Genomic DNA, 57,671 nt, shown 5'->3' with positions numbered 1-57,671 from the left:
GGAGCATATCGCAGAGTTCTTCCCGCATATAGACTTCATCTTCCACAACAGCAATTCTTTTCATGACAGCACCTCCTTCCAAATTATTCTTCTCTCTGCGGCTGCATCAGTGTCAGCAAATACCGATCACTGGAGCGCTTGACCACTCTCATATAAATATATTCTATCACGCAAAGTAGTAAAATCATAGCAGCAGATACAAGCAGCATTTCAGACACTGTCCCACGGGTTCGGGACGAGAGTATCCCTGTAAATAACGCCCTGACTCCAAACAGACTGCTGACAGCCGCAACCAATACAGGAAGTCCCATAAACCAGGTAATTTGCTTTCCAGCAGACTGGCAAAGGGTTTCGTAAGTAGCTCCCAGGCGGATCAGGGTCTGGTATCTGCGCCCGGTTTTCTGCTGACTCATCAGGAACTGAACACCCACGATGGTGTTGGCAACTACCAGGAAAACAATCGCAAGATAGAGGGTAATATAACTGGATGCTATGGTGTAGAAAAGCTGACGACCTATATTCTGAAGATAGCTTTCATATTCAATGCCAGTTTCGTCCAGCTTCTCGTTCAAATCCAAATATGCAGTCATAAGGCTATTTCCATCCAGAGCCTGCTCACTGAGCACCGCATTGACATAGGTATCATACATTCCCTGGCTATAATATAGGAATGCTTCATCCGGAAGAATCAATGCAAAGGACAAGGTTATAGAACGGTCCGTGACCAAATTCACAGACTGAACCTCTCCTGTAAGATGAATCGGACTACCATCCAGTTCCACCTTGGGCTGTCCGGCCAATACTTGGTTCAGCATTGCGGTACGACTTACTGTAGTAAACTCTGTATCAATATAGACAGCGGCCTCCTTTTCGCCTAATTGGAGAGCCGGTTTGCCGGACAATTCCAACAAACGATTATAGTCCGATAAACAAATCAAATATGGGTATGTGGCATAACCAAGATTGTTCAGAAGGACATCCCGGTCTTCCGACTGGGGCAGGCTCCGAAGAGAGTCCATAACAGCGTCCATGCTGTAGGCATTATCATAATCTTCTGTGGTGCGAATACGCCCAACCCTCATTTCAAAAAGCTCTGAAAATTGATTTTCCAAACCGTTTTCTTTCAGGGCTGCCTTTATATTCGGAAGAACCTGCGATGAATCTTCTGCAGTATGATCTTCAAAAGTATAGTCGATTACATGGCCAGAAGACAGGCTATTCGTTCCTGCAATTCCTACGCCCGCACCAAAACAACACAGCGCCGCCAGAATCAGCAGGGAGCTGATGGCCATGGAGGTTGACTGATGAATAACATTCTCCTGAATCTGCCGGAAGGTAAATACATGAAGCTGCTTATTTCCTTTTCCTTTCTTAACAATCAAAGCAATCAGCGCACGCATCCCATAGAAAAGCAGCATCGTACCAACTATGCCCAACAGCAAAGTCAGTCCCATCATACTTACCTTTGTCCATGCAATTCCCTGAATCGCCATGTAGTAAGCCACTGCCAACATCACACTTCCGCATATAGCAGCCAGTCCATAGATAACAGATGGCATTTGCTTTTTGGGGCGGTTCGTTGGCTGGGATAGCAAAGTACCGATCTCCTGGCGGCTGATTCGTCCACTCAAAATCAGAAGTGCCGTCAGCTTAATTGCCAGAAATCCTGCCAGCGTCCATTCAATTGCAGACCAGGATAAAGAAAACTGATGACCGATGATCCCCATGCCTACCAGCTTGGCGGTGACAAGACTGACAATTTCTGAAAGCACCACAGCCACAGGTAAGCCTATGAGCATGGCAAGAATACTGGTCAGGAAATCTTCCGCCAGAAGCATACCAAACAGTTTACTTCTACGCATCCCCAACATTAGATAAACACCAAACTCATGCCGTCTGCGCTCGAACTGATACTTGCAGGCAAAATAGATCAAAAAGAACAGAATACCGAGGGTCATCCCATAAAACGCAGGAATCAGAAGCAGGAGTTTGTCAACTGCGTCACTCTCCATTTTCTGCAAAAAGAGCATCACATCTTGAGTGGAGATGGAAAGAATCATGTAAAAGGCAACAATAGAAATCACCAGGGAGCTGAAAAACAGACCGTTTTCCTTTCGGCTGCGGTGGCTGTTCCGAAGAATGAGATTAGAGAACATTTGCGCTGCCCCCTCCCAGTTGCGCCATCACCTTCAGGATGCGCCCGTAGAACTCCTGCTGGCTTTCGTCTCCACGCCGAAGCTCATGAAAGATCACGCCGTCCTGGATGAACAGAATGCGCTTGCAAAAGCTGGCGGCATTGGAATCATGGGTTACCATCAGGATCGTAGCTTGTTCGTCACGATTCAGGCCGGACAGCTTCTCCATAAGACTTCTTGCGTTCTTAGAATCCAGCGCACCCGTCGGTTCATCGGCAAGGATCATTTGGGGATGTAAGATCAGAGCCCTTGCTGCCGCAACACGCTGACGCTGGCCGCCGGACATCTTGGACGGAAACTTATCCAGAACATCAGTGATTTCCAGATAGTCAGCCAACTGCTTCAGCCGCTGGCTGCTTTCTGCTTCGGATACCCCATGCAAGGAAGTCGGGAGCAGGATGTTTTCCCTGCCAGTCAGGTTGTCCAGCAATTCAAAGTTCTGGAATAGATAACCAACTTTTTTGCCACGGTACTCTGCAAGAGCCTTTCCCTTGAGGGATTGCAGAGTATCGCCTTCCACCTGAATGCTTCCACCTGTGGGTTGAATCACAGTCGCAATACAATTGAGCAGTGTGGATTTACCGGAACCGCTGCTTCCCATAATGCCGAGAAACTCTCCCGGCATCACCTGGAAGGTGATCCCATTCAGTGCCTTTGTTTGACTTGGCACATTGCCATAGATTTTTGTTAAATTTTCAATATTCAAAATGGGTTTCATGTGAATACCTCCTATCATTTGTAATAAAATGATAGCATGGGAACACAGCAAATACCACTTACAGTGGTTGTAAGGATTCAAGATATAAGTGGCGGCTCAAGGGGGACGAGCATATATTTTGTAAGAGCATCAGGCGACAATGATAAAATATACCGGATCGCCTCCTTGGCAAACCAGTTCGTTTTAATTGTATCCCAATCAGCAAGTCGGATAATCTCTGCTGTGCCGTTCTCAAAATCAACTGAAATTTCGCCCCATTCGCCGTCGCAGTCTGCTTGATATTCGTAGATTGCGGCGGCGATTTTCTTTTTGCGCTTGGTTTTGGTTTTCTGTTTCAGCCGGACAGCATGGAGCGCACCTTCGGCAACCAGCAGTTCTGTCAGTTTGTCCACCGCTTTCCGGTAGGCTCGCTCTGCACCGCTGGCTGTGCTGCCCTCAAACATAATCGCCAATTCTTCAAAAGTGGGGCGGTTCTTCCATGAGCCAACTCGCCCGCAGGTCATACAGATTGCTAACCGTTTTTCGAGCAAGGTCTGTTCCCGGTAATTCAGCTTCTCAAATGCCCGCTGTACCTTTTCTGCTTGTATGCCGTTCCAGAGGATGTCGGTATAGTTCCAGCTATCGTCAAGGGCTATATCCTCGCCTGTTTCCTCGCCGTCCTCGTCCGTTATATAGAACGGCTGCTGGTTGCGGATTCCACGGACAACTTTCAGATATTCTTCCGCAAGAGCAAGGTCGCAGTTATACTTCTTGGAAAACTGGTTGACCGCATCTTTGGTGTTATGGTACAGCCACGCCATTGATCGCACCATTTTGTAATTGGTCAGAGAGGATACCGACCATTTTTCTTCGCCCATGCGGAAACGGAGCATAGAATCCCAGATGAACGGATAGATGTATGTAGCATACTCCGCACCCTTGGCAGGATCATAGTCCATCAGCTTTTGGAGCATTTGCTCCCGGCAGGAGATCTTTATATCGATAAATCGGTCTGTGTCGTACAGATTGCCGCCGTCCACACTGAGAAAGCCTTTGATGCGCTTGTTGAGCTGCGTTTCGTAGTGGTGCAGAAAGAACGAAAAATATAGCAAATTCTTTTCCCGCAAAGCAGACAGGATATATTCATTCAGACTGTCCACCGCTGGCGGTTCCGGTTCCAGTTGGAAGATGCGCTCTGCCACATAGGGGATGATGCCGTCACCGTGTGGATTAACTTGGTGCTTCGGTATGTATCCGGTCATGTTCCACGAAAAATCATTTAGCATAGCGCACCTCCCTTCTAAGTAATCAGCGGGAATAATTAACCATAATTCCAAGTTTGTCTTGCAGCATTTATATTATCCAGAAGAACAGATGCAGGATTTGCCTCGTAATAGTACGTGCTCATATCCAAAATGCCTTCTTCCATTTCACCCCACTCTGCTGTGCGAGAAACAAAGATTCTATTATATACACACCAATCGCATGTGGTGGTGAAAGCAGCAATATCTGCAAAGTCTTTTGGAAATACAATTCTTCTTCCATTTGATGTTGGCTTAAGATAGTTCTCCATTATTTCTTTGAAATTCTTCAGATCATAATCCGTAGCGTTTTCCAAAGCTTTACAGACAATCAATTCTTCGTGCGTGAATTCTGTAAGTGTTTCTAAATGGTTTGCAAGAATTAGACCATAAATAACGCAAACCTTTGGGCATTCTGCATTTACGGTTTGTTTGAACAGATTGGCTACGATAATAGCCTTTTCCGGGCTGGAGTTTACATAGTTGTAAAGCTCGTTCAATCTTCTTTCGAGATTAAAGCCAGATGCAAGACCGTTCAGTAGATGGCCGAGTTTGAAGGTATTGTATTCAGATAGAAGATCATTTCCTATTCCGCCTACAATTCCCGCAACTGGGTTTACTACGCCCAACACACCAATAGAGCCAGAACGGATTATTTTGGTCATAGGATTGTCCATAACCCGGCTAAGCGCATTCCCAATATCAGTTAAATCATATTTCTGTGCCATTACATATTCCTCATTTCGTCCGTAATTTTGCTTCTTTCTTCAAAGCAGCCTGTCCCATCTCTTTTTCGTAATCACCTTTGGCATAGGCGACATTGCTCAGCGCTCGAAGCATTTTATCCTTTGCCAGCTTTTTCATAACCTCTGCAAGATCAGCGTCCAGAGTACCACGCTTCACATAGCGGTTTATGGTGTTCAGCCGTTTCTCATAAATCTGTTTCACCGGATGATCGTCCGCAAGCTCCCGTTGTTCTCTGCCTTTCAGGTTGCCGATCTGTCGGCAAGTGCGGTGCAGCTTGTCCCCCGGTGCATAGCCGCCGCAGTATTTGGTGTGCCTTGCGTTGGTGGTGAGGAACCACTTGCCGCAGATTTTGCATTTTTTCGGGGCATGACCAACACATAAGCCCTCAAAAAGATCAGACCGGAACATCCCTACAAAGGATACATAGTGCATCCGCTTGACCAGCTTCGCAACTTTTTCGCCGGGACGGATGACCGATATATACTGAACGGAATTATTCAAAGTAGACATCCAGGCATTGCCCTCCGTGATAGAGAACTCCGGCGGAAAATAGTCGCCGAACATTTTTGCAAAACCCTCTGCGGTGCGTTCTGCTTCATTGCCGTCTGATTTTTCTGCAAAATCAAGCATGGCCGTTTGGTATTCCCCAAGGGAGTATGCCAGATGCCCGAAAACTGCGGTATAGCGTTGGAGCATCATCGCATCGGTAAAGTTCTGGATTTCTTCAAATTGCAAAGAATTGGTTGCGGCTTTTATGGCAAACTCCACATATTTCAGCGCATTGTCCACAGTAAAGACTTTTTCAATCCGTTCTCTGTGCTTTGAGATATTCATATAGGAGAACGGCGGTGTTTGACTGAGAATATCAAGCATCGTCAGAGCAGCTTCCGTTGCAATAGGACAGAGTGCAGAAGCATCCTGTCCGGCGTTTAATATTCCAAGCAGCAGATTGATTTTCTCGCATTGCTCGTTCATCTTTGCGATGGTATCCGCAGGGACATTCAGCGCATCACAGGCAAGAGCGCCGACAGGAAGTGTTTTTCCCTCATATATGACCGTATCCTGCCAAAAATCCAATGTCATCAGTTCTTGGTTCATGCTTGCCCCTCCTGTCCTGTTTTTTCATTTTCTTAATTCTATCATGCTAATGTAAAGAAATCTACATCTATCCATAAGTTGTCCTGTTTTTTGAAACGGGGTTGTCCTCCGATTAGCCTGTTTTTTGAAAAATCCGGCATAACCATAGTAGAAGGAGCCAAACCCCTGCCAATCACGGCGGGTGTTTCGTGCTTTCTAAATACTATGAACGGAGGTTTTTCTATGACAATCTATGAAATCATCAAGGCGGCAATCAGCGTAAAGCAAGCCGCAAAACACTACGGGCTGAATGTCAACCGCAATGGTATGGCTTGCTGCCCGTTCCACAACGACAGGCATCCGAGCTTGAAGCTGAACGAGGATTATTTCTTCTGCTTCGGCTGCGGAGCCAAGGGGGATGTAATCGACCTTGTGGCAAGACTGTTCGATCTGAGCAGTTATGAAGCAGCGCAAAAGCTGGCTGCGGACTTCGGGCTTGACCCGAAACCGCCCACTGCCGCAGCTATGGTCAAGCCAAAGCGTCCCTATATCCGTCAGTTCCGGGAGAATGAAATGCTGTGTTTCCGGGTGCTGACGGATTATCTGCATCTGCTGGAAGATTGGAAAATACGATACGCACCCAAGACACCGGAAGATGCTCTGGATGACCGTTTTGTGGAAGCCTGCCAGATGCACTGCTATATCGAATATATGGCAGATGTGCTGACGGTGGGTGATCTGGAAGAACGGGTGGCATTGGTGGACAAGCTGATGCAGGACGACAAAATTGCTTTTCTGCAAGAGTATACCGCACGAAAGAAAAAGGAGGTGGCGCACCGTGGCGAAGAACCGGAAAACGCCTAATATGAATTTTCCTGTCTGGTTTGACGGGCAGAACATCAACGAAGCTCTGTTTTGTGAAGAATTTCTGCATGAGCGCAGAATCATCTTCGCAAACGGAGCTTTTTTCACGCCCGATGGTCGAGTGACGGATGACCTTCCTCTGCGTGGGGAGATTTACGACAAGCTGAAATTTTGTGCCGTGAACAACATCCCACGGAAGATCACCAACATTCTGGAAGTGCTGAAACTGGAAGCGCAGGTGTCTGACTTCCCTCCGGAGCAGGATCGCATCCATGTTGCCAACGGTACGCTGCTCTTGAACGGCACTTTCACCGAAGGCAGACCGGCTATCGTGCGAAGCCGTCTGCCTGTCGGCTATAATCCCGATGCTCCTGCACCGGTGATCTGGCTGAACTTTCTGGATGGGTTGCTTTACGCCGAGGACATTCCAACTTTGCAGGAGTTTATCGGCTATTGCCTGATTCCCTCCAACAAGGGGCAGCGCATGATGGTGATTAAAGGCAACGGTGGCGAGGGTAAATCTCAAATCGGTGCGGTGCTGTCCACCATCTTCGGCACGAATATGAAAGACGGCAGCATCGGGAAGATTTCTGAAAACCGTTTTGCCCGTGCCGATCTGGAACACATCCTGCTGTGCGTGGATGATGATATGCGGATGGAAGCTCTGCGTCAGACCAACTATGTAAAATCCATCGTGACTGCACAGGGCAAAATGGACTTGGAACGCAAGGGCAAGCAGAGTTATCAGGGCTGGATGTTTGCCCGGTTGCTGGCATTCAGCAATGGTGATCTGCAAGCCCTATATGATCGCAGCGATGGTTTTTACCGCAGACAGCTTGTGCTGACCACCAAAGAAAAGCCCATGGACAGAGCCGATGATCCTGACCTTGCAGAGAAGATGAAAGCTGAAGCCGAGGGTATCTTCCTGTGGGCATTTGAAGGCTTACAGCGGCTTGTTGCCAACAACTTTAAGTTTACGGAGAGTGACCGTATCCGGAAAAACCGGGAAGCGGTCAAGCGTGACAACAACAATATCTTTGATTTCATGGAGTCGGAGGGATACATCCGATTGAAAGCGGATGCTTCCATCAGCTCTAAGGATTTCTATGAAATCTACCGGATGTGGTGTGAGGAAAACTCCCTTGCACCGCTGAAAGCCCGTAGCTTCAGCGATGCCATGATTGCCAATGCCGGGAGATTCAATCTGGAGCATTGCAACAACATCACCAACTCTGCCGGACGGCGGGTGTGGGGCTTTATGGGCGTGGAAGCTGTGGCAAGACCTCATATAAATGGATTTTACGATGTTTCGCCGTGTACGTACGTACCGGAGGACTGGCGGGATTGATTTTGCCAGTCATGCTCTGTACGTATGTACGCAGCATTTACCCCTGTTTTCTTCCGTTATAGGAAACAGCAGCTTTCAAAGCTGACCTGTTTTCGGGCATTAAAAATCAATGGTAATGGAAACAGCAAAGTTTTTGACCGCAGGACGAAACTATTTCACGAAATCGTGCTTCTCTGAACCGTGTACCCTGTTCACGGAACAATGGGTGTTTTCACTGTTCCAGACCAAACCACACAAAACGGCAAAGTGGGATATGGTCATATATGGACAGGACATCACAAGCGAAATTCTGAACGGATTTCGGAGATTGCAGATTTTTCACTGTTCGGTGCATCCACTCCACCTTGGAGCGCAGAGGTTGCACCGACACATGAACTGAATTATGGAGGATTTTATCAATATGAATATACGCAACGAAATAAAGGCACAGATCATCCGTGCCGGGATGACCATGCAGGAAGTTGTTGACCTGCTCTCGGACGAGTACGGATGGAGCGACAGCGTTTCCAACCTGTCCGCAAAATTACAGCGGGAAAGTATACGATACAAGGAAGTATTGGAGCTTGCCGCTGTGCTTGGTTACGACATCGTATGGCAGAAAAGACGGGAGAAGTGATACCCCGGCAACAGCCCTCCGCATCTCCCGTCCCCATAGGCGCACCGCAGTGCTGCCCATGGACAGGCAGTGAAAGATACGGTTTTCGCTGCCATCGTCTGCAAGAAATGTTCCGCAGAACAGCTTCATGCAGACGGGCTGACCAAGGTAAAAGGCGCAGACATTTTGCCTTGGTCAGCAGAGGTCACCGCAGTGACCGCATTCCCCCTCGGGAGAGCCCTCGGAGAGCCCACGGCACTTTGTAGCCAGCATGGATGAAAGTGTAATAGTGGGTTATTACACTTTGAAAAAGTGCCGTTCCTCAGCCCTCCGCTGTCTGCAAATCTTAAAGAAAGGACAAAAATCTATGGCAAGAAATGATGGAATTGATCGTACCTTAGCCAGAAATCAGGACTTGGAAACTCCGGATGATGTGACAAAAGTACAGGAACACAATGAGCGTGAAAAAGACCGTTATTCCAATGTGGACATCGTGCCGGAACGTACTGCGCTGAATGTTCACTTCAAGTCTCCCACTGACGATTATGTAAAAATGTTTGAGCAGATGGAGCAGGACAAGATCATCTCCACCAGAGGGCTGAAACCGGATGCCGTCAAATATGGCGAGTTGGTTTTCGATGTGAACTCCACTTATTTCTACAACCACGGCGGCTATGAGTTTGCAAAACAGTTTTATGCCGATGCCTATAAAGCCGCCGTGGAGATCGTGGGCGGTGAGCAGTATATCCTCTCCGCTGTAATGCATGCCGACGAGCGCAACCGGGCAATGTCGGAAGCTCTGGGTGAGGATGTGTACCACTATCACCTTCATGTGGTTTATATCCCGGTGGTGGAGAAACAAATCCTGTGGTCGAAGCGATGCAAGGATGAATCCCTCCGGGGAACGGTAAAGGAAACGATCACACAGGTCAGCCGCAGTAAGAAGTGGGAATCCAAACCCGTTCTTGATGAAAACGGAAATCCTATGTTGAACGCAAAAGGGAAAAAGATTTTGAAGTCGTCCTACAGTGTGCTGCAGGATGACTTTTTCAATTTCATGCGAAACGCTGGTTATACCGATGTAGAGCGTGGAGAATGTGGCAGCACCGAAGAACATCTGACGGTGACACAGTTCAAGGTACAGGCCGAACAGCAGCGTTTGGAAGCTGTGACCGGACAGGTGGCACAGGCCGAGCAGAGCTTAGCGGATGCCAAAGCTGCCACGGAGAAGCAGAAAAAGAAACTGGAAGCTCTGAAAAAGGAAACTCAGGCTGCTAAGTCTGTTGCTATGACTGCACATGAGATTGAGTCGATGGGCAAGAAAAATCCCATTACGGGAAATGTTACCATGACGGCGGATGAGTGCCGCACGCTAAAGGATTATGCGGTCAGCAGCTTTGCGGAAAAGTCTGAGAAGCTGAAATACAAGCAGAAATTCGAGCAGGCAGATAAAAACGCAAAGATATGGAAAGACCGTTTTGAAAAACTGAACAAAGACTATGAGGAGCTGAAACAAAAAGCCCAGCCTTTCCTGGATGCGATTGAGATTGCATCTGAAAAGGTCTGGGCTTTTATCAATGCCATCCTCGCCAGGGGAAAGGAACTGTATGAACACAAACACCCTGCCCGCAATCGTGGACAGGACATGGAAATTTAAGAAAGGAACTATTTGCCTATGAAGAAAACCGTAGATGAAATTAACAAGATGATTATGGAAGATGCCCCGATGGAAGAAATCAACGATGCCATCGGCTATATTGATATTTGCTCCTGCTTCGATCCGATTTTTGAGCCGCCTATTGATTTTCTGGAAGAATGCCGCAAGCGTTGGGAAGCGGCACAGTCCTCTTTCTGCAAAACCATTGAGTGCAAGATCGGAAACACATGGTATGTGATTGAAACGGAGTGTGATGGAAATGAGCCACTTACCGACAAGGTAAAACGGCTCATTTTTTCTGACAAGGGGGTGATTTGTTAATGACTGCGACACAAAAGCATGATATAATTCCAATATGCACAACGGTACTGTCGGCTGACCAACCACCGAAGGAGGATATTATGTTGGATCAGCAGAAAATTACCATTCTCTATTGCCGTCTGAGCAACGAGGATGCCCAGGAAGGCGAGAGTAACAGTATCGCAAATCAGAGAGAGTATTTAACCCGATATGCCCGTGACCACGGGTATACAAACCTGAAAATTCTGGTGGATGACGGTTATACGGGGACGAACTTCAATCGTCCCGGTGTGCAGGAAGGCTTTGAGCTTGTCAAGCAGGGGCTTGTGGGCTGCTGGCTGGTCAAAGACCTCAGCCGCTTTGGTCGTGACTATCTGACTGTTGGACAATATACGGATATTATCTTTCCGAGTTATGATGTCCGCTTTATCGCTATAAATGATGGCGTAGACAGCAACCGGGGAGACAGCGAGGGCTTCGCCGCAATCCGTAATCTGTTCAACGAGTGGTATCCCCGTGATACCAGCAAGAAAGTCCGTGTCAGTTTGCGGCAGAGAGGAACCAGTGGGAAGCACATGGGCAAACCGCCCTACGGATACCGCTGTGACCCGGAGGACAAGGATCACTGGATTCTGGATGAAGAAGCGGCTCCGGTAGTCAAGCTCATCTTCGACCTTTGCATTGACGGCAAAGGCCCGGAGCAGATTGCAAGGATTCTGGAAGAAAAGCAGATTATGACCGCAAAGGCACTCTATGCCAAGCGAAAGAAAAAGCCGATGCCGGAAAGACCGTACCACTGGGGCAACCAGTCCATTGCAGGGATTTTGGAACGGCAGGAGTACACAGGCTGTACCTGCAACTTCAAGACTTATTCCAAGTCCTACAAGCTGAAAAAGCGGATTCCCAATGAGCCGGAGAATATGTTTTATCTGCCGGACACACAGGAAGCGATTGTATCTCAGGCACAGTTTGACAGGGTGCAGGAACTGAGGAAAAACAAACGCCGCCCCGCAAAAGCGGAACGGCAGGGATTGTTCTCCGGGCTTCTGTTTTGTGCCGATTGCGGCGGCAAGCTCCACTTTGCCACAAGCAAAAGCTTTGAGGGCAAGCAGGATCACTACGTCTGCAACAACTACAAGAGCAACCGTGGTACTTGTACTGCCCACTATATCCGGGAAGATGTGCTTCGTGAAATCGTTCTGGAACGCATCCGGGCAGTCAATGAGTATATCCGAAGCGATGTGGACGGTTTTCAGGAGGAATGGCTGCAATGCCGCAGGACTGACCAGGAGCGCAGCATCCGGGATGACAAAAAGAAGCTGGAACAGGCAAAGAAACGCCTTGCCGATCTGGATGTCATCATCGCCCGGCTGTACGAGGACTATGTTCTTGGAAATCTCAATCAGGACAGATACAGAAAGATGTCTGCGGACTATGAAGCGGAGCAGGAACGGTTAAAGCTCGAAATTGAAGTTATCGAAGAATGGGTGGAACAGCGGGAAGAAATGAACGACGGTCTGGATGCCTTTATCGCCCTGACACAGAAATATGTGGATGTGGAGGAGCTGACACAGACCATCGTGAACGAGTATATCAAGAAAATCATCGTCTATGCCCCGGACAAATCCAGCGGCAAGCGCAAGCAGAAAGTGAAGATTTTCTTCAACTTCGTGGACGATGTAGATATTCCCGTTATTTCCGAGCCTATCATCACGCAAACAACCTATGAACACAGAAAAACGGCGTGACCTTCGGGTCACACCGTTCTCTGCGACAAAATAGTTACTTGTCACTATTAAGCCTTGATTTTACTGGCTTTACGACCGCTTTTTTGCTTTTCAACTGTCAAAGATGGGGAATGGAATGTAAAATGTGCGGGGAGGAATAAATATTGTAAATTGGATGGAAATCCGATATACTAAGTCAGAGGATAGCAAAGAATCAAAAGGATATTTTTAGTTATCCGTTATATTGGAGAAATCATGGAAAGAATAGCAGCAAGCGGAATACAGGCGTTACAGATTTTGATTGAAAATAACGGCATTATTTTGGAATTGCATTTGAGGGGAAAAGGTACAGATTGAAGGAATAACTTGAGGGATAGAAAATGAAAAACTACAAAAATGAAAAAAGCCTGTTTGTTGCGCTGCTTGGATGTACAATATGTCTGATGTTTACCTTGATGTATTTGGGAGGATTTAAAAGTCTGACGTATTTTCTTGGATCAGAAGCAATATATGATTTCCCAGAAACCGATATGATAAAAAATGCAAAAGGATGGGAATATCATGAAGAAGAAAATGGATATTATATTGTCAAGAATAATGCGGTTAATAAATATCGTGTAGATCGCTATGTCAGGACATGGAAATATTTATATTTGACAATTAGCAATTGTTCAGTGTCAGAAGTACACGCAATATTAGAATATTACGATAAAGAAAAAAATATATTAAAAGAACAGCCCATTGTAATTTACAATGGAGAAAATGAGATAGAGCTTGATGAAACTATAGAGATATATCGCATAGGCATACGTATTCGTGATGCGAAAGGTATCTTTTTTTCTATGAATTCAATGGAGATACGAAGTGAAAAGGCTGGATTTTCGTGGCAGAAGTTTTATGAATGTATGGGAATGAGTCTACTTATTTGTGGATGTGTGATATTCATGGGATATTCTGTTAGAAAAAAATATGTTAATACAGAAAATTATGCTTTGGAGAAAAATACTGGGCTCTTATATATATTGCAGAGTCTTTATGTGCTACAGGGGAATATTGTTGGAAAAAAGGCAATTCAGAAGTGCAGAAAAATAGACAGAAAAGTGACAGTTGAAATTTTGTTATGTGTTTTTTTTGCATGGATTTTGTTTTTTGAAATAATGGGATGGACAAAAGGGGAAAGCTATCGTTATTTTTCATTGGGATGTGCTGTTATTTTATTTGCCTGTGGATGTTTGTTGTGGAAAAAAGAATGGAAAAATACAGGAGTTATGTCATCAGTCCTGAAATCATGGTACGGATTATGGATCATGATGGCATTATCAGATGTCTTTAAAGAGGATGGGGAAAAGTTTTTTTCTTATGTGATGATATTTTCAGCAGGCTTTTTTATTTTTGCGTATAATCAGCGATTTAAAGCGGATGCGGTGATATGTCTGTTTTTAAGGGCATTAGAAATAGATTATGTTCTGGTTGTATTGTTTTGTGTCTTTTTTAGACCTAAGATTATAACAGTTTATTATAATGGAATTTGCAGACGTCCAGAGGATTTTGCGATGTATGCCCTGTTAATATTTGCCCTGTTTGTATGGAAGATATATGGGTTAATTGATAATGATGCGTCATATCTTCAGTGGATAGGTTATGGGATGGGGGCAGCGTCAGCACTATATTTTGTACTTAGATCAGGCGGAGTAGTGGCAAAAATTGCATTGATTCTTGTAGCCATAACATATTTATATGGGTGCGTTTATATATGGGTGAAGAAAAGGGTTAGTTTTAGATATCGGTGGAAGCAAATACTGACGGCAATTGTATTTTCATTTTTATGTGTGGTAGTTATACATATTTCGGTCAAATATTTGCCAGATATTTTGCAGACAACGGTTGTGTTTGAGGATGAACAATTGGTCAGTGTACTACCAGAGGATGAATTGCAGCTTTATCAGCAGATGTTTCCAATAACATTGGAAAATGTGACATCGAAAGACACTATCAATGTTATGGGAAGTTGGAAAAATTATGCAAGAATGATGGGGGTATATGGAAATGCAACGCAGATATATAGAAACAGGGAGCCCGTTCAGGCATATAATGGATATCTGGATTTGATGTATCATTACGGTATTTTTGCAGTAATTCCATTTGTATTATATCAAATTTATGGGTTTTGTATATCATTAAAAAAATGTAGAAGATTTTTTGGCAAAAAAAATCCGTATATATTTGTACTATGTGTTAATATTATTTTTACAGTATTTTGTGTGTTTGGGAATGCGTCTGTCAATTTTGGAAACATAGCAGTATGGTGTTATTTCCTTTTTAATGGCGTTTATTTTAAAGAGTGAAAGGTTTGCAATACATTACAGGGAGAAATTTATGTCAGGAAATACAGATGTTTTGATGAAAACAAAAATATTTTTGGTAAAAATCTGTATATGGATATTATTTTCAATTATTACAGGGATTAGCTGTGCAGCCTGGTATGTAACAGGAGGAAATATAACCCAATTTTATAATAGGGGCGACTCTTTGCAGTTTTATACAGAAAAAATTGTAAACAATCTGCAGAATATATCATTTGAAAATGAAAAATTTATTATACAGGGAGACACTGCACAAATTATTTTTGACAGTTTAAATAAAAATAACCAGTGGAATTACTTGAAAACGGATTTGTATAATATGAACTGTGACTCAATAACTGCACAAATTGTTTTCTATGATCGGACATGGCAAAATGTAGGGGAACAAGAATTGAATTTAATGGAGGGAGAGAATCTATATCAGCTAAATGGAGAGAGTTTTTCAAAAGTGGTATTTTGTTTTGAAAATGAACAAGGAAAAGAATTTTCAATTAATAAATTTGAAATTTCTACAGATAAAATGAAGGATGATGAAAAGCTGCCAGCTGTAAGTGTATTATTTTCAATAATCTGTATGATCATAACAGGAATTTTATATTGGCTGAAAATAAGATATGGCAGAAAAGGTAATTATAAATGGGGAAGGGGATTACAAAGTATTTATATATTGGTGGGAAATGAGATTTGGCGAAAGCTTAGAAATGTACCGGAAAAAATGAGAAATTTTATTAGTATATTTCTTTTTTCGGTGATGTTTATTTTTTTGTCATTTATAAATGTATATGGCCTATTCTTTAAAAAAATGACACATGCATATACAATGTTTGTTTTAATTGGATGTATGTTATTGATAGCTGGATTGAATATACGAAAACCTTTGAAATATCGTAACTGGAATAATTTGTTGGTAATATCTTGGATCGTATTATGGGTACTGACTTGTATTTCGGACTTTATTGTAACAAAAAAAAGTGCGTATTTCTCTTTTTATGGATATTTTATACTGTTCCCGACAGGTTTTCTGTTTTTTGTATGGAATAATCAGGAAAACAGGGAGAAGATGTTGTGGCAATTATTAAAGGCACTGGAAATAACATTTGTATTATGTGTGGTGTATTGCCTGATGTTTCGCCCGGAAACAGATGGATACAGATATAAAGGATTTTATACCAATCCAAATCCATTTGGATTATATATGGCTGTTATGATAGGTGTCTTTTTATGTGAAATAGACTATTACATAAAATGTAAGGAAGTTAAAATTTTAAAGATTCTTCCATATGCCATTGGTTTGACAACAGCATTTTTTTTCCTGAAAAAAACACAAAGCACAACAGCTACTTTAGCAATTCTGTGCGGTGCATTGTGTTGGGGAATAGAAAAGATCCTGAAAAGACACATGAAAAAAACTATGATCGCAGTGATGTGTTTTGTGATATGTTATATTCCCGTTTCAATGGGGTTGCAGTGGGGAATTACCAATATATCAGAGGCAATCGGAACGCAGATTGTATATCCGGTGGATTATGAATATGCATCTGTCAGAGATTTAGATGATTTAACTGGAACCATACATGTTTATGCAGCAGAAAGAGAGGATATGTCCCAAACTTCACAGAGAATCAGACAAAAGTTATTAAATTCGAATTCGATAAATGGTTTATTTTCAGGCAGGCTATACCACTATTCGACGTATCTGAGTCAGATGAATTTGTTTGGTCATACAAAAAGAGCAACTGTTTATGGATCAAATATTAATTCTGCTCATAATGGAGTATTGGCATATGCACATATGTATGGAGTTTATATAATAGTTCCTTATATAATGATGTTTGTTGGATATTTTTCGCGGGCGGTCAGGTATTGTAAAAGTGCGGAAAATAGAAATTATTATGCATGTCTGCCGTTGATCATATATGTTGTATTTTTCTTAGAGAACATGATGGACAATGTAGATATTCCATTCCATTGGATTGTATGGTTTGTGTTTATATTGTTAGGGGGGTTCTTGTTTTCTATGCGGGAGGAAGAGAAAGTGTAGATAACAGCAGAGATTTCGCTTTAAAAAATAAAAGTCCCTGTTCTGCCTGTGAATTCCAGGCAAAGCAGGGGATATCAATTTTGGGTATCAAATTACTGTTTTTTTCTGTATAATCACTCAAAAAGGACACCTTTTATTGTATAATTATGTTATGGAACAAAACATACGAAAGAAGGTGTCCTGAATGAAAAATTAGCATTGAAGAAACTGCTAACTTATATGAAGAGTGTATATAAAATCCCGCAAAAAATCAAGTGTTTAACGGACGAAAGAAAAAGAAAATCTATTCCATTGTTTAACATTGTCATGCCGGTACTGCTTTTTCTGATGCTGCAGTCCGCGACCTTCTCTCCAGAATAAACCCGGATGAAATACGCAGCATACATGAAGAAATGATTGATATCATAAAACGTAACCGGGTATTCCGGGAAGGAACGATAGGCGGAAAAAGGTTGATTGAGCGGCTGAAGAAACGGCATGGACATTTTGCGGATGTGATTGTGGCGGATGCGTTATATCTGAATGCTCCATTTATCAACACTCTGAAGGAAAATGGTCTGGAAGGGTGTCCATATAAACTGCGTGTGGTGCGGTATCATGAGCAGTGGGAAGAAAATGGAAAAGAAAGAGAGCGTTTCATGTGACTTGTAACGACACTGGAAGCGGCAGACTACCGGGTCTTATGGGAAATGATGCACCGCAGGTGGGACATTGAGGAGAATGGTTTCCATCAATTGAAAACGTATTATCACGCAAAGCACTGTTACTGTCGAGATGCGGTTGAAACCATATTTAATCTGATAAGCATAGGCTTTAATGTAAGAGAGTTATATTTGTACCGAAGAAGCCGGAACTTTGCAGGAAGTGGTATAAGCCGAAAGAGCATAAACCGGATTTTTTGCGATGAGCTGCTAACAGAAAAGGTGAAACAGATTTTATATGAAAAAGGTGGATAGAAAATCACCAGAAAAAATATATAGGGAAAAAGCAGGGGGAATTTTGCGCGTATTGACCAGGAATGAAGGGTAACCGCAGATGGAATGCTGATAACTGGATTATTTATAAAAATGCATAGATAAAAAAGTTAAAAGCGAAATCCCTGAGAAAAAAGGGAATCGGTTTACACAAACAGAATAGATATGCTATAATAATGCTGTTATACCCTTGGGTATAACAGCATTTTGAATATAAAGGACAATAACAATAGATGAAACAGTTAATTCAAGATAGACAGTTATTTATGCGCCGTATTTTTTTGATGTGTTATGACATGCTTGCTGTATTTGTTGCGAGTATGTTTGCGCTGATAATACGGTTTGATCTGAACTTTTACAATGTACCGACAGAATATCTGAATGAAGTATGGAGAACACTTCCGTATATGATGGTGATCACATTGATCATCTTCTGGGCACTCCGATTATATTCAAGTCTGTGGAGTTACGCAGGGGCACTTGAAATGATGTATGTTGTTTCGGCATGTATACTGGATGCGATTGTGGTAGCTGCATTGATCCTGGTACGTAACTGGGGAGATATGTTCCCGGTTCCACGAAGCTTTTATATTTTATATGGGTTATTTTTACTTGTGCTGATCATGGGATGCAGATATTCCTATCGTGGACTTAGGGCAATCCGGAATATGCGAAGAGACGGCACATATCGTAGGAATGTACTGGTAATCGGTGCAGGTGAGGCTGGTAATCAGCTGATTAAAGAGATTAACAATAGCCGTTATGTAAAGAAAAAAGTTGTCGGTGTAATTGATGATGATAAGACGAAGATTGGTAATTATATCCATGGAGCAAAGGTGATCGGTGACAGAAGCTGCATCCGGGATAAGGTGTTGGAACTGCATGTGCATGAGATCATTATAGCGATGCCATCAGCCTCCCCGAAACAGATGAAGGGGATTCTTGATATTTGTAAAGAGACCGGCTGCGAATTAAAACGTCTGCCTGGAATCTATCAGCTTGTCAATGGTGAAGTTGGTATCAGCAAATTAAAAGATGTTGATGTAAATGATCTGCTTGGAAGAGAACCGGTCATGGTGAATCTTGAGTCTATCATGGGTTATGTGTCCGGGAAAGTTATCATGGTAACCGGTGGGGGTGGTTCTATCGGAAGTGAGTTGTGCAGACAGATCGCGGGACACAAACCAAAGCAGCTGATTATTTTAGATATTTATGAGAATACCACATATGATATACAGAATGAATTAAAGGTAAAATTCCCGGATCTTGATCTGGTTGTGCTGATCGGTTCTGTGCGGAATACCAATCGAATGAACTGGATTTTTGAGACCTATCATCCGGAGATCATTTACCATGCGGCAGCTCATAAACATGTGCCGTTGATGGAGGAGAGCCCGAATGAAGCAATCAAGAACAATGTCCTTGGCACATGGAAAATCGTGCAGGCTGCAGACCGTTATCATGTAAAACGGTTTGTGATGATCTCTACCGATAAGGCGGTCAATCCGACCAATATCATGGGCGCAAGTAAAAGAATCTGTGAAATGATCATTCAGACTTACAATAAGCGCTCTGAGACGGAATATGTGGCAGTGCGTTTTGGAAATGTACTTGGCAGTAACGGAAGCGTGATCCCTTTATTTAAAAAACAGATCGAACGTGGAGGCCCGGTGACTGTCACAGATCCGAATATCGTGCGCTATTTTATGACAATACCAGAGGCTGTATCCTTAGTATTACAGGCGGGAGCCTATGCAAAAGGCGGAGAGATTTTTGTTCTGGATATGGGAGAACCGGTCAAAATCCTTGATCTAGCCAAAAACCTGATTCTGTTATCCGGTCATAAACCGGATGAAGATATCCAGATCGTGTTTACCGGACTACGTCCTGGGGAAAAATTATACGAAGAGATGCTGATGGATGAAGAAGGACTGCAGGATACCGAGAATAACCTGATCCACATCGGAAAACCGATTGAACTGGATGAAGAGAAGTTTTTGGATCAGCTGGAAAAATTAAAAGAGTATGTTGTGACAGAACCTTCTGATATCAGGGAATGGGTAAAAGAAATTGTGCCGACGTATCAGCCGAAGGAGGAGTAGAAAGGGGAAAGTATGAGACTGGAAATTCAGCATTTTTCCAAAATTAAACAGGCATCTATCAAACTTGACGGAATTACTGTGATTGCCGGTGAAAATAATACGGGAAAGAGTACGATAGGAAAGATTTTGTCATGTATGTTTAATTCCATGTATAAAGTGGATGAAAAAGCTTCACAGAAGAAGAAAGAACAGATAGAGTCACTGCTCCGTTATAACTGGCAGAATAGCTGGTATCATAATTTGAAAAATGATGATCAGAGAGTAACTGTGAATGTGCCTTCCCGAACCAGCAGAAAAAGATATGCAAATGCAGCAGAATTGATTATGGCAGCAGATGAGGAGAGAAAAATAGAAATTATTTCTGAGTTATATGATAATCTCCGAAATGTGATTGATGATGAAAGCAGAGATGCATTGTGCCATGAAGTTTTAGAAAAAGTAAATGGTATATTAAATTTAAAAAATGAGGCTGTGGAGCAGACCTTGATAGCAGACACTTTCGGCAGATATTTTTATGGTCAGATGAATGATCTGTATGAGCCAGAAAGCGAGGCGAAAGCAACATTGCTTATTCAAGGGAAAAAAATACATGTTGGGATAAAACAGAATAGTGAATATATGATAGAAAGAGAAATATCTGTCATGCATGAAGCAATCTCAATTGATTCGCCGGCAATTATGGATTATATGAATTCGTGGGAGTACAGTGATGGGCTGAGTGAACAGGATTTGCACTTGCTTCAGAAATTAAGTGCGAATATACCGGACAATGCGATTGAAAAACTGATGGCAGAAGAAAAAATCAGTGATATACTGAAAATGTTATCTGAGGTAACGATCGGAAAAGTAATAAAAAATGAGGATGGGGATTTTTTTCTGGCAGATGAAGAAATGCATTATTTTGAAATTGGAAATTTATCCATGGGAATCAAGGCATTTACAATTATTCGCACTTTGTTAGAAAAAGGCGAAATCCATGAGAAAGATGTGATGGTGCTAGATGAGCCGGAAATACACCTACATCCGGAATGGCAGCTTATATATGCAGAATTGATCGTATTACTGGAAAAATATCTTCATCTTACGATACTAATCACTACACACAGTCCTTATTTTCTAGAGGCGATTGAAACATATACGAAAAAACATAATGTGGATCATATTACGAATTATTACCTTGCACAGGCAGATGGAAAAGAAACGGTTATGAAAGATGTTACAGAAAATCTGCAGTCTGTGTATCAGTTGTTAGCAAAACCGTTTGAAAAATTAGAAGGGACAGACAGAAAATGACAGGATACCGTTATATAAAACGAATCATAGATATCTTACTCAGCGGGCTTGCGATTATTATATTGTCCCCGCTGCTTTTGATCTTATGCATTGCGATCAAATTAGATTCACCGGGACCAATCTTCTTTACACAAAAGAGAGTCGGCATCCACAAGACATATTTCCAGATTTATAAATTCCGGACCATGCGCACCGATACACCGAAAGATATGCCGACACATATGCTGGCAAATCCGGAACAGTACATTACAAAAACCGGCAGATTTCTTCGTAAGACCAGCCTCGATGAGCTGCCACAGATCTTTAATATTTTTAAGGGGGATATGAGTATCGTAGGTCCTCGCCCGGCACTCTGGAATCAGGATGACCTTGTCGCAGAACGCGACAAATACGGTGCAAATGATGTGACACCGGGATTAACCGGTTGGGCGCAGATCAACGGACGTGACGAACTTGAAATTCCGGTCAAGGCAAAATTAGATGGCGAGTATGTGAAAAAATATGGGTTTACAATGGATGTGCGTTGTTTCTTTGGAACATTTTTAAGTGTATTGAGACAGGATGGTGTCGTTGAAGGCGGAACAGGGAGCATGAAGGGCAAATGAAAAAAGTATTGATTTTAGGTGCCAACAGCTATATTGGCAACTCATTTCAAAAATATATTGGAGAAAATTATAATGACCAGTATGAGGTTCATAAAGTCAGTCTGCGTGGTGAGGCATGGGAAGAGGATGACTGGTCAGGATATGACAGTATTTTAAACGTGACTGGCAAAGCACATGCGGATATTGGCATCCTGACAGAAGAACAAAAACAGGAATATTATGCCGTAAACTGTGATCTGGCATGTGAAGCTGCCCAAAAAGCTGTAAAGGATGGCGTGGGACAATATATTTACCTGAGCAGTGTAATTGTATACGGAGACAGCAGTAATGGCGGAGGGGCAATACATATCACAAAAGATACAAAGCCTGCTCCGTCAAATTTTTATGGGGACAGCAAGTGGCAGGCTGAGCAGAAACTACAGGTACTGTTTGAGGAGCTTAAGGAAGATGATGGAAAAAACAATACTGCACTTGCAATCGTCCGTCCGCCGATGATTTATGGAAAAAACAGCAAAGGTAATTTTAAGATGCTTGTAAAGTTAGCGGATAAGGTACCGGTATTTCCAAATGTAAAAAATGAGCGGAGCATGCTTTATGTGGAGAATCTTGCGGAGTTTTTATATCTTTTGATCGAGAGTCAGAAGTCAGGAGTGTTTCTGCCGCAGAATGCCTCATACGTAACCACGGCACAGATGGTGGCAGCAATTGCTGCAGCAAAAGGGGAAAAAGTACATCTGTGTAACTGGATGAATCCGCTTGTGGCGCTGGCAAAAAAAATGCCTGGAAAGATCGGTGGTATGGCAGGAAAAGCGTTTGGATCTATGGTGATAGAACAGGAACTTAGCAGAGAAAAGATCGATGGATATCAGCGGTTCGGATTGAAGGATAGTGTGGAGAGAAGTGTTTGAGGATGAGAGTTCCGTTTCTTTGCAACAGAATACATTTGTGGCATAATAAATTCTGATAATCGCTTATAACAATGAAAAGGTGGCAGGATGTTAAAAAGATTAACAATCGGTTCCTATCGCGGATTGCGTAATCTGACGATGGAGAATCTTGGTCAGATCAACATTATAATTGGGGAAAATAATTCGGGAAAAACGTCCATATTAGAGGCTATTCAGTTATTTGACTACGCATAGATACTATGATGATTGGGTATCTGAAGTGACATTGAGGGAATGTGAGATGTTAAAACGGCTGGATGAGGCTGTGGGAAAGTTTATTGGGGTATAAAAAGGAGATAAAAACTTCATGTCAGATAAGGTTTTACTGGTGGCTTCTGTAGCATCCATGATACAGCAGTTCAACATGAGAAATATCGATATTTTGTTGCAGATGGGATATCAGGTAGAGGTGGCATGTAATTTTGCAGAGGGAAATACGTGTGCACCAGAACAGATCGATGAATTAAAAATAGAACTGGAATCAAAACAGGTTGTGTGGCATCAGATTGATTTTGCCAGAAATGTATTTAAACTTGGACAAAATGCAAGAGCGTACCGGCAGTTGAAAGAATTATTCAAAAAGAATCAATATCATTTTGTACATTGCCACAGCCCGATCGGCGGGGTGCTTGGCAGACTGGCCGCACATAAATATAAGACGCATGCAATCTATACTGCACATGGGTTTCATTTTTTTAAAGGGGCGCCGGCAAAAAACTGGCTGCTGTTCTATCCGGTGGAAAAATATCTGTCACGATATACAGATGAACTGCTGGTGATCAATCAGGAAGATTATGAGCTTGCAAAAAAGAAATTTCATATGAAGCAGCTTACTTATATTCCGGGTATTGGAGTAAATGTAACACCACACGATATGCCACAGGAAGCAAAGAATAAAAAAAGACAGGAACTTGGTATACCTGAGAGTGCTTTTCTGATCGTACAGGTGGCAGAATTTACAGCAAATAAGAACCAGAGAACTGTCATAAAAGCATTGGAAAAAATGAAAAAAGCTGATATTTATTATGTGATGTGTGGGATTGGACCGGAAAAAGAAGAACTTGAACAGTATGTGAAAGAGCACCATTTAGAAAAAAATGTACAATTTGCCGGATTCCGCAGTGATGTACATGAAATTCTACAGTGTGCGGACTGTTTTGTTTTGTCGTCGTTCAGAGAGGGATTATCCGTTGCATTGATGGAAGCAATGACAGAAGGGCTTCCTGTTGTGTGCAGCAGAATCAGAGGAAATGTTGATCTGATCGAAGAGGGTGTGGGAGGCTATCTGGTGGCACCGGGAGAAGAAAGTGAGTACAGAATAGCATTTACAAAATTATATGAGATGAAAAAAAATGAACCACAGAAATTTGAAAAAATGGGACAGGCGAATCAGTGCAAAATAAAAGAGTTTAGCAAAGAAAATGTGGATGAAATCATGAAGAAAGTATATCAGGTGTGAGCAATATGTTCAGTGTTATTATTCCGGCATATAATAGTGAAAAAACGATAGAAAAGACATTGGATTCGTTGCAGAATCAGACAAAACCAGAACTGATTCAGGAAGTGATCATAATTAATGACGGATCTACAGACGGTACGAAAGATAAGGTGGAGCAGTATAAAAGCCGTCAAGATTGTATTTTGAACATTATTTTATATAATCAGCGAAATACAGGTGTGGCGGCTGCAAGAAATGCAGGAATCCGTATGGCAACAGCAGATTATCTGGCATTCCTGGATTCAGATGATTGCTGGGTGCCTGAAAAATTGGAAATGCAGGAGAAAGTTTTTAAGAAAAATCCCAGGATTGATCTGCTGTGTGGAGGAATGGAAGAAGGACCTCTTAAAATTTTATTTCATAAAGATCATGTACTACATCACTTATCACTGAAAGAATACTGCACAAAAAGCGTTATATTTACTTCAACAGTTGTGATTCGTCGATCAAGAGTAAAGGATGCAGGATATTTTGATGAGTCCATGCAGTACTGTGAAGATATGAATTATTATCAGCGATTTTTTGAATGGGATCAGGTGTATTATTTGCCTGAGAAGCTGGTTGATTATGGCATTGGAAGAAAATATTATGGGCAGAGTGGATTGTCGTCTCATTTGAAAGAGATGCATTGTGGGCGAAAAAGAAATTTTCAGATATTGAGAAGAAAAAAAAAGATTTCTTTTACATTTTATATTGTGATGATTGTATTTGGTGAAATTAAGTTTTTGAGACGCAAGATGATTATAAACAGACAAAAGTAAATGTAAAGGCAACTATTGGAATTTAAAATAAGTTATGTTATAATATAGCAGTTTTATATGAAAAATATAGGAAGAAAAGAGGAATCAGAGCGAGTAATGAATAAAATGAAAACAAGATGTCAGGTGTTGTATAATTACAGATATCTGATCAAACAGCTGGTAACGAAAGATATAAAGTTAAAGTATAGAAGAAGTTTTCTGGGATATGTATGGAGCGTATTAAATCCATTAATGGTTATGGTCGTTATGTATTTAGTATTTTCCAAAATGTTCCGTTTTAATATAGACAATTATTCTGCATATCTTATCATTGGACAGACGTTGTTTACATTTATGACAGAAGCAACAAATCAGGCGATCTTTTCCATTACAGGAAATGGACCATTATTGAAAAAGGTTTATGTTCCTAAATATGTGTTTACCTTATCTAAGGTTACGAGTTCTTTGGTCAACTTAGTCTTTTCTCTGGGAGCTATGATTATTGTATTTGTTATTACTAAGGTACAGTTCTCATGGGCAATGCTGTTTTTTCCGGTTATTTTAATGGAAGTATATATTTTCAGCCTTGGTCTTGGCTTGTTTTTGGCGGAGGCAGCTGTATTCTTCAGAGATATACAGTATATTTATAATGTACTGACAACGGCATGGATGTATTTGACACCTATTTTCTATCCGATGGAACAGTTACCGGAATCAGTGCAGAAAGCAATTAAAATTTTTAATCCTATGTATCAGTATATCACACAGTTCCGTACGATATCACTTCATCAGACATTACCGGCTGCAGGAGATGTGGTATACGGATTTGCGATAGCATTTGTCTTTCTGATTGTTGGATCATGGGCATTTATAAGAAAACAGGACGATTTTATTTTATATATCTAGGAGAATGAAGATGGATGACAAGAATATTGTTATTGATGTGTCGGATGTAACAGTGCGTTTTAACCGTGCATCACAGCAGGTCAATAATTTAAAAGAATATGTAATAAAAATGGTAAAAAAAGAACTGATGTTTCAGGAATTCCTTGCCCTACAGAATGTAAGCCTTCAGGTTCGGAAAGGGGAAGCATGGGGAATCGTAGGAACGAATGGTTCCGGAAAATCCACATTGTTAAAGCTGATCTGTGGTATCTTAAAACCGTATAAGGGCAGTGTGAGCCTTTCGGGAACGATCGCACCTCTGATTGAGTTGGGAGCCGGATTTGACGGTGAACTGACTGCCCGCGAGAATGTTCTGCTGAATGGAACACTGTTGGGGTACTCAGAGAGTTTTATGAAAGAGCAGTTTGAGGAAATCATTGATTTTGCTGAATTATGGGATTTTCTGGATATGCCGATCAAGAATTACTCTTCCGGTATGGCGGCAAGACTTGGATTTGCTGTGGCAACGATGGTTCAGCCGGATATCCTGATCTGTGACGAGGTATTATCCGTAGGAGATTATAAGTTTCAGGAAAAATGCGAAAAACGTATGAAACATATGTTAGAAACAGGAACAACATTATTATATGTGTCACATTCTATAACATCTGTACAGAATTTATGTGATCATGCATTGTGGCTTGACAAAGGACATGTGAAAATGTGTGGTGATGCTGATACAATTTGTGATGCATATATGAATTTCTAAACGAAGAATGATAAGAGGATTCTATGAGTGAGATAAAATTATTTGTAACCCATACGCCAAATCGCAATACAGTGAGAATAGAGCATCCACTGATGTATAATGTAATAGCGGGAAGTGCCTTTCTGACTCAGTCAGTTCCGGAAGGAATGCTTTTGGATAATGAGGGGGACAATATTTCATTTAAGAACAAATCTTATTGTGAACTGACGACACAATATTGGGCGTGGAAAAATCAAACTGCAGATTATTATGGTTTTTGCCATTACCGCAGATATTTTTCCTTTTCCAAAGTGAATCTGCAGGAAGCTGATTGTGGCTGCCTGATTTACCCGGTTTTGAGTGAAAACGTGAAACAGGAACTTTGTATGGATGAAGCATCCATGAGACAGACGATTGAGCAGTATGATTTTCTGATTGCAAAAGGGATTCCGGTAAATGCATTACAGGCGAAGTCTGTGTATCAGCATTATAAGAATGCACCGGAACTCCATATAGAAGATTTAGATCTTTTTCTTTCTATTATTCGTGAAAAATATCCCGAACTGAATGACGTGGCTGAAAAATATGTGCATGGGAAAATCTTTTACCCATGCAATATGTTTATTATGAATAAAGAATTATTCTTTCAGTATTCTAAGATGCTGTTTGATATTCTGGATGAATTTGAACAGAGATGTGATATGAGCAGATATTCCAGAGAAGGTTTGCGCACACCGGGGCATTTAGGGGAACGCATGACGGGAATCTTTTTTGAATATCTGAAACAAAAAGGCGGATATCGTCTGGGACAGCTGCAGATGGCACAGATTGAACAAAATGAAGGTACTTCAAAAATCAGTGTGTCAGAAGACGATGAAATACCGGTTGTGTTAGCTGCCAATCAAGGATATGTTCCAATTTTATATACATGTCTGCAGTCGATTGCAGACCATATATCGGAACAAAGAGATTATAAAATATATATTTTTCATACTGATATTGAGCCGGAAAGCCAAAATGAAATAAGAAAACTTAAAAAGAAAAATTTCGATGTTTCTTTTGTTAATGTAAGGAGCCGGGTGGCTGGATATCAGTTAAAAGCGAAAGAACATATTTCCACGGAAACATTTTATCGTTTTCTGATTCTTGATATTTTAAAGATGTATCCGAAAGTGGTATACTTGGATTGTGACATGATCATCCGGCGTGATATCGCAGAGCTATATGATGTTAAACTCGGTGATAATATGTTGGCAGCAGTGATTGATCCGGATTTCGCAGGACAATGTAACGGAGCGAATGCTGACACACTTGCTTATTGCAGAGACGTCTTAAAATTAAAGGATCCTCTTGCTTATTTTCAGGCTGGTGTATTAGTGTTCCATATGGGGCAAATAGCAGATAAGATTAGTGTTCAAAAATTATTTGAAATGTCAGATACTGGAATTTACAAATATTCCGACCAGGATATTTTGAATATCGTATGTGAGGGTAAAGTTACTTATCTGAATATGCAGTGGAATGTTTTGACAGACTGTAATAAATATCGCTGGCAGCATGTGATCAAATCGGCACCTTATTATGTTATGGATGCTTATGAGAATGCCAGAAAGGATCCATATATCATCCATTATGCAGGTGCGGCAAAGCCCTGGAAAAATCCAAAAGATGATTTTGCAAAGGAATTCTGGAAGGTGGCACGCAGGACGCCTTATTATGAAGAGTTAATTTATGATCTGTGTGGGCAGGAAAAAAGAAAAGGTAATCCGGGAACGGCTGTGGTAAATGTGATGAGAAAAACGGCGAAAAAGATTTTACCACAGGGAAGCTGGATACGGCGGACAGTCGGAAATTTATATTGGAAATTAAAATAAACAGGAGAAAAAAGTTATGATGTATGATTATCTGATTGTAGGAAGTGGACTTTATGGAGCGGTTTTTGCCTGTGAAATGAAAAAGAGAGGGAAAAAGTGTCTGGTTATTGATAAGAGAAACCATATTGGTGGAAATATCTACTGTGAAAAGATAGATGACATTAATGTACATAAATATGGCGCACATATTTTCCATACTTCAAATAAAAAAGTGTGGGAATACATTAACCAGTTTGCAGAGTTTAATAATTATATTAACTCACCGATTGCAAGATATAAAGATGAATTATACAACCTTCCGTTTAATATGAATACATTCAGCAAAATGTGGGGGATTGTTACACCACAGGAAGCAAAAGACATCATTCAGTTACAGATCGCAGATTTAAATATTACGGAACCGAAAAACCTCGAAGAACAGGCATTATCCCTTGTCGGACGTGATGTCTATGAAAAACTGATCAAGGGATATACGGAAAAACAGTGGGGAAGAGACTGCAAAGACCTGCCGGCTTTTATCATCAAACGTCTGCCGTTACGTTTTACTTATGACAACAATTATTTTAATGACCGCTATCAGGGAATCCCGATCGGTGGATACACAGCCATCATTGAAAAAATGTTAGAGGGAACAGAGATATTACTTAATACAGATTATAAAGAGTTTACTGCAAAGAACGGACAGGTCGCAGATAAAGTTCTGTATACAGGAATGATCGATGAATATTATGACTATAAACTGGGTGTCTTAGAGTATCGTTCCGTCCGGTTTGAGCAGGAACGTTATGAGATGGAAAATTATCAGGGAAATGCTGTCGTGAATTACACAGACAGAGAAGTTCCATATACGAGAATCATCGAACATAAACATTTTGAATATGGAAAACAGCCTGTTACAATTATTTCCAAAGAGTACTCGAGTGAGTGGCATAAGGGAGATGAACCTTATTATCCGGTAAATAACGAGAAAAATAATTCACTTTATGAAAAATACCGCCAGCTTGCCGAGAGTGAGAACAATGTCATTTTTGGCGGAAGACTTGGTAATTATAAATATTATGATATGGACAAAGTGATCGAAGCGGCATTAGATAAAATTGAGGAGTTAAAATAAAAATGAGTGATATTAAGATTTTTGTGACACATACCCCAAACCGTGATACGATGCGTGTTAATAATTCGTTATTTTATAATGTGATTGCAGGAAGTGATTTTCAGACGAAAGAAGTACCGGAAGGTGTGTATCAGGATAATCAAGGGGACAATATTTCGTCTTTGAATAAATCATATTGTGAACTTACAACTCAGTACTGGGCATGGAAAAACATGCAGGCAGATTACTATGGATTTTGCCATTACCGACGATTTTTCTCTTTTAGTGAAAAAAAGATCAAAGAGACATCATGGGGAACGATTGAATATGATTTCCTGGATCAGAAGGCAATGGATGAACTGGCATTGCATGAAAAAGCAGTGCAGGATTATATTGAAAAGTATGATTTCTTGATTGCCAAAGGTGTACCTACTTCTGATATGAATGCAAAGAGCGTTTATGAGCATTATAAAAAGGCACCGGAGTTACATATCGAGGATGCAGAGTTATTTTTAAAAATCATAGATGAAAAGTATTCATATCTGAGTGAGACAGCCAGAGAACTTTTTGAAGGTCATACGTTTTATCCATGCAACATGTTTATTGCCAAAAAAGAACTTTTTGAGGATTATTCGAAAATTCTTTTTGATGTGTTAGAAGAATTTGAAAAGCGTGCGGATATGAGCGAGTATTCCAGAGAGGGATACCGCACGACTGGTCATTTAGGAGAAAGATTGGCGGGTATCTATTATATGTACCTGAAAAAACAGGGAAAGTACCGCCTGGGAGAGTTGCAGATTGCATTGATTCACAATGCAGATGCAGAGACAGAAGTTACACAGGCAACAGATGGGGATGTAGTACCGGTAGTACTTGCAGCAAACCAGAAATATGTTCCGATTTTATATACCTGTGCACAGTCGATCGTGGAACATACAAGTCATGACCGGAAGTATGAGATTTATGTATTCCATACAGATATCAATGCTGACAGCCAGAAAATGTTTACGGACAGATTGAATAGAGCGAATGTGAGATTTATTTTCGTGAATGTGAGCAGCAGGGTCGCCGGCTACGTCTTGCAGGCAAAGCAGCACATTACAACAGAAACATTTTACCGTTTCCTGATCCTTGATATTCTAAAGGTATATCCGAAAGTAGTATATCTGGATTGTGATATGATCATCTGTCATGATGTAGCAGAACTTTACGATACAGATATGGGAAACAGTCTGATTGCGGGTGCACTTGATCCTGATTTTGCAGGACAGTGTAATATGAAAAATTCAGAAATGCGTCAGTATTGTAAAAATACACTGGGACTCGAAAATCCGTTTGTATATTTTCAGGCGGGAGTACTTGTGTTTAATGTTACAGAGATGAGTAAAGTTGTGACAGTGGACAAACTACTCGAAATGTCGGATACAGGAATTTACCGTTTTTCAGATCAGGATATTCTGAATGTGGTATGTAAAGACAGGGTAACTTATCTGGATATGAAATGGAATATGATCTTTGACTGTGATCATTTCCGCTGGCAGAAAGTGATTAAATACGCACCGTATTATATTTTGGATGCCTATGAAAATGCGAGAAAAGATCCATATATTATTCATTATGCCGGATTTTTGAAGCCGTGGATGAAACCGGATGAAGATTTTGGATATGTATTCTGGGACATGGCGAGAAAAACACCATATTATGAGCAAATTTTAAGTGGAATGCAGCATCAGGGCGGCGGTCAGAATGTGACAGTAGATACAGTAATTGAAGCAAGAGCATTTAAGAGAACCAGAAAGCTGCTGATGAAAATATTTCCACAGGGAAGTGGAATTCGAAGAACGTTAGGGAAGATGTATTGGAGAATTTTTGGATAAATAGTGGAGTAGTATGAAAATGGAAGAAGGAAAAATTAGTGTTATTGTTCCGATTTATAAGGTAGAGAATTATTTAAATCGTTGTGTAGAGTCAATTCGAAAGCAGACATACCGTAATTTGGAAATCATACTTGTAGATGATGGATCACCGGATGCATGTGGGGAGATGTGTGACAGGTATGCGCAGGAAGATTCGCGGATTCGGGTGATCCATAAGGAAAATGGTGGATTATCAGATGCACGGAATGCAGGCATTGAGGTGGCTGCCGGAGAGTACATAGCTTTTATTGACAGTGATGACTGGATAGATGATAAGATGTATGAGGTATTATATCATACTTTATTGAAATATGATGCTGATATTGCAGAATGCAGCTATCGAAATCTATATGCGGACTGTATTGTTGAAGAAACAGCCTGTACCGGAAATGTGGTAGAAGGCGATAATATTTTTGCGTTGGAGGCAATGCTTGACTGGCATTACTTTAAACCCAATGCGTGGAATAAGCTTTATAAGCGTAGTGTGATTGCGGATGTCAGATATCCGAAAGGCAAACTTCATGAAGATGAATATACGACCTATAAATATATGTATAATGCCAGAAAGTTAGTATATATAGATTTTTCATTTTATAACTATGACAGAAGACGAACAGACAGTATTACAGGTGAAAAATTCAGAGAGGCAAATCTTGATGCTTGCTGGGCATTTCGTGAGAGAGTAGATTTTTTTGAAAAGCATGGGATAAAGTCATTAGAAAGGAAAATGAATGATATTTATTGCTGGATTCTTTTAGACCGGATTTATCAGTGCTATCGTCAGCAGGTGAATGGACCGAAAGTAAAAGCACTTGTAGAACAGGCAAGGAAAGACGTGGACTATTTGCAACAGCATGATGTTGATCCGTGGTATATTGAGGAATTTAAACTTTTGTCAAAAGGGCTTGAGAAGTATGGTATGGCAAGGAGTGTGCGTGAAAGAAAATGAAAAATGAGAAGGTCAGTATTATTGTTCCAGTGTATAATGCAGAACAATATCTTGGGTATACGATCACATCGATACTGAAACAGACATATAAAAATATAGAAATTATTTTGGTTAATGATGGATCGAAGGATGATTCACTTATCATATGCCAGAACTATGCTGCAATTGATGACAGAGTTAAAGTTCTGGATGTCCCAAATGGTGGAGTCAGCAATGCGCGAAACTGTGGAATTGAGTCGGCGACAGGAGAGTATATCCAGTTTGTTGATTCAGATGATGTGATAACAGAAAATATGACGGAACGACTGGTAGATACAATGCATATCTATGAAGCTGATATGGTAGTCTGTGGAATGCGTTATATGGTATTAGAAGGAAACAGACCTGTCAGTTCCAATGACTGGCTGCCACAGTATCTTGGAAAAGAATGTGTACTTTCGAGAGAAAAGTTTCTGGGTGATTTTTCAAGAATATTATTGTATACTGTGCTGCTTGAAGGACCATGTAATAAATTATATAAACGGGAATATTTTGACAAGTACGGATTGTGTTTTCCACTTGATAAGGAACTGGGAGAAGATTTTTTACTGAACTTACAATATTTTTCCCGATTAAAAAGAATTGTATTTATTTCAGACGTTCTCTATTACTATCTGCAATGGGGAAAAAATTCACTGACAACATGTTACAGAAGCAAAATGTTTGACAATCAGGTTTCTTTGCTGCAGGAATATGAAAAATTTTTACGTGTGCAATGTGTGTGGAAAGATGAGAATATTACCTTTTTTTACCAGTATGCTGTGGGACATGTAGTTCGTTGTATGAATATGTTGTTTGATTCCAGAAATGATGGAGAAGATGGTCAGATTAAGGCGGAACTATTTCGGATATTAGATAATGATTCAGTTATTACATGGATTGAAAATGCTGAATGGATTCCGGAAGGCTATGAATGGCTGAAAGATTGTGTGAAAAATGTTGATGTCGGATTTGCATTTGACAGATTAATGGATATGAGCAGGCAGAAAAGTGTGCCTGATGTTGTGGTTCAGGAGACGAGGCAGGTATATTATCCGGGGAAAGCGAATCAGAAAATGGGTCAGATACTGCGGCGTGTAAACAGTGTTTTAGATAATGAGAGAATTGCCAAAACGATTGAGAGTTTAGAGCAGGATGGCATTAAAACGACAATCTCAAAAGTGGGAATAAGCTGCCGCTATCGGATGTCGAAAGCCATATTTGGCGAAGATGAGAATAAATAAAACCAATGATATGGAGGTAAATATTTTATGAAGAACAGCGAATTGGAACAGAGATTAAAAGAATGTAATTATAGATTATCTAAAATGGATGAAAGAATAAAAAGACTGGAAGAAGAGAATGAGCAGCTGAGACAAAATAAAGAAGTGGAAGCTGTAAAGCCGGAAGCTGTAAAGCCGGAAGCTATAAAACCAGAAGCTGAAAAATTTCCAATGTCGTCAGAAGAAGTAGATAGATTGAATAACAGAATAAAGGCGTTAAGTGATGAACTGTATGAGTATATAGGAAATCAGATCAGACAGCAGGCTTCTTATACGGATGAAAATAAAGAGCATTTAGAGAAGAGAATCAAGGGACTTAGTGATGAGTTATATGAATATATTGGAGAGCAGATTCAGAGACAGAAAGAATTTATTGAAACAAATTTATGCAGATAAAAAATGGTATGTGAGTATTTTTCCATGTTTAATTTCAATATTTGGATGGATTCAGTTGGAATTAAGCTGCAGTTGGGATGATAAACAGTCTTTTTGGAATATGTCCGGCAAATATATAGGACTTAATATACTGACAATATTGGTTATAAATTTAATATTGTTAATGATTTGTAATAGGATATGGCTGTCCACTCTTTTAGGAGAGATTTTATGTTGTGTCTTATCAATAATTAATTATTTTGTGATAAAATTTCATGGATTACCATTTTCTATAATGGAAATAAAAAATACAAAAGCTGCTATAGATGTAATGCAGGGATATGATATAAAAATAAATGCTTGTATTAGTATAATACTCGTAATTTTTGCTGTTAGTTTTGTATTGATTTTATTTGTAAAAAAAGAGGAAAAAAACAGTGTTAAAACCAAAAAAAATATTTTTAAGCGTGATGCTATCATTGTTTTGGCTGCAGTGTGTGTTTTTTATTTTGGATATTTTTCTGCAAATCCTGTCAAACCTAAAAAAACAATTGGATGGTCATGGAAAGAAGCTTATTTTCAATATGGATATACGGCATGTTCTATAGAAATGATTATTTCGACACGAAATGTCGTTAATAAACCAGAAGGATATTCATTAGAAAAAGTTGAGAATATAAATATAGAAGAGAATGAACAACAAAGAGTGAATCAAACACCGGATGTTATTCTAATATTAAATGAGACATTTTATGATTTAAAAATGATAACAGATATAGAGACTGATCATGAGTATATGTCTGGAATCAAATCTTTAGATAATAGTGTTCATGGATATGCAGTTGTTCCATTACCAGGAGGCGGAACAAATTGCTCGGAATATGAGTTCTTGACGAGTAACTCGTTACAATTAATGCCTGGAGTAACACCATTTAATGTTCTTGATTTAAAAAATGCAAATACTGTAGTTTCTCATATGAAAAATTTAGGATATAGGACATTAGGAGCACATGGTTCAGGTGCGCTTAGTTATTCTCGTAATCGGGCGTATCCAGACATTGGGTTTGATAGAATATATTTTATGGAAGATTTTGAAAATATTGAATATTATGGGGAACGTTGGTATGCAACAGATTTAAGTTTATATAACAATATGATCAACTGGTATGATAATAATAGTGAAGATCCTCAATTTATGTATTTATTAACAATGCAGAATCATGGTGGTTGGGATATGAATAATCCAGAAAAAGACACTGTTCATGTATTAAATGATTATGGTGAGTATACAGATCAAATTAATGAGTATCTAACAAGTATCAAATTATCAGATGAGGCATTTATGTATTTAGTAAATTATTTTAAAACAATAGACAGACCAGTTGTAATTTGTATGGTAGGAGATCATTCACCGGCATTTGCTAAGGACATTGTGGATAAAAAGTATGAAAATGATAAAAAAATAAGGTTGAGAGAAACTCCATTTATAATATGGTCTAATCAAAAAATAGATGAAACAACTCAGGAAACAATAAGTATGAATTATTTAGTTCCGCTCATTTTTGAAAAGATGGGAATAAAAGAGTCTTCATATTATACATATATGAACCAATTGAGAGAAGATATTCCAATATTAACATCCTATGGTGATTATTATGATTCAAAGGGAAATGAATATTCGTATGATGAAGAATCAGTTTATACAGATAGAGTTAACAATTATTTTTATTTAGAGTATAATAATTTAAATAAAAAACAGATAAAGGAAATATTTGAATAAAAATACAGATATAGGAACGAGGAGTATACAAATGAAATTAGAAAAAAAGGCTTTAGGAATATCACTATATCTTTTTATAGCATCTTTTTTTTCAGAAAGATTATGGTTTAATTCCGATCATTTAAATCTTCATAATAGTATATATATAATAACCAAAGTAATGCTGTTATTTACGTTGATTATATTAGGACAGGTATTATATAAAGGAATTATTAGGGTTTTGCAAAAAGATGAAAATGCTGTTTTTTTCGCAAAAGTCTTTTTTGTTTATTTTATACTTCTCATAACAGTTCTATTATTGATTTGGCCTGGAATTTGGCGTTGGGATGAATTTTGGATGATTGATGGCAGTAAATGGTTTTATGTTGCGGCAGCGCAAAATTTTTTGATGTCTTTTTTTTACATTTGCTGTTTGAGTATTTTACCTTTTCCGGCAGGAATAATTATTATACAGTTACTTTGTGTTTCAGGAATGGTAGCATATTTTGTGGTCAATATATATAAGTGGATAATAAAGGATAAAAAAATAGCATCTTTAACGCTTATTCCGTTTCTTTTGTTCCCAGTTATAGATAGTAATTTATATCCATTAAGATGTACCTTGTATGCCTTTGTTGAATTAACATTATTGTCAATGATATTATTTAAGGTAATTGAATTTCAGAAGGAGCAAGAAAAAAAAGTTTCGAATATATTTATTTTTGTTTATATTATATTTAGTATAATTTTGTCAGTCATGAGAACAGAGGGAAAATATTATATCATTTTAGCTCCAGTACTTTATATATGGTTTTTAGGAAAGTATTCAAATTCAAGACAAAAATTAGCTGTTGTATGTGTTGTTCTTATATGTTCATTGGCAGGAAATAATTATCAAAATAAAATAATGCAAGAACAGATTGGAGATAGAAATACAATCGTATCTACACTTAATTATTTACAATATATTTTAAAGGATGATAACTTAAAAAATCAAGAAACAGAAATGCTTGATAATGTAAATAAGGTTGTGGCAATAGAAGTGTTAGAACAATATGGTCCCAATTCTGTATGGGATTCAACGAAAAATTTAATTCGTAAAGATGATTATAGTAGAGATGATTATAGTAACTTCATGAAAACATATGCAAAATTGGTATTCAAACATCCAATTGAATTTATGAAAGTACAGGTTCCTATCTTTTTTAAAGCAAATGCAATTAGTTTAGATTATCAAAATCAGTTTATTAAAGAAACCGAAAACTTATTTGATGAGAATTCACAAGATTATACTCAAGATATTGTAGTGTTATTTAGGGATGATTATTTTTCAAGGGCTTGCTTTAGCAACATAAGGAAAAAGATAATACAAATTCTGGAATTTAAGGCAAGCATATTTTCGAATACACCGTTAGAAATTTTTCGGATACTTGGTTATAATTCGATACCAGCAATTTTGTGTTTAGTAGGTTTTTTTATTTGGTTTATTAAACAAAAAAGGATTAAGGCAGCATTTTTGTTTATTGTACCATTAATAAAACTCCCGTTAATTGTTGCAACAGCTCCGGATAGTTTTTTTATGTATTATTTTTCGATATATTTAATTGGACAATGTGTATTATTTGTGATTTTAATCAAAAAAGTTATATATGATAAAGCATCAAGATTACAGAAATAAGATGTGAAAAGACAGGAGAAAGGAAAAATGTTAATTATTGCAATTGTTCTGGTTTGTTTGGCCCATTTTATCCGAACGCTAAGATGGGAGCTTTTCGTAAAAACATATGAAAAACCAAATACGAAAAATTTATTACAGTCTTTGTCAATTGGATATTTTATCAATTCATTTATTCCATTCAAGGCGGGGGATTTAGTCAGAGCCTGGATTTCAGGAAGAAAAATGAAGAATGGGAGAGGGTTTGCACTGGCAACCGTTATTGTAGACCGCTATTTAGACATTTTGGTTGTAGGTATTCTGTTTGCGATTTTTTCAGCTTTTAATTTAGACAGTGCAGATTCGGTCTGGTTTTATATGTTTTTGGCAGTCGGCGTTTTAGCAGTTACTTTACTGGTATACATATTACGTGGGTATGTAAAAAAAATATTGAAAAATATTGCGGGCATTTTCAATGCAAGAATTGAAATACGTTTGTTGAGATTTTTCTGGTCGTTGATCTGGAGTTTTAAAGATATTTTTAAAAAGATATCAAAGACCCAGTTATTATTGGAAACATTAGGAATGTGGATTTTGTACCTTACGTCTTATTATTGTTTTGCTGCATTTTTAAGCCACCAGGGATCTAATATGAACTGGCTGGATGTATTTTACATGCTATTTACAAAGAACAGTATTCATGTTGGAAGTCTCGGAGCAATAACGGTTACGCAGGGAATGTTGAATACGCAGATGATATGGACTGGCATTTATTTATTTGCTCCGATTGTGATATTATTTGTCATTTCCCTGTGTTTGAAGTCTAAAAATGATGGAAGTGTAGATTCGGAAGAATCGTATTTGAATTTGATACCGCAATTGGATGAGGATGAACGACGGAACTTTTTGGAAACCTATTTTTCAAATGAGCGGCGTGAGTATATAGAGAGTTATCTGAAGATCAATCAAAATATATTGATTATTCGTGACTATTCTGCAGGTTCTAATGCGACGACAATGCTTTGTATGAATAATGGAAAAAATTTCTTCCGTAAATATGCATTTGGCGCAGATGGAGATAAGTTATATCAGCAGATTGAGTGGCTGCAGCGTTTTAAGGATATTATACCTTTGCCGGATATTATGCAGTATCAAAAGCAGGATACTTTCTGTTACTACGATATGCCATATGACAGTCAGGCAGTTGGATTGTTTGATTATGCACATTCTATGCCAAAAGAAAATGCGTGGAAATTTATAAAAAAAGCGACGGAATGTCTGGAAAATTCTTTATACAAAGTAAATCAAAGACCGGCAGATAAAGCAACCATTGATGAATATATTAAGTCTAAAGTAAATAAAAACCTGGATAAAATTATGAATGCAAAATATTTGAAGCGTCTTATGGAGTATGATGATATCATCATTAATGGACGAAGTTTTCATAATTTGCCATATTATTTACAATATCTGTCAGAAGAACATTTATCTGATATTTTTAAAAATGATACATATTCAGAGATTCATGGTGATCTCACGATTGAGAATATTATCTGTACAAGAAATGCAGATGGAGAGGATGATTTTTATATCATAGATCCGAATACCGGAAATGTGCATGATTCTTCAAATCTTGATTATGGAAAACTGTTGCAGTCGATACATGGTGGTTATGAATTTTTGATGGCAACAAAGAATGTGAGCATTGAAAGAAATCGAATTAATTTTGTATTTACTAAATCAGAGGCATATACATATTTATATGATATGTTGGACAAGTATATGCGGGAACATTTTGCAAAAGAACGCGTAAAGAGTATTTATTATCATGAGATCATACACTGGCTGAGATTAATGCCTTATAAAATTGAAAAAAATGGAAAAAGGGTATTGCTGTTTTATGCCGGAATGCTTATGGTAATGAATGATGTTATCAATAATTTTGAAGAGGAAAAATAGATGAAGACACGACTGGCACTATTTGATCTGGATGGAACATTATATGATACGAGAAGAGTCAATTTTCTTTCATATCAAAAAGCATTAGAACAGTTTGGATATACGATGGATTATGAGTATTTTGCAAATCAGTGTAATGGGAGACATTATAAAACATTTCTTCCAGAGATTATGCAGAGTGAGACCCATATGGAAGAAGTGCATGAATTAAAAAAGAAATATTATGGTGATTTTCTTTCAGAAACAGTGGAAAACAAACACTTATTTGAGATTATCAATGCAATCCGTAACGAGTATTATATTGTTCTGGTTACGACTGCTTCGAGAAAAAACAGTGAGGATATATTAAAATATCATAATCGTCTTGATGAGTTTGATCTTATTATTTCGCAGGAAGATGTAAAAAAGAAAAAACCGGATCCGGAAGGATTTTGTAAGGCCATGGATTATTATCAGATTTTGAAAGAAGATACAATTATTTTTGAAGATTCGGATGTGGGAATAGAGGCAGCAGAGAAAAGTGGGGCAACAGTTTTTGTAGTCAGGGGCTTTGCTTAACAGGGAAAAAGAGTATGAGAAAATTATTAAAGCAGGGAATTGCATTTGTTGGAATCAGTGGAATTGGCTGGATCATGGATTTTGTGATATTTAATCTGTTGAATTTAAGGTCATCCTATGTTGCAGTGAATAATATGATCAGTTCACTGGTCGCAGTATGCTTTGTATTTTGTGTATCTACCAGAAAAACATTTGTACAAAAGGATGGCGGAATTCCTCTGAAGGTAAAATTTGTAATTTATATTTTATATCAGATCATATTGATATTATTGGTGTCGCAGCTTTTAGCGTTAATTGCAGCAGGGTTGTATCAGACTTTTTGTGGAAGTATCATTGGTGATTTTTCTGCGATGGCTGCTAAGATTTTAGTAACCCCATTAACGATGTGTATGAACTTTTTGGTAATGAAATTATTGATAGAAAGGATTTAGAGATGAAAGAAAAAATACTGGTTTTTATCCCAATGTATAACTGTGAAAAGCAGATTGTAAGAGTTTTAGATCAGTTGAATGGTGAAATAAAAAAATATATTTCAGAAGCGATAATTGTCAATAACAGGAGTACAGATAATGGAGAGCAGGCCGCTATAGAAAAGATAAAAAAAATGAATGCAGGTTTTCCGATTAAAGTATTAAAAAACAGAGAAAATTATGGTTTGGGTGGATCGCATAAGGTAGCATTTAATTACGCAATTGAGAATAATTTTGATTATATTATCGTACTTCATGGAGATGATCAGGGAAGTATCGGTGACTTTATTCCGTTGCTTCAAAGTGGCAAATATAAAGAATATGATTGTTGTTTAGGGGCACGTTTTATGAAAGGGTCGAGGCTTATTGGATATAGTAAACTTCGGATTTGGGGAAATTATGGATTTAATTTACTGTTCTCTCTGGTTGTGCATAAATCGGTGAAAGATCTTGGCTCTGGATTAAATTTATATAAGGTTAAAACATTAAAAAGTAAATATTATATGCAGTATCCGGACACATTATATTTTAATGATTTAATGATACTTGCATCTTGTTATTATAAACAGAAAATGGTGTTTTATCCAATTTCCTGGAGAGAAGAAGACCAGGTTTCGAATAACAAATTATTGAATTTTTCTTGTTCTCTTTTAAAAATGCTTTGGAAATATATGAAAAATAAAAAAAATTATATTGAGCAGGATATGAGGACAAAAAAAATAGATGAGTATTTAGCAGAAGAAATATATATAAATCAGATATAGGGAGGAAAATATAAATGAAAATAATGATAACAGGTGCGGCAGGATTTATTGGTTCACAGTTGGCACATACACTATGGAAGAATGGTGCAGAATTAATTTTGATTGACAATTTCTCATATGGAAAAATGGATAATCTTGAGTTTGAAGATCATAGTTTTGCAAATGAGATTATAAAAATGGATATTAGAGATAAGGATGGCATAGCAGATCTTCTCAAGGCTGGAGATGTAGATTATATTTATAATATTGCTGGTATTGCACCGCTTCCTGATTGTCAGACTGATCCACAGCAGGCAATAGATGTAAATGTTATTGGAACTGTGAATTTATTGGAGAATGGAAGAAAATATGGCATAAAGAAACTTATTTTAGCAAGTACAAATGCAATGTATGAGAATGAAACAGAGTTTCCGACCGTGGAAAATAATTTTAAACAACCGACACTTATTTATCCTAATACTAAATATGTAGCAGAGAGATTTTGTGAATCTTACTGTAAAACATATGGTATGAATGTTACGTGCTTAAGATTTTCTAATGTTTATGGTCCGCATATAGATTGCTTAAGAAAGCAACCTCCTTTTGTAGCATATATGATTCGGGAATTATATTACGATAGGACACCGATATTCCATTCTGATGGAAATCAGAGAAGAGATTATATTTATGTAGATGATTTAGTACGCCTTGCTATTTTAGCGCAGGAAGGTGAAGGTTTTGATTGTGTAAATGTGGCATCAAATGTAAATTATTCTGTAAATGAGATGTATGCGATTGCTTCAAAAATCATGAATAAGGATATTAAGGCAGAATATGCAGATGATGCACATTATTGGGAAAAATATCCTGATTTATATAGTGGTGCATATCCGATAAAAAATGAAATTTTAGCACATGAAATTAATAAATATTCTCTTTGTGATAATGCACATGCAAAAGAAAAATATGGATGGGTTCCTGAAATTGATATGGAAGAAGGACTGAGAAGAGTCATTGAAAATGAGTGTGAGTTGTTAAGCAGATTAGGAGAAAAGTAAAACATGAAAAGATTAAATGTAATAATGCCTATGGGTGGTGGCGGCACCAGATTTGGAAATCATGGATTTAATGTACCGAAACCTTTAATTGAGATTTATGGGAAACCGTTTTTTTACTGGGCAACACAGTCACTGATCAAAAATATTGAAATCGAAAGCCTTACATTTGTTGTATTAAAAGAGCATATTGAAAAATTTGCGATTGACCAGAGAATTAAAGAATTTTATCCGGATGCCAGAATCAATGTGATTCCGGAAGTATTACCTGGAGCTGTACTGACTTGCAAGGCGGGTGTGACCAATATAGAGAATGATAAACCGATCATTTTTAATGATTGTGACCATTTGTTTTTGTGCAGTTCATTTTATGAATTCTGCAAAAATAACGAATTTGAGACGATTGATGGAGGCTTATTGACTTTCAAATCGCATGATCCAAAGTTCAGTTTTGTTGCATACGATGAAAATGGATATGTGAATCACACAGTTGAAAAACAGGCAATCAGTGAAGATGCGATTTGTGGAGCTTATTATTTTAGAAATAAGCAGATATTTGAAGAAGCTGTGGAGATTTATTTGGAAAATTGTTCCTACAATGAGTTTTTTGTCAGTGGTGTATATAATGTGATGGCAGAACAGGGCAGAAAAATCAAAAGTTTTAATGTGGATCAGCATGTTTCATTTGGCACACCGGATGAGTTCGAAGAGGCTAAGGGGAATGTGACATATAAAAAATTGTTGTAGATAAAATGCATTGAATAACAATAGTGGAGGAAAATAAAGTTGGAAAAGGTAGTAAAATTTATTGATTGTTATATTGAGACGGAAACCTGTAATTTGAAATGCCATTATTGTTATATTGCATTGCGTAATAAATTTAAGAATCATATCATTGAATTGCAACGTTCTCCGAAAGAAATTCAAAGTGCACTGTCAAAAGAACGTATGGGAGGGATTTGTCTTATTAATTTGTGTGCTGGTGGAGAGACTTTATTAGGGGAAACCATTTTGCCAGTAGTAAAAGCATTATTAGAAGAGGGACATTATGTTATGGTGGTCACAAATGGCACTATGACAAAGCGGTTTGACGAAATCATCACATGGGATAAAGCATTGTTAAGCCATCTTTTTATAAAATTTTCATTCCATTATTTAGAGATGATCCGTCTGAACATGATGGATACCTTTATTGGCAATGTTAAGAAAATTGCTCAGTCCGGTTGTTCTTATACCGTAGAAGTAACACCAAATGATGAATTGATTCCGCATATCGATGAAGTAAAAAAGGTATGTGTGGATAATTTTGGAGCACCTTGCCATGTGACAATAGCAAGAGATGACAGAACCGGTGGAATAGAGTTATTATCAGAGCATTCCCTGCCGGAATTTTATGATATCTGGAGCACGTTTGATTCAAAATTGCTGGATTTTAAGTATTCCATATTTAAGAAAAAGAGAACAGAATTTTGCCATGCCGGGATGTGGAGTTATTGGGTAGACTTAAATACAGGTGAATATAAACAATGTTACACGGGAGATACACTGGGAAATATTTATGAAAATTGTGATGAAAAGCTGGTTGAGTGTCCGGTTGGAACAAAATGCGGACTGGCACATTGCTATAATGGGCATGCTTTTCTGACGTTGGGAGATATACCGGGAGTAGATACAGTAACTTATGCAGAGACAAGAAATCGTTTGGAAGGAACAGACAATGAATGGCTGAGACCGGAAATGAAAGCAGCAATGAGTTGTAAACTTTATGAGACAAATTATGATGGAGAAGTTTTTACATCATATAATAAGGAGCGGAAAGTGGCATATCTGGATTATTATCATGTTATAAAAAACAAATATCATATGGAAGATGAGAAGCAGAATGTGTTTATTATTGGTACTCCGGATCATGGAAATATGGGAGATCAGGCAATCTGGTACGCAACACAGAAGTTACTGAAAAATTATTTTCCGGCTGCTAATGTGGTAGATGTGGATATGAGTGATTTTGAAACAGATATAGAAGGAATTGCACATCTGATTCAAAAACAGGATATTCTGATACTGCAGGGAGGTGGTAATTTTGGAAATTATTACATGGATGATGAGATGATTCGCAGATCTGTAATCAGCCAGTTCAGGAATAACAGAATCATCATGTTTCCACAGACGGTATATTTTTCAGAGGATGCAGAGGGAAAAGAAGAATTAGAGCGGAGTGTTTGTATTTATAATAAAAATAAAAATCTGGTTCTCATTGCGCGTGATGCAGAATCTTTTAAAATCTTAAAAGAAAATTTTATAAACGAAATATATATGCTGCCGGATGTTGTACTTTCCCTGAACGCTGTTGATGTGAAAAAGAAACGCAAGGGAGCTCTAATTTGTCTGCGCAGTGACAAAGAAAGTGTTATGAACCAACAGGATGTTGAGAATGTAGAAGGTTTTTTGAAAGAAAGATTTTCAGAAATAAAATATACAGATACGCAGATGGATGATTACTGTAAGGAAAATAGAGAACAATTATTAAAGCAGAAAATAGAGGAATTTCAGTCTGCCGAGCTCGTGATTACGGATAGGCTGCATGGAATGATATTTTCTGTAATAACGGGAACACCATGCATCACGTTTGATAATTTTAATGCGAAAGTAAAAAATGTATATTTATATTTAAAAGATAATTGTAATGTAAAATTGGTATGTGATTTCAAAAAATTTACGGAAGCATATGAGCAATTGTGTGGAAAAATAAGTAATTCCTACGATGAAAAGTATATCATACAGCAATTTACAGAGATTCTGGACAAAGTATGTATTAAAACAGTAGAAAACGATACAAAGGATATTTATCAGAAGAGTATCGATGAAATGCTGGGTTATTGGGGATTAAGACATTATCAGAAAGTTTTGGACAGTGAGGAATTAAGAAAATCAAAGCAATCTTTAGAACAGCATGTAAGTTTTCTGGAGGAAAATCTTCAGATAAGTAAAGATTGGAATGAGAATCTGCAGAAGCAGAATGAAGAACGGATGAAAGAACTGGAAGAATACAAAAACTGGGTTGAAAATTTACAGAAGCAAAATGAAGAACGAATGAAGGACACAGAAGTATATAAAGATTGGGTGAACAATCTGCAAAAACAGATTGAAGAACGGGTGAAAGAATTAGAGGAATACAAAGACTGGGTGAATAATCTGCAGAAGCAGATAGAGGATATGAAGGGGTAATAAATATATGCAGCTATTGGAATGGCGTAGTCAAAAAATTCACTGTTCGATCGACGATACGTTATGGATCTTTAAGGATTTAACGGAGCATAAAGAGTATATTTCCATATTTGAGAATCCTGTTTTATATAAAATGAAAAATTTGCATTTGAAGTATGGGGTCGTATTTAACTGTTATTGCTTTTTCAATGCATGGTACAATTTTACACTTGCTGATGCAACAGACCGATTTATAAATGAATTTGAAAATAATGCAGACTGGCTTAAATTTGGATTTCATGGATATGGTTTTGATGAGTCAGAAACCGACAGGACGTATGAAGCTGCTGATAGTGCTGAGTTACTGTTAAAAGATTACAAGCTGGTTACAAAAGAACTGTGCCGTATAACATCTGAAAAAAGTTTAGCGCAGTATTTAAGATTATCCTCTTTCAAAGGAAGCAGAGAGGGTATACGATTGTTACACAGAGAAGGAATCAAAGGATTTTTATGTGCCGAAACAATGGAGAGAGAAAGTTATTATCTTGATGCTGAGGCTAGAACGAAATTATATTCTGATGGAAAATATTATGATAAAAAACTTGGTGTGAAATTTTTGCCTACATGGTTAAGAATGGAAAAAGAAGAATCTATAGAGGAAAAACGGGACTATCTGATAAAGAAAAAGTATCCGATTACAGTATTTACACATGAATGGGCAATCATGGAAGATGAACAGAAAATATGGTCAAATTTTGAGCAGGTATTTGAGGGTCTGAATCATATTGAAAGAAAAATAAGATTTTTCTAAAATATAAATAGGAGGTGACATTTTATGCTAATATCCTATCGGTTTAAAAACTTTTGTTCGTTTGCTGAAGAAGCAGAATTTGATATGATGGCACCTGGAAATAAAGTAAAACATAGATTCCCGGATAATTATGTTAAAACAGAAGAGGGATATGATATTTTAAAAACTGCGGTAGTGATTGGGGAAAATGCCGGAGGAAAGACAAACTTTATTAACAGCCTTTCTTTTCTGAAAAGTATGTTTGAAGATAACAAGGTAAAACATTCGTATCGCTCGCTGATCAATATTAATAATCTGCAGTCTGAATGTCCGGCTGAGTGTGAAACAAAGCAGGAATTTGATATAAGTGTTATTGGTGAAAGTGGAACGATATATCATTATAATCTGCAGATTGATGAATTTTGTATTGTGCAGGAAAGTTTTTCTTTTAAACAGTCGAAAACCGGAAAAGAAAAAAAGATAATATATGCAAAAAGAGAGCATCTAAAGCAGATTGGGGATAAGCCATCTTCTATGGCTGTTGAATTTGAGATAAAGATAGATAATTGTGATAAAGAGATACAGACTGTATTTGAACAGACAGCATATAATAAAGGAGCAATGGGATTATTTGTATCGAAATTAGCCATTGTTGGGGATTCACATGCAATAGAATTTGTTAACTGGATGAATGATAAACTCGTCGTTGAAAGTAAAAATTATAATTATTATCTTTACAAAAATATTCAAAATGAAGAAGACGATTTAAGAATTTTAAAAGAAGACCGTTTTTTAGAGATATTACGTATGGTTGATTACAGTATTTGTGGAATTGAGATAGATGATGAAAAACCATTTAGTATGACAAAGATTATCAGAAAAACAAAAGAGGGAAATATTCTATCAAGGGAGCTTAGAAGAGATTCAGGAGGTGTTGGGGAGTTCTTTGCATGGGCTGTTCAGATTTTCAGGGTTGTGTATGAAAATAAGATGGTTTTTGCGGATGAAGTGGATCGGGTGCTCAATCCGATATTAGCAGAGCGGATGATTGCATTTATTAATGGAAAAGATCATAAGGGACAGTTTGTTTTTTCAAGCCATAATGTATTGCATTTAGATTTGAAAAATTATATGAAAGAACAGATTTATTTTGTTACAAAAAATCGTGATACATTGGATTCTGAATTGTATTCTTTAGCAGACTTTCCTGAGATAAAATATGATACAACAAAAATATACGAATTTTATATGAAAGGGATTTTGGGAGGCACTGCGTTTGAGTAGACCAAAGAGAAATTTACGAAAAAAATTTGTTATATTTTGTGAAGGAGACACAGAATATAATTATATTGATGCAATGCGTTTGAAGCAGGGGGTAGAATTAGCACTCAGACCCGTGAATATGCATGGTGGAGGATATTCAAGTTTTTTAGAAGAAATCAAAAAAGAGGCAAGTAATAATTGTCTGGCAAAGTTTATTATAATAGATTTTGACAGAGTTAAAACGAATATAGGAGAATTGCAGAAACTAAAAGAAATAATAGGATATTGTGCACTTCAAAATATCAGTAAAAGAATACCGCATTTTTTGATTATAGATAATCCGGATTTTGAGTATATTGCATGTTTGCATGTTGATAATTATAATGGGCAGAATGTAAAGAAATATATTGAACAGACATTGGAATTTGGAGATGTTGATAATTTCAAAGCCAAAAAAGATGTATATGATTATCTTAATACAAAGGGAAATTCATATAAGCAAATGCTTGCAAGACTGAGAGAGAAGATAATAGTTAATCATTATCAAATTAATAAACAGAATTTTGAAATTACAATATCTAAGATGGATGTTATGTGGGATAATGAAAATAGACGAGGATCTAATATCAATGAATTTTTCGAAGTGATCGATTGGTAATGCTATTGTTGATACAAGGGAGAAGTAAATGGAAAAGTACGAAGAAGCGGCAGTATCACGCTTTGATGACTGGGAGGTACTGAGTAAGGGAGAAAATAGACGTAAAGCTTGTTCGATTCATTTAGGTGGAATCTATATAGAGTGTTTGTTGAAAGGAATGTTATGTAGTCAATGTAGTGTCACAGCAGGCACGAATCAATCACAATGGATTATTAATGGATGTGAAAAGGCAGGTAGAGATGGAAAGAATCTGGGAAAACATAGAACAAATAATTCAAAGTAAATATCAGCTGAAAGGGGATGAATGGGTACAGGTAAGCGTGAGCAAAAGGGGAAAAATTCATGTGACAGTTGTATCTGATTCCAATATAAAAAGAACTGATATAAAAAAGCTGCTGGAAGAAGAGTTAGACAAGAGATCAGATAGTGACCAGATAGGTTTTATAAATATTTATTCCACAGAGCAGGCAGAAGAACTCCATATTGAAAAGATAAGAAAAAATGATGACTACTTATCCTGGTCAGATACATTATATGCAGATAATATTGCCAAGGAGAACAAGACGGAGACTCAGGTGATCAGTTTTTATTCATATAAAGGTGGAGTTGGCAGGACAATTGCTTTGATTGAAACAGCATATAATCTTGCAGATGCAGGAAAAAGGGTATTACTGCTTGATTTAGATGTTGAGGCACCAAGTCTGCACAATATTTTTTATGACAAAGTAAATGATGAAATCAACGGAGTACAGTACGGAACTATAGAGTATCTGTACAGAAAAGTTATACAGGGAAGTGAAGATGTCAGAATAAATGATATTTTCTGCTCACTTCAGTTGAAGAATGTTTCTGGTGAAATTTTTGTAATGCCTGCATTGAAATCTATGAATAAGGATTATGTTTACCAGATTGAACGTTTACAGACACAGCAGATCCAGGAAAAAGATGTGTTTAGAGAAATATTTGCGTACGTGCAGAAAGAACTGAATGTTGATATTATTTTGATTGATACGAGAGCGGGATTTAATCAATGGGGATCGCTCTCTCTTTTGACATTATCAAATCAGGTCATATTTATTGCATATCCAAATAATGAAAATGTCGAAGGTTTAAATATGGCATTGCAGTTAATGCAGAACATAGGAAAGAAGAGATATGCCGTTGCAATGTCAAAGGTTGTTGCGTCTGAGGAAGGTGTAAAAAAGACGAGAAGTCTGTTTGAAGGACTGAATGTTGCACAGGAAGATTTGATTCCGGTCTATTATAAACAAGAGATTGCGTTAAGTAACCGATATCCGATTGATAGTGTGGATATTTTAGTATCCTATAAGGAACTTTCGGATTATATTTTGAATAATGAAAAAATAGAACGTAATAAAAAGTTGCTTATGAATGGAATGAAAGAGCAAATGCTAGGGCAGATGTTTATAGAAAAACAGCGTTTGGTAAGATTTCTTGCCGTAGAACAGTTTCTGAATCAAGAAGCAAATATGTTTTTAAAATATCGATATAGGGAAGAATTGTTTGGCATACGGAATACACAAATAAAAAGAAGGTATAAAAAAGGGGGAATGCGTATGTTCCAACAACTATATATTCAGTTGTAAGTGATGAAAAAGATCGGGAATGTACTGCGATATTAAAAGATAAAAATAGTAATATTGAAATAGTGGGTGTAAAACTGATTCGGCTGCTGATCGAAAATTTGAACAAAAAGGCAAAATGGCGGAATGGTGATCAGCCGGAGATAACTACTGTATCACAGTTGCTGGATATGCTTACGCACAAAGTGAACAATAGTTCTGTTTTGTTTTTTTCAAAAAAAGGAGAGCCTGTATCGAGAGCAGAGAAAGATAAGCAGGAATATGAAACGACAGATGAAATACGTTTGATGATCAATATTAAAGAAGAAATGCTTCAGGAAAATGCAGAACAGGTAATGGAAAATATCAGAGGTTTAATATCTTTTTTTAACAAAGATAGAGAAGAAATCCAGTTCAATTTTATAGTTCATGAACAGGTATGGGAAAAATATTCAGAATTTTTTTCGATATTTAAAGGCAATATGATAGAAACGAATGTGACAGTGAGAGATATCAAAAATTTCATTATTGAGAATATTGATGAAAAAGAGTTTTTACCATTTATGCAAAATATAAATGCATTACACCAGGTGACAGAAAGCAGATCTGAGGATAATATGGAAGATTTATGGGATGATATGGAGAACGATGATTTTGAAGAAATTATTGATGTCATCCTTGGAATCCGTGAAGATGTCAAAATGTATAGCAGGTCAGTTGTGAGATATTTGTATCAATTTTTACAGAAACATAAAGAAGTAAAATATAGTGATTTGCTGGAAGTTTTAAAACGGGCTGCGGAAAGAGAATTAAATGATCCAGATGAACAATATCCGGATCGTCTGATAAGTTTTTCGAAGCTAAAACAGGAACTGGAAAGGTTATAGGAGAAAAAGAGGGCCGTCAAAATAAGATTGCGATAGTCCTTTTTTGAGGGAAAAAAGATGGCAAAAATATCAATTATCATACCAGTATATAATGTTGAAAAGTACTTACAACAGTGTATTGACAGTTTACTGTCGCAAACACTATCAGATATTGAAATTATCTGTATAGATGATGCATCGCAAGATGCGTCCGGAAAGATTTTAAATGATTATGCTGCACGGGATGATCGTATGAAAGTGATCCATGCAGATGAGAACATGGGGACATTGCGTGCAAGAATCAAAGGTATTACAGATGCGGCTGGTCAGTATGTAATGTTTGTAGATAGTGATGATTATCTTGAAGTATCTGCCTGTGAAGAACTTTTAAAACTGCTTACAGAACATCCTGTAGATGTGTTGCATTTTGGTACGGTTTTACACGCAAATGAGAATGTATCGGATGATTTAAAAAACTGGGTTACCAATTTCCTCACGCCATATGAGGGAGAATTGGAAGGAAATCTGATTGAAAAATGTTTTGTGGATGAAAAGTTTGACTTTAATATTACAAATAAGATCTGGAGACGGGAAGTATGTGAAGAGGCATTTGCAAATGTTGAACAGATCAGACTGGTTGCATCTGAGGATCGGTATATTTTTTTCCTTCTCATGTACTATGCAAAAAATTATTATGGCATAATAGAAAAATATTATAATTATAATCTGGGCATAGGAGTAACTGGTGGAGATATTTTATCACTGGATCAGTTTGAAAAAAGATGTTCCGGTGCAGAGGCATCTGAGTTAGTAAAGAGATTTCTTGAAAAAACAGGATCAATTGAAAAGTTCCGGAAAGAATCAAAATGTTTTGCGGACAAGATATTGTGGGATTGTGTGGACTGCTGGCATAATAAGCTGGAAAAAAAGGACGAACAGCAGGGATTTGAGATTTTAAGAAAATATTTCAGACCTGATGAGATTACCAGTGCGGTGGCAAGAGTATATTTTGAACAGGGACAGGATATCTATAACAGGGCAAAAATAACGGGGCATAAAAAAATTGCAATTTATTATCGTTATTTAGGATATGACAATATGGATGAAAAGGTTCTGGAGTGTATGCAGTATTTGATACAGCGAGGAAATGATGTCATATTATATACGGATCAGGATCGGAAAGAATTGACAGAGGGGACAGATAAGTATGGAAAGGAGCTCGTGTATCTGCCGGATGCTGTCAGTGCTAACTGGGGAGATTATGAGGCACGGTGCAATGCCTTTTATAAGCAGATGCTGAAAGATAAAATAGAGGTTTTAGTGTATGCTTCGCCTACGTCGCATATATGCTGGCTGGATACATTGCTTTCATCTTTATCGGATATCGTGACTGTTGACATGCAGGATGAAGTATATCTGAATATGTATGGTGAGATAAGGGAAGAGAATGAAAAGAAAATAGAGGAAAAGACAAGAATTGTAGATGAGAAGACCAAAGTTATAGAGGAAAAAACTATAGATGAAAAAGTAAGAATCATTGATGAGCTGCAGAGAGAGAACAATATGTTAAAGCTGCAGCAGGAAAGTCCGAGGATTATGTGGAAATATTTTTGGAGGAGTTTGAAAAACAAGCTTCTTAGAAGTTGACAATGTATTGATACAGTGTGAGAAATGTTTTAATATATGAGAATGTAGATGATAAAAGTAAGAATTAAAAATTTTATGAAGATATTATATTAGGTAATTGATAAATGGTTTTATCGATTCCTGTGGATAACTCTCCCTTAGGTAAGGAGATAAAAAGGGTCAGTATTCAGAATTATTTCTGAATTGACATAGATCATCAGATTTTGGGCGAATTTTAATAAGCCCAAATAAGTATTATGACAATTGAAAAGTTTTTCAGGCAATTAAAGTTTTTTTAGGAATGAATTTGTCCAAATCAAAATACTCCGAAGGAGCTGGAAAAACGAAGGGGGATATTTAACATTCATAAATTTTCTCATTCATAGGTGGTTGAAATTGTTGGTGTGGTTATCTATATTTTACCATTTGTGGAGAGAAAATTTATATAAATCAAGCAAGAAAACCCAATAAAACCAAGGACTTGTGGCATTTGTCAAATGCCTAAAGTATTATACGATAAGGAGAAAAGTGATGGAATATTGTGCAATATTGATACCATGTTATAACGAGGAAAAAACAATCCGCAAAGTAGTAAGGGACTGGAAGAAAGAAATTCCTGAAGCAACGATTTATGTTTACGATAATAATTCAACAGATAACACAGCAAAAATTGCAAAAGAAGAAGGAGCGGTCGTAAGACGGGAATATAAACAGGGAAAAGGAAATGTAATACGTAGGATGTTTCGGGAGATTGATGCACAATGTTACATCATGATAGATGGGGATGATACATACCCTGTTGAATATGGCAGACAGATGATGCAGGAAGTTTTGGAAAAGAAGACTGATATGGTTGTAGGAGACCGGTTATCTTCAACTTATTTTGAGGAAAATAAAAGACCTTTTCATAATTTTGGAAATAGTTTGGTAAGGTTTTCAATTAATCATTTGTTTAAAAGTGACATCAGAGATATCATGACAGGATACAGGGCTTTCAGTTTTCAGTTTGTAAAGACGTTTCCGGTATTGTCAAAAGGTTTTGAAATTGAAACAGAAATGAGTATTCATGCAGTTGATAAAAATATGCAGATTAGTAATATTATTATTGAATACAGGGACAGACCGGAGGGAAGTGAATCCAAACTCAATACGTACAGTGATGGGTTTAAAGTGTTAAAGACGATTGGACGTTTATATAAAAATTATAAACCTATGAATTTCTTTGGAATTTTATCATTGCTTTTAATTATTATAGCAGCAATTTTATTTGTACCAATTTTTGTTACATATGTTCAGACAGGACTTGTACCAAGATTTCCTACGCTAATAGCATCCGGTTTTATTGTCTTGGCTGCATTACAGAGTTTTTTCTCTGGAATGATATTGGATACTTTTGCACAGAAAAACAGACAGGAATTTGAATCGGAACTTAATACAATGGAAATGAATTATAAAGACTTATTGAAAAAAGAGTAGACTTATATAGTCATGGAATAGATATGCAAGCAGTTTCTTTACGGTTAAATAAAACGGATTTAGTTTTATCAGTGCGGAAGGAATCTGTTTTTGACTGAGGAGGGTATAGATTGAGTATAAAAGATAAAACAGTAGAACGTGGAGTGTTAATCAGTAAAATTGCTGTAATAGTGTTTGCAATGGTATGTGGGAGATACTTTATAGAATATATGCGATTGCCTAAGGCAGGGATTGTTTGGGCATGTGCTTTCATTATTATGTATTATTTGTTTTCAGGGTGGAGATTAGAAAAACAACAGATTCCATATATGATTTTTTCGGGTATATTAAGTATTGCTGTCATTTTAGGATATCATATGGAATTACATGGTTCAATGTATACGGGTTTAATGACTGAGAATTATATGACAAGTTTGACAGTAAATGATGTAATAGCTTTTTTATTATTAACAATAACAATAACAGCGTTATTGGAAAAAATTATTACACGATTTACACGAAAAGTAGAAAGTATTGAAATAAAATGTACATATGGTATTAGTAATAAAAAGGCATGGTTAGGAGCAGCACTGATAATTTTTATATTATGGATACCTTATTTAGTGATATACTATCCAGGATTTATATTTGGAGATTCACTGGGATCAATTGCACAGGCACTTGGTGTAGCCAAATTATATAATCATCATCCGATTTTTTATACTTTATTTTTGAAAATGTGCTTATCACTAGGAATTTTTATAAAGGATATTACATTTGGTTGTGCGGTGTATACGATTGTACAGATGATTTATATAGCATTGTGCCTTGGATATCAGATATGTTGGATTAGAAATAAAGGTATTGGTATAAAAATATGTATAATTTTAACTGTATTTTTTGGTTGTATTCCTTTTTTTGCACAGAATAGTATTGCTATGTGGAAAGATCCAATATTTTCATCAACGTTGGCCGTATGGTCTCTTGTACTAGCAGATTTTGCATTATCTAAAGGGAAAATTATATCAGATAATAGATTTTTCTTGGTAAAGAGTAATTTATTGTTAGTGGTATTATGTTTTTCAAGAAATAATGGATTTTATATCGGATTGTTTTGCGAATTAGTGATAATTTTGATATGGATATTGAATCGGAGAAAAAAAATAATAACAGGTTTGAAAAAACTTATGGTAAGTACGGGTTGTATTTTATTGATTATAAGCATTGTTATAGGACCGGTATACACAAAATTAGATTTAAATGGAGAGCCGGTAGAGAGCCTGGGTATATTTTTAAATCAAATGGCGAGTGTTGTTGCATATGATGGAGATATGACAGAGGAAGATAGAGAATACATGAATGGTTTATTACCATTGGAAAATTATAAAGATACATATCGACCTTGTGTAGTAGATCTTTTAAAATGGGATCAGAATTTTAGTCAGAAGTATTTAAATGAGCATTTAAACGGATTTATGAAAACATATATTTCAATGTTTATAAGAAATCCATATGCATATATAGAAGCATGGGCGCTTAACACATATGGATATTGGGCATTAAACCGTTGGGAATTAAATACAGATGCTAATAATATATATAAAGGAAATTTGGGAGATATTGAAAATGGAGAAAATTATGGTATAGTTCCTCACAGTTTATTAGAAATTCAAAAAGTGGATTTAAAAAGCATTTTTGAAATAGGAGACGCACCTGTGGCACTTGCTATACTAACATGGTTTGTATTTTTAATAGTATTATTAATTATAAAAAAGCAAAAATGGGGACTGGGATTGGCAATTGCACCGACATTGGGGCTTGCCATAACACTTTTTGTTGCAACACCATATGCTTATTGGCAGAGATATGGATTGGCACAGTACTACTTAGTTCCATTTTATATATTTATAGTTGTATATTTACTAAAAGAGAAAAAGGAATGAAGGTACATAGGAAAGTAAGATTATATGAAAAAAAATTAATATTATTGATTTTTAGTTTGTTTGTATTATTGATTTGCTCTGAAAGTTATTTTTATATAATGAGTAAAAAGTATCCCGAAATAAAAATAAGTCAAGAACAGTTCTATGGAAAACAAAATGAAAATTTAAAAGACTTTAAGGTGGAAGATGGAAAAATAATTTCATTGTCTGGTGACCCATGGGTTACATGGTAAGCGCCCAATAATCGGGCGGATTGTTTAATTCTTCTATATTCTCCATAATTATTGATAGTAAAGCGAGCGTTTTACTCTAATAATTATGGGAGGTATCTATCAATGAGTCGTAACTCAAAAACTTCAGCTGCCCAGCAGCTTAAATTTGTAATGGAATGCCGCAAAAGCGGCAAAACCGATGCACAGTGGTGCATCGAAAACGGAATTCGTCCAGCTACGTTTTACAACTGGGTATCCAGACTCCGCACCCTCCCGTCATATTCCAGAATCTAATTGGAATGAATTAGAACTTCCAGTGCAACATCAGGATGTCGTATTACTGGATGTGGGACGGGAGTGAAATTTTTTCTGTAAATTTAGATCTTCTATGATAATTGATGCGGCTTGACAGCGGTTTCTGCTATTAAGCCGTTGTTTATTTGTAAGTACGTAATCATCCGTATCTGTCAGCAACTATATTTTTCTGATACACTCTTTTCATAACAAAGAAAGGAAACTGTATCATTATGAAAACAGATGAAAAAATCACGTTGTGGTCTGAAAGAATCCATGAATTTCAATTCAGTGGGCAGACTTGTAAAACATGGTGTCAGGAACATCACGTTCCAGTCTCTACAATGAATTATTGGATGCGCAAGCTGAAAAAATTGGACGAACAATCGGATACAGATATGATTTTTGCAAAAATGCCAACGGAAAAAGAAATTTCAAAGAATGAGACTTTGAATATCAGCCCATCTCCAGTCCGCATTTTTATCACAAACGCTATTCGGATTGAAGGGAAGTACGTAATCATCCGTATCTGTCAGCAACTATATTTTTCTGATACACTCTTTTCATAACAGAGAAAGGAAACTGTATCATTATGAAAACAGATGAAAAAATCACGTTGTGGTCTGAAAGAATCCATGAATTTCAATTCAGTGGGCAGACTTGCAAAACATGGTGTCAGGAACATCACGTTCCAGTCTCTACAATGAATTACTGGCTGCGCAAGCTGAAAACATTGGACGAACAATCGGATACAGATATGATTTTTGCAAAGATGCCAACGGAAACGGAAATTTCAAAGAATGAGACTTCGAACATCAGCCCGTCTCCAGTCCGCATTTTTATCACAAACGCTATTCGGATTGAAGGGAAGTACGTAATCATCCGTATCTGTCAGCAACTATATTTTTCTGATACACTCTTTTCATAACAGAGAAAGGAAACTGTATCATTATGAAAACAGATAAAAAAATCACGCTGTGGTCTGAAAGAATCCATGAATTTCAATTCAGTGGGCAGACTTGCAAAACATGGTGTCAGGAACATCACGTTCCAGTCTCTACAATGAATTACTGGCTGCGCAAGCTGAAAACATTGGACGAACAATCGGATACAGATATGATTTTTGCAAAGATGCCAACGGAAACGGAAATTTCAAAGAATGAGACTTCGAACATCAGCCCGTCTCCAGTCCGCATTTTTATCACAAACGCTATTCGGATCGAGGTGATGCCGGAATGCCCACCGAAACTTTTTCATGTTCTCATACAGGGACTGAAAGATCATGCTTGATCTGGCAGGTGGCATAACCGTTTACCTTGCCTGTGGAGCTACGGATTTAAGAAAAAGCTATCACGGACTGGCTG

At 37.7% G+C, this 57,671-nt stretch carries 53 protein-coding genes (1 of these 53 running past the window's edge); 47 read left to right on the top strand and 6 right to left on the bottom strand.

Features of this window, described 5'->3' with window-relative positions:
* The 6 genes from DW650_RS06010 to DW650_RS05985 all read right to left on the bottom strand — a co-directional run.
* Positions 1–64 carry the 5' portion of a response regulator transcription factor gene (locus tag DW650_RS06010; RefSeq protein WP_055228678.1) on the bottom strand. Its footprint begins 614 nt before the window's first position, so 64 of the gene's 678 nt are visible here — the first part of the coding sequence; it begins with the start codon at positions 62–64; its stop codon lies beyond the left edge, outside the window.
* 19 nt (positions 65–83) lie between these two features.
* Entirely contained in the window at positions 84–2,156 is a 2,073-nt protein-coding gene (locus tag DW650_RS06005; RefSeq protein ID WP_055228677.1) for an ABC transporter permease, read from the bottom strand.
* Positions 2,146–2,913 carry an ABC transporter ATP-binding protein gene (locus tag DW650_RS06000; protein WP_033121505.1) on the bottom strand — a complete coding sequence of 256 codons (768 nt, stop codon included), beginning with the start codon at positions 2,911–2,913 and terminating at the stop codon, positions 2,146–2,148. Before DW650_RS06000 ends, DW650_RS06005 begins: the two co-directional genes overlap by 11 nt.
* Positions 2,914–2,990: 77 nt before the next feature.
* Positions 2,991–4,178, bottom strand: coding sequence for a hypothetical protein (locus DW650_RS05995; RefSeq protein WP_033121506.1), 1,188 nt, complete (start codon positions 4,176–4,178; stop codon positions 2,991–2,993).
* A 35-nt stretch (positions 4,179–4,213) separates the two neighbouring features.
* A complete protein-coding gene (locus DW650_RS05990) occupies positions 4,214–4,921 on the bottom strand; it encodes a hypothetical protein (RefSeq protein WP_055228676.1) in 708 nt (235 codons plus the stop codon).
* Between the two features lie 10 nt (positions 4,922–4,931).
* The gene (locus tag DW650_RS05985) at positions 4,932–6,038 is read right to left on the bottom strand and encodes a DUF6076 domain-containing protein (RefSeq protein ID WP_118209334.1); all 1,107 of its coding nucleotides are present in this window, start codon (positions 6,036–6,038) and stop codon (positions 4,932–4,934) included.
* 222 nt (positions 6,039–6,260) lie between these two features.
* Here DW650_RS05985 and DW650_RS05980 point away from each other — a divergent pair, with 222 nt between their 5' ends.
* The 47 genes from DW650_RS05980 to tnpA (DW650_RS05750) all read left to right on the top strand — a co-directional run bounded on the left by DW650_RS05980 (position 6,261) and on the right by tnpA (DW650_RS05750) (position 57,597).
* A complete protein-coding gene (locus DW650_RS05980; RefSeq protein ID WP_033121509.1) occupies positions 6,261–6,881 on the top strand; it encodes a CHC2 zinc finger domain-containing protein in 621 nt (206 codons plus the stop codon).
* A gap of 1 nt (position 6,882) precedes the next feature.
* On the top strand, positions 6,883–8,229 hold the full coding sequence (locus DW650_RS05975) for a DNA primase family protein (RefSeq protein ID WP_117347204.1): 1,347 nt from the start codon (positions 6,883–6,885) through the stop codon (positions 8,227–8,229).
* Positions 8,230–8,629: 400 nt separating this feature from the next.
* Positions 8,630–8,845, top strand: coding sequence for a hypothetical protein (locus DW650_RS05965; protein ID WP_055228675.1), 216 nt, complete (start codon positions 8,630–8,632; stop codon positions 8,843–8,845).
* Between the two features lie 346 nt (positions 8,846–9,191).
* The gene (locus DW650_RS05960) at positions 9,192–10,481 is read left to right on the top strand and encodes a plasmid recombination protein (protein ID WP_118209390.1); all 1,290 of its coding nucleotides are present in this window, start codon (positions 9,192–9,194) and stop codon (positions 10,479–10,481) included.
* Between the two features lie 18 nt (positions 10,482–10,499).
* The gene (locus tag DW650_RS05955; protein ID WP_033121834.1) at positions 10,500–10,802 is read left to right on the top strand and encodes a hypothetical protein; all 303 of its coding nucleotides are present in this window, start codon (positions 10,500–10,502) and stop codon (positions 10,800–10,802) included.
* A gap of 80 nt (positions 10,803–10,882) precedes the next feature.
* Positions 10,883–12,529 (top strand): recombinase family protein, encoded by a 1,647-nt coding sequence (locus DW650_RS05950; RefSeq protein ID WP_199572093.1) that lies wholly within the window; start codon positions 10,883–10,885, stop codon positions 12,527–12,529.
* A 359-nt stretch (positions 12,530–12,888) separates the two neighbouring features.
* Positions 12,889–14,853, top strand: coding sequence for a hypothetical protein (locus tag DW650_RS05945; protein ID WP_118209333.1), 1,965 nt, complete (start codon positions 12,889–12,891; stop codon positions 14,851–14,853).
* Positions 14,854–14,884: 31 nt separating this feature from the next.
* A complete protein-coding gene (locus tag DW650_RS05940) occupies positions 14,885–16,912 on the top strand; it encodes a hypothetical protein (protein WP_243102867.1) in 2,028 nt (675 codons plus the stop codon).
* Between the two features lie 392 nt (positions 16,913–17,304).
* Positions 17,305–17,556 carry a hypothetical protein gene (locus tag DW650_RS19985; RefSeq protein WP_006856656.1) on the top strand — a complete coding sequence of 84 codons (252 nt, stop codon included), beginning with the start codon at positions 17,305–17,307 and terminating at the stop codon, positions 17,554–17,556.
* Positions 17,557–18,119: 563 nt separating this feature from the next.
* Complete coding sequence (locus DW650_RS05930; protein ID WP_118209332.1) at positions 18,120–19,988, top strand: polysaccharide biosynthesis protein; 1,869 nt, start codon at positions 18,120–18,122, stop codon at positions 19,986–19,988.
* Positions 19,989–20,000: 12 nt separating this feature from the next.
* The gene (locus DW650_RS05925) at positions 20,001–21,281 is read left to right on the top strand and encodes an AAA family ATPase (protein ID WP_118209331.1); all 1,281 of its coding nucleotides are present in this window, start codon (positions 20,001–20,003) and stop codon (positions 21,279–21,281) included.
* On the top strand, positions 21,278–21,886 hold the full coding sequence (locus tag DW650_RS05920; RefSeq protein WP_006856652.1) for a sugar transferase: 609 nt from the start codon (positions 21,278–21,280) through the stop codon (positions 21,884–21,886). The genes DW650_RS05925 and DW650_RS05920 overlap by 4 nt, the downstream gene beginning before the upstream one ends.
* The gene (locus tag DW650_RS05915) at positions 21,883–22,794 is read left to right on the top strand and encodes an NAD-dependent epimerase/dehydratase family protein (RefSeq protein WP_118209330.1); all 912 of its coding nucleotides are present in this window, start codon (positions 21,883–21,885) and stop codon (positions 22,792–22,794) included. The genes DW650_RS05920 and DW650_RS05915 overlap by 4 nt, the downstream gene beginning before the upstream one ends.
* An 87-nt stretch (positions 22,795–22,881) precedes the next feature.
* Entirely contained in the window at positions 22,882–23,028 is a 147-nt protein-coding gene (locus DW650_RS05910; protein ID WP_118209329.1) for an AAA family ATPase, read from the top strand.
* A 112-nt stretch (positions 23,029–23,140) separates the two neighbouring features.
* Entirely contained in the window at positions 23,141–24,292 is a 1,152-nt protein-coding gene (locus DW650_RS05905; RefSeq protein WP_118209328.1) for a glycosyltransferase family 4 protein, read from the top strand.
* A 5-nt stretch (positions 24,293–24,297) separates the two neighbouring features.
* Positions 24,298–25,092, top strand: a complete 795-nt coding sequence (locus tag DW650_RS05900; RefSeq protein ID WP_118209327.1) for a glycosyltransferase family 2 protein — start codon at positions 24,298–24,300, stop codon at positions 25,090–25,092.
* 96 nt (positions 25,093–25,188) lie between these two features.
* Positions 25,189–25,977, top strand: coding sequence for an ABC transporter permease (locus DW650_RS05895; RefSeq protein WP_118209389.1), 789 nt, complete (start codon positions 25,189–25,191; stop codon positions 25,975–25,977).
* A gap of 4 nt (positions 25,978–25,981) precedes the next feature.
* Positions 25,982–26,725, top strand: a complete 744-nt coding sequence (locus tag DW650_RS05890) for an ABC transporter ATP-binding protein (protein ID WP_015522036.1) — start codon at positions 25,982–25,984, stop codon at positions 26,723–26,725.
* A gap of 23 nt (positions 26,726–26,748) precedes the next feature.
* Positions 26,749–28,578, top strand: a complete 1,830-nt coding sequence (locus tag DW650_RS05885; RefSeq protein WP_118209326.1) for a DUF4422 domain-containing protein — start codon at positions 26,749–26,751, stop codon at positions 28,576–28,578.
* A 16-nt stretch (positions 28,579–28,594) separates the two neighbouring features.
* Positions 28,595–29,692, top strand: coding sequence for a UDP-galactopyranose mutase (gene glf, locus DW650_RS05880; RefSeq protein ID WP_118209325.1), 1,098 nt, complete (start codon positions 28,595–28,597; stop codon positions 29,690–29,692).
* Positions 29,693–29,694: 2 nt separating this feature from the next.
* Positions 29,695–31,548 (top strand): DUF4422 domain-containing protein, encoded by a 1,854-nt coding sequence (locus DW650_RS05875; RefSeq protein ID WP_118209324.1) that lies wholly within the window; start codon positions 29,695–29,697, stop codon positions 31,546–31,548.
* A 19-nt stretch (positions 31,549–31,567) separates the two neighbouring features.
* On the top strand, positions 31,568–32,536 hold the full coding sequence (locus DW650_RS05870) for a glycosyltransferase (RefSeq protein WP_015559583.1): 969 nt from the start codon (positions 31,568–31,570) through the stop codon (positions 32,534–32,536).
* Complete coding sequence (locus DW650_RS05865; protein WP_118209323.1) at positions 32,533–33,798, top strand: glycosyltransferase family 2 protein; 1,266 nt, start codon at positions 32,533–32,535, stop codon at positions 33,796–33,798. Before DW650_RS05870 ends, DW650_RS05865 begins: the two co-directional genes overlap by 4 nt.
* Positions 33,799–33,825: 27 nt before the next feature.
* On the top strand, positions 33,826–34,233 hold the full coding sequence (locus DW650_RS05860) for a hypothetical protein (RefSeq protein WP_118209322.1): 408 nt from the start codon (positions 33,826–33,828) through the stop codon (positions 34,231–34,233).
* On the top strand, positions 34,211–35,992 hold the full coding sequence (locus DW650_RS05855) for an LTA synthase family protein (RefSeq protein ID WP_158576210.1): 1,782 nt from the start codon (positions 34,211–34,213) through the stop codon (positions 35,990–35,992). The genes DW650_RS05860 and DW650_RS05855 overlap by 23 nt, the downstream gene beginning before the upstream one ends.
* 31 nt (positions 35,993–36,023) lie before the next feature.
* Positions 36,024–37,649, top strand: a complete 1,626-nt coding sequence (locus DW650_RS05850) for a hypothetical protein (protein WP_118209320.1) — start codon at positions 36,024–36,026, stop codon at positions 37,647–37,649.
* Positions 37,650–37,676: 27 nt separating this feature from the next.
* Positions 37,677–39,584, top strand: a complete 1,908-nt coding sequence (locus DW650_RS05845; protein ID WP_118209319.1) for a lysylphosphatidylglycerol synthase transmembrane domain-containing protein — start codon at positions 37,677–37,679, stop codon at positions 39,582–39,584.
* Entirely contained in the window at positions 39,585–40,142 is a 558-nt protein-coding gene (locus DW650_RS05840; protein WP_015522045.1) for an HAD family hydrolase, read from the top strand.
* Positions 40,143–40,156: 14 nt separating this feature from the next.
* A complete protein-coding gene (locus DW650_RS05835) occupies positions 40,157–40,573 on the top strand; it encodes a GtrA family protein (RefSeq protein WP_118209318.1) in 417 nt (138 codons plus the stop codon).
* A gap of 2 nt (positions 40,574–40,575) precedes the next feature.
* Entirely contained in the window at positions 40,576–41,376 is an 801-nt protein-coding gene (locus DW650_RS05830) for a glycosyltransferase family 2 protein (protein WP_118209317.1), read from the top strand.
* Between the two features lie 14 nt (positions 41,377–41,390).
* Positions 41,391–42,413: an NAD-dependent epimerase/dehydratase family protein gene (locus DW650_RS05825; protein WP_118209316.1), complete on the top strand. Its 1,023-nt coding sequence runs from the start codon at positions 41,391–41,393 to the stop codon at positions 42,411–42,413.
* Between the two features lie 3 nt (positions 42,414–42,416).
* The gene (locus tag DW650_RS05820; RefSeq protein ID WP_118209315.1) at positions 42,417–43,157 is read left to right on the top strand and encodes a glycosyltransferase family 2 protein; all 741 of its coding nucleotides are present in this window, start codon (positions 42,417–42,419) and stop codon (positions 43,155–43,157) included.
* A 39-nt stretch (positions 43,158–43,196) separates the two neighbouring features.
* A complete protein-coding gene (locus DW650_RS05815) occupies positions 43,197–45,638 on the top strand; it encodes a polysaccharide pyruvyl transferase family protein (protein ID WP_118209314.1) in 2,442 nt (813 codons plus the stop codon).
* Between the two features lie 7 nt (positions 45,639–45,645).
* The gene (locus DW650_RS05810; RefSeq protein ID WP_118209313.1) at positions 45,646–46,428 is read left to right on the top strand and encodes a hypothetical protein; all 783 of its coding nucleotides are present in this window, start codon (positions 45,646–45,648) and stop codon (positions 46,426–46,428) included.
* A 24-nt stretch (positions 46,429–46,452) separates the two neighbouring features.
* A complete protein-coding gene (locus tag DW650_RS05805) occupies positions 46,453–47,691 on the top strand; it encodes an AAA family ATPase (protein ID WP_118209312.1) in 1,239 nt (412 codons plus the stop codon).
* Positions 47,684–48,328 carry an RloB domain-containing protein gene (locus tag DW650_RS05800; RefSeq protein WP_158576209.1) on the top strand — a complete coding sequence of 215 codons (645 nt, stop codon included), beginning with the start codon at positions 47,684–47,686 and terminating at the stop codon, positions 48,326–48,328. The genes DW650_RS05805 and DW650_RS05800 overlap by 8 nt, the downstream gene beginning before the upstream one ends.
* Before the next feature lie 28 nt (positions 48,329–48,356).
* On the top strand, positions 48,357–48,611 hold the full coding sequence (locus DW650_RS19500; protein WP_015559592.1) for a hypothetical protein: 255 nt from the start codon (positions 48,357–48,359) through the stop codon (positions 48,609–48,611).
* Positions 48,568–49,935: a KGGVGR-motif variant AAA ATPase gene (locus tag DW650_RS05795; protein WP_158576208.1), complete on the top strand. Its 1,368-nt coding sequence runs from the start codon at positions 48,568–48,570 to the stop codon at positions 49,933–49,935. The genes DW650_RS19500 and DW650_RS05795 overlap by 44 nt, the downstream gene beginning before the upstream one ends.
* Positions 49,936–50,033: 98 nt before the next feature.
* Positions 50,034–50,798: a hypothetical protein gene (locus tag DW650_RS05790; RefSeq protein WP_147403007.1), complete on the top strand. Its 765-nt coding sequence runs from the start codon at positions 50,034–50,036 to the stop codon at positions 50,796–50,798.
* Positions 50,799–50,855: 57 nt separating this feature from the next.
* Positions 50,856–52,424: a glycosyltransferase family 2 protein gene (locus DW650_RS05785; protein ID WP_118209308.1), complete on the top strand. Its 1,569-nt coding sequence runs from the start codon at positions 50,856–50,858 to the stop codon at positions 52,422–52,424.
* A 510-nt stretch (positions 52,425–52,934) separates the two neighbouring features.
* Complete coding sequence (locus DW650_RS05780) at positions 52,935–53,879, top strand: glycosyltransferase family 2 protein (RefSeq protein WP_015559596.1); 945 nt, start codon at positions 52,935–52,937, stop codon at positions 53,877–53,879.
* A gap of 110 nt (positions 53,880–53,989) precedes the next feature.
* Positions 53,990–55,801 (top strand): DUF6020 family protein, encoded by a 1,812-nt coding sequence (locus DW650_RS05775; RefSeq protein WP_118209307.1) that lies wholly within the window; start codon positions 53,990–53,992, stop codon positions 55,799–55,801.
* Positions 55,798–56,034, top strand: coding sequence for a hypothetical protein (locus tag DW650_RS05770; RefSeq protein WP_015521680.1), 237 nt, complete (start codon positions 55,798–55,800; stop codon positions 56,032–56,034). Before DW650_RS05775 ends, DW650_RS05770 begins: the two co-directional genes overlap by 4 nt.
* A gap of 102 nt (positions 56,035–56,136) precedes the next feature.
* Entirely contained in the window at positions 56,137–56,307 is a 171-nt protein-coding gene (tnpA, locus tag DW650_RS20755; protein ID WP_015559597.1) for an IS66 family insertion sequence element accessory protein TnpA, read from the top strand.
* A gap of 233 nt (positions 56,308–56,540) precedes the next feature.
* The gene (tnpA, locus tag DW650_RS05760) at positions 56,541–56,876 is read left to right on the top strand and encodes an IS66 family insertion sequence element accessory protein TnpA (RefSeq protein ID WP_243102866.1); all 336 of its coding nucleotides are present in this window, start codon (positions 56,541–56,543) and stop codon (positions 56,874–56,876) included.
* Between the two features lie 23 nt (positions 56,877–56,899).
* Positions 56,900–57,235, top strand: a complete 336-nt coding sequence (gene tnpA, locus DW650_RS05755; RefSeq protein WP_243102865.1) for an IS66 family insertion sequence element accessory protein TnpA — start codon at positions 56,900–56,902, stop codon at positions 57,233–57,235.
* 23 nt (positions 57,236–57,258) lie between these two features.
* On the top strand, positions 57,259–57,597 hold the full coding sequence (gene tnpA, locus DW650_RS05750) for an IS66 family insertion sequence element accessory protein TnpA (protein ID WP_118209306.1): 339 nt from the start codon (positions 57,259–57,261) through the stop codon (positions 57,595–57,597).
* Positions 57,598–57,671 lie beyond the last annotated feature (74 nt).

It is taken from the genome of Roseburia sp. AM23-20, from assembly GCF_003470905.1.
GTDB lineage: Bacteria > Bacillota > Clostridia > Lachnospirales > Lachnospiraceae > Roseburia > Roseburia rectibacter.
This window is presented reverse-complemented; position numbering and strand designations above follow the sequence as displayed.

Excerpts from the sequence above, each read along its gene's own strand:
- DW650_RS05865 (WP_118209323.1), top strand. The coding sequence starts at position 32,533 with ATGAAAAATGAGAAGGTCAGTATTATTGTTCCAGTGTATAATGCAGAA.
- DW650_RS05985 (WP_118209334.1), bottom strand. The coding sequence starts at position 6,038 with ATGAACCAAGAACTGATGACATTGGATTTTTGGCAGGATACGGTCATA.
- DW650_RS05930 (WP_118209332.1), top strand. The coding sequence starts at position 18,120 with ATGAAACAGTTAATTCAAGATAGACAGTTATTTATGCGCCGTATTTTT.
- DW650_RS05990 (WP_055228676.1), bottom strand. The coding sequence starts at position 4,921 with ATGGCACAGAAATATGATTTAACTGATATTGGGAATGCGCTTAGCCGG.
- DW650_RS05820 (WP_118209315.1), top strand. The coding sequence starts at position 42,417 with ATGAAAAGATTAAATGTAATAATGCCTATGGGTGGTGGCGGCACCAGA.
- DW650_RS05785 (WP_118209308.1), top strand. The coding sequence starts at position 50,856 with ATGGCAAAAATATCAATTATCATACCAGTATATAATGTTGAAAAGTAC.
- DW650_RS05840 (WP_015522045.1), top strand. The coding sequence starts at position 39,585 with ATGAAGACACGACTGGCACTATTTGATCTGGATGGAACATTATATGAT.
- DW650_RS05845 (WP_118209319.1), top strand. The coding sequence starts at position 37,677 with ATGTTAATTATTGCAATTGTTCTGGTTTGTTTGGCCCATTTTATCCGA.
- DW650_RS05910 (WP_118209329.1), top strand. The coding sequence starts at position 22,882 with ATGTTAAAAAGATTAACAATCGGTTCCTATCGCGGATTGCGTAATCTG.
- DW650_RS05955 (WP_033121834.1), top strand. The coding sequence starts at position 10,500 with ATGAAGAAAACCGTAGATGAAATTAACAAGATGATTATGGAAGATGCC.
- DW650_RS05875 (WP_118209324.1), top strand. The coding sequence starts at position 29,695 with ATGAGTGATATTAAGATTTTTGTGACACATACCCCAAACCGTGATACG.
- glf (WP_118209325.1), top strand. The coding sequence starts at position 28,595 with ATGATGTATGATTATCTGATTGTAGGAAGTGGACTTTATGGAGCGGTT.
- DW650_RS05835 (WP_118209318.1), top strand. The coding sequence starts at position 40,157 with ATGAGAAAATTATTAAAGCAGGGAATTGCATTTGTTGGAATCAGTGGA.
- DW650_RS05830 (WP_118209317.1), top strand. The coding sequence starts at position 40,576 with ATGAAAGAAAAAATACTGGTTTTTATCCCAATGTATAACTGTGAAAAG.
- DW650_RS05980 (WP_033121509.1), top strand. The coding sequence starts at position 6,261 with ATGACAATCTATGAAATCATCAAGGCGGCAATCAGCGTAAAGCAAGCC.
- DW650_RS05810 (WP_118209313.1), top strand. The coding sequence starts at position 45,646 with ATGCAGCTATTGGAATGGCGTAGTCAAAAAATTCACTGTTCGATCGAC.
- DW650_RS05795 (WP_158576208.1), top strand. The coding sequence starts at position 48,568 with ATGGAAAGAATCTGGGAAAACATAGAACAAATAATTCAAAGTAAATAT.
- DW650_RS05780 (WP_015559596.1), top strand. The coding sequence starts at position 52,935 with ATGGAATATTGTGCAATATTGATACCATGTTATAACGAGGAAAAAACA.
- DW650_RS05900 (WP_118209327.1), top strand. The coding sequence starts at position 24,298 with ATGTTCAGTGTTATTATTCCGGCATATAATAGTGAAAAAACGATAGAA.
- DW650_RS05905 (WP_118209328.1), top strand. The coding sequence starts at position 23,141 with ATGTCAGATAAGGTTTTACTGGTGGCTTCTGTAGCATCCATGATACAG.
- DW650_RS05940 (WP_243102867.1), top strand. The coding sequence starts at position 14,885 with ATGTCAGGAAATACAGATGTTTTGATGAAAACAAAAATATTTTTGGTA.
- tnpA (WP_243102865.1), top strand. The coding sequence starts at position 56,900 with ATGAAAACAGATGAAAAAATCACGTTGTGGTCTGAAAGAATCCATGAA.
- DW650_RS05870 (WP_015559583.1), top strand. The coding sequence starts at position 31,568 with ATGGAAGAAGGAAAAATTAGTGTTATTGTTCCGATTTATAAGGTAGAG.
- DW650_RS05960 (WP_118209390.1), top strand. The coding sequence starts at position 9,192 with ATGGCAAGAAATGATGGAATTGATCGTACCTTAGCCAGAAATCAGGAC.
- DW650_RS05890 (WP_015522036.1), top strand. The coding sequence starts at position 25,982 with ATGAAGATGGATGACAAGAATATTGTTATTGATGTGTCGGATGTAACA.
- tnpA (WP_118209306.1), top strand. The coding sequence starts at position 57,259 with ATGAAAACAGATAAAAAAATCACGCTGTGGTCTGAAAGAATCCATGAA.
- DW650_RS05950 (WP_199572093.1), top strand. The coding sequence starts at position 10,883 with ATGTTGGATCAGCAGAAAATTACCATTCTCTATTGCCGTCTGAGCAAC.
- DW650_RS06000 (WP_033121505.1), bottom strand. The coding sequence starts at position 2,913 with ATGAAACCCATTTTGAATATTGAAAATTTAACAAAAATCTATGGCAAT.
- tnpA (WP_015559597.1), top strand. The coding sequence starts at position 56,137 with ATGAGTCGTAACTCAAAAACTTCAGCTGCCCAGCAGCTTAAATTTGTA.
- DW650_RS05770 (WP_015521680.1), top strand. The coding sequence starts at position 55,798 with ATGAAGGTACATAGGAAAGTAAGATTATATGAAAAAAAATTAATATTA.
- DW650_RS05860 (WP_118209322.1), top strand. The coding sequence starts at position 33,826 with ATGAAGAACAGCGAATTGGAACAGAGATTAAAAGAATGTAATTATAGA.
- DW650_RS05825 (WP_118209316.1), top strand. The coding sequence starts at position 41,391 with ATGAAAATAATGATAACAGGTGCGGCAGGATTTATTGGTTCACAGTTG.
- DW650_RS05915 (WP_118209330.1), top strand. The coding sequence starts at position 21,883 with ATGAAAAAAGTATTGATTTTAGGTGCCAACAGCTATATTGGCAACTCA.
- tnpA (WP_243102866.1), top strand. The coding sequence starts at position 56,541 with ATGAAAACAGATGAAAAAATCACGTTGTGGTCTGAAAGAATCCATGAA.
- DW650_RS05925 (WP_118209331.1), top strand. The coding sequence starts at position 20,001 with ATGAGACTGGAAATTCAGCATTTTTCCAAAATTAAACAGGCATCTATC.
- DW650_RS05920 (WP_006856652.1), top strand. The coding sequence starts at position 21,278 with ATGACAGGATACCGTTATATAAAACGAATCATAGATATCTTACTCAGC.
- DW650_RS05995 (WP_033121506.1), bottom strand. The coding sequence starts at position 4,178 with ATGCTAAATGATTTTTCGTGGAACATGACCGGATACATACCGAAGCAC.
- DW650_RS05885 (WP_118209326.1), top strand. The coding sequence starts at position 26,749 with ATGAGTGAGATAAAATTATTTGTAACCCATACGCCAAATCGCAATACA.
- DW650_RS06005 (WP_055228677.1), bottom strand. The coding sequence starts at position 2,156 with ATGTTCTCTAATCTCATTCTTCGGAACAGCCACCGCAGCCGAAAGGAA.
- DW650_RS05895 (WP_118209389.1), top strand. The coding sequence starts at position 25,189 with ATGAATAAAATGAAAACAAGATGTCAGGTGTTGTATAATTACAGATAT.
- DW650_RS19985 (WP_006856656.1), top strand. The coding sequence starts at position 17,305 with ATGATTGATATCATAAAACGTAACCGGGTATTCCGGGAAGGAACGATA.
- DW650_RS05945 (WP_118209333.1), top strand. The coding sequence starts at position 12,889 with ATGAAAAACTACAAAAATGAAAAAAGCCTGTTTGTTGCGCTGCTTGGA.
- DW650_RS05965 (WP_055228675.1), top strand. The coding sequence starts at position 8,630 with ATGAATATACGCAACGAAATAAAGGCACAGATCATCCGTGCCGGGATG.
- DW650_RS05805 (WP_118209312.1), top strand. The coding sequence starts at position 46,453 with ATGCTAATATCCTATCGGTTTAAAAACTTTTGTTCGTTTGCTGAAGAA.
- DW650_RS19500 (WP_015559592.1), top strand. The coding sequence starts at position 48,357 with ATGGAAAAGTACGAAGAAGCGGCAGTATCACGCTTTGATGACTGGGAG.
- DW650_RS05975 (WP_117347204.1), top strand. The coding sequence starts at position 6,883 with ATGAATTTTCCTGTCTGGTTTGACGGGCAGAACATCAACGAAGCTCTG.
- DW650_RS05850 (WP_118209320.1), top strand. The coding sequence starts at position 36,024 with ATGAAATTAGAAAAAAAGGCTTTAGGAATATCACTATATCTTTTTATA.